The following is a 56,988-nucleotide window of genomic DNA, read 5'->3' as shown; positions in this document are numbered from 1 at the left end:
CGTGAACAGGCGTCTGGTCGCCGACAAAGGCTGCCACGGCAGCAGCCTGGCTGATCGAACTGGGGCACGTCGTGGTCTGCGAGAGCAGTTTGCCGATTGCTGCGATCAGCCAGGCCGGACCGGCGCCAAAGCCCAATCGCCAACCGGTCATGGCATAACCCTTCGAAGCCCCGTTCACGATCAGCGTCCGCTCTTTTAGATCGGGAGCCACCTTTGGAAAGGAGACATGTCCGCCTTCGGTGTAGACGAAGTGTTCGTAGATCTCATCGGCCATGACCAGCACATGGGGGTGATCACGAAGCACCTGGGCCAGGGCTTGCAACTCTTCCAGGGTGTAGACAGCCCCGCTTGGGTTATTCGGGGAGTTGAGAATCAGCCACTTCGTGCGCGGGGTAATGGCCGCGTCCAGCTCCGCCGGTGTCAACTTGAATCCGTTGGCTTCATTGCCGACGATAACAACGGGAGTCCCGCCGTTCAGCTTGGCGATGTCCGGATACGAGACCCAGTAAGGGGTATGAACAATCACTTCGTCTTCGGGGTTGAGGGTGGCCGCCAGCGCCTCGAAGATGATCTGTTTGCCTCCGGCCGCCGCCACCACCTGATCGAGGGTGTATTCAAGGCCGTTGTCACGCTGCAGCTTGGTCACGATCGCGTTGCGTAGCGCAGGCGTGCCGAGCGTATTGGTGTAGTGGGTTTCACCCGCCGATATCGCCGCTTTGGCAGCCTCCATGATATGCGCTGGCGTATCGAGATCAGGCTCACCAACGGTGAAGTTCACGATGTCTCGACCTTGCGCTCGTAGCGTTGCGACCAAGGCATTGGCCGCTATGCTGGGCGAAGGGGCAATGCTCAAGACCCGCTGGGAAAGCAGTGCTGTACTCATTGTTTTCTCACATCAGGCCGGCTTTGACGAGGGCGTTGGTGATCCACGATTGTTCGATCGCTTGGGTTGCGATCTCTGCCTTCACACGCTCTTCGTGTGCTTCGTGTTCACGGGCTTTGGCCAGCACCTCCTCGGCGGCCTCTTGGGAAAAAGCCACCAAGCCATCTTCGTCACCGACAATGATGTCCCCGGGGTTGATGATCATCCCGCCAATGGACACCGGTACGTTGATCTCGCCCGGCCCCGTCTTGTAAGGGCCACAATGCACGACGGCCTTCGCGTAGCAGGGAGTATGCTCAAAACACGCCACATCACGAATGGCGCCGTCGATGACAAAGCCGACGCAACCCCGTTGCAGGGCATACAACTTGATCAACTCACCGATCACGGCGTTGTTGGTATCACCCTGCCCATCAACCACCAGCACGTGGCCGGGCTTCAACATCATCAGCGCTTTGTAGATGTAGAGGTTGTCGCCTGGACGGGTCTTGACCGTCAGTGCGGTACCGACGAGCTTGCCTGTACGGTTGTAGCGCGTCAGGCCGCGGGCACCGATATGGCGTCCCATGTTGTCGCTGATATGAGGGGTCACCACAGAAGCGAATGCTTTGATCAAGTAATCAGAAGCGGCTGCGGGCGATGGTTCGATACGAATGCCTGGAAGTAACATGAGATTTCCCCGGTGTTAGAAGTGTGCTTTCACGACAACCGGATAGTAGGGAGCCTAAAAAAATACTTTTAGCGATATTTTTATATGGATTATCATCTCTTTTAGTAATCATATTAATACGATGATCAAGCCGTGTCACAACCCGCGCTTCCAGGATTATGAGACAGGCATGGAGAGAAGCGCTGGGACAATACGTCGATAAAAGAGAACAAAAAGATGCAATTTTATTCGCTTTAAGTCTATTCACATAAACCCTATCCTGGCCCGCACACCGCCGATACCACCATCAGGAGTGTGCCCTATGCCCACCCCCTTGCGCCGCTGCCTTTCCCTCCAGGACTTCGAGCCTCTGGCGCGACGCTTATTGCCCGCCCCCCTCTTCGCCTATGTATCAGGCGCTGTTGAAGACGAACTATCGGCCATGGCAAATCGGGCGTCATTCCTGGACTACAGCTTCCTGCCAAACGTGCTGGTGGATGTAGCCCACGTCGATACGTCAGTGAGACTGCTGGGCGAAACCTACTCCTCCCCGATCGGCATTGCGCCCATGGGCATTGCCGCGCTGACCAGCTACCGTGGCGATATCGTGCTCGCCCGCGCAGCGGCTCAGGCGAAGGTACCGTGCATCATGAGTGGTTCTTCTTTGATCCGCTTGGAAGAGGTGATGGGCGAAGCGCCTGGGACCTGGTTTCAGGCCTATCTCCCTGGAGAGGGAAAACAGATCAATGCGCTGATTGATCGGGTCGCCGCAGCCCCTGTTGAAACCTTGGTGCTGACAGTCGATACGCCGGTAGCCGCCAACCGGGAAAACAACATCAGAGCCGGTTTTTCGACGCCGCTGCGTCCGAGCCTGAGACTGGCTGCTCAAGGGCTTCTGCACCCCAGGTGGTTGCTCGGAACATTTTTGCGGACCTTGATCGTTCACGGGATGCCGCATTTCGAGAACAATTACGCGAGTCGCGGCGCGCCTATCCTCTCAAAAAATGTACTTCGGGATTTTTCGGACCGAGGCCATCTCACCTGGGAGCATGTCATCGACATTCGCCGCCGCTGGAAAGGAAAGTTGATCATCAAGGGCATCTTGAACCCGCGGGATGCGGTGAAGGCCAAACACATCGGCGCCGACGCGGTGATTGTATCGAATCACGGCGGACGGCAACTGGACGGTAGCGTGGCCCCCCTCAAGATCCTGCCGCGCATCGTGGAGGCGGTACCGGATATGACGGTCATGCTCGACAGCGGTGTGCGCCGGGGCACCGATGCCATGAAAGCCATGGCGCTAGGGGCCAAGGCAGTTTTTATCGGGCGGCCGTTCAACTACGCCGCGACCGTGGCCGGCGAAGAGGGCGTCCGGCACGCACTCAGGCTCATCGGCGATGAACTCAAGCGCGATCTTGGTCTACTCGGTGTCGCCAGGCCCGAGGACCTGAGTATCGAGAACTTGCTGGCACGTTGAGTGCTGTGGTTTGAGCGCCGCGATTTTTCCATGCTATCGATTGCTCGGTAGTCGCGTGGAGCACAGCGCTTTACAGCTCAACTTCTGGAAAAAAAGTGATGTTATTCGAGTCTTAAATATCGCTAAAAAAATCATTCAAGGCACCCTAGTATCCCGGTTCCAACTATAAAAAATACCGGGCCCGGCCATGAGTAAACCTTCAAAAAAAGGCCGCTTCCGCTGGATCGTCGCTGCGTTGTTTTTCCTCGCCTACATGATCGCGGGTGCAGACCGGGCCAATATCGGCGTCGTGGTACCTTTCATCAAGCAGGAATATGGGCTCAGCAATACCGATATCGGTGCCCTGGCCAGTCTGTTCTACCTCACCTATGCCATGGTGCAGATCCCGGCGGGCTACCTGTTCAGTCGCTTCGGCATTCGCAATCTCCTGACAACCTCCCTGGTACTGACCTCGCTATCCACTTTGTTTATTGGAGTGACCAGCAGCGTCCTGCAACTGAAGTTCGCCAGAGCCCTGCTGGGTGCCGCTGAAGGCCCGATCAATATTGGTATTGTCTCGATCATCAATCGTTGGTTCCCGTCACGGGAAAAGGGCTTGGCAACCGGCATCTTCATGTCGTCGATAAAATTTGCCCCCGCGTTTGTCCCACCGCTGTGTGCGCTGATTGTGAGCCTTTATGGCTGGCGAGAAGTGTTCTACCTCTTTGCCTTCCCGGGCCTGATTATCGCGGCGCTCTGGTGGCTCTATGTAAAGGATGATCCGTCCCAGAGCGCGCACTGCTCCGAGGAAGAAAAGCGCTATATCCAGGAGACGGATATGCTTCAACCCCAGTCCACGGCCACGTTGTCGCCTCGACACCTCTGGCTTGACCGTTTTATCCGTACGCGGGAAATGGATTTGCTGCAGGATAACGCCAGCATCCTCAGATCCTGGAACGTCTGGGCCTGTGCACTGGGTTACTTCCTAATGGTCGGTATTACCTACACCATCATGACCTGGGTCCCCACCTATCTGGTCTCGGTCAAACACTATTCTGTCATGAAGATGGGCGCGGTGGCTGCGTTCCCATGGGTCGGTGCGATTATCGGCAATCTTCTCGGCGGCTGGCTTTCGGACAAGGTCTTCGATCGGCGCCGCAAGCCGGCGATGCTGATCACCGCCCTCGCCACTGTTGTGATGATGATCGTACTGCTGAACTCGCCGGACGATCCGACACTACTGGCCGCCCTGTTTCTGTTGACCGGGATTCTCCTGAACATCGGCTATTCGACTTTCCTGGTCTATCCCATGGGGTTGGCCGTCAAGGACAAGGTTCCGTTCGCCGCCTCGATCGTCAATACCGGCGGCTCGCTGGGCGGCGCCTTTGCCCCGTTTATGGTCGGCGTGCTGCTCGATGCCTACAACTGGAACATGGTGTTCGGCTTCCTGGGCGCCTGCTCCCTCCTGACCTTCGTCATCCTGCTGACCATGGTCGAACCTCGACCGAAGCCCTCGGCCTTCGTGGATACCGCCAACGTAGTGACTACCCGTCAACCGGCCCTGCCGCGCCCTTGAATAACGGTTTCTTTGGATAGAGGACAGCGTATGTCTGGTTCACCAAGCAAAATCGTCAGTCGCCTGGACCTGTGGATCAACCCGGTCTTCGATGAACTGATCGAAGCGACACCGACGTTACAGCTTCAACGCCTGTTTCGCGCAGACGAAGATGGCGTGTGGGATGGCTTGAGCCGCTCGGCCGCGTATCACGTCACGGCGGCCAAGGATGAGCTGCCGCTCCAATGGTTCGCCAATGAAGCCCTGATAGAACGTTGCCCGAACCTGCTGTGTGTGTCCTCCGGAGGCGCGGGGTACGACACCGTCGACGTGGCGGCTTGCACGCGCGCCGGCATTGCCGTTGTGAATCAGGCCGGGGCCAATGCAAACTCGGTAGCAGAGCACACCTTCGGGCTGCTCCTGGCCCTGGCCAAGCGGATTATTCCGTCCAACAGGCGATTGCGCCAGGAGCGGAGTTTCGCGCGCGAAGAGCTGATGGGTGACGAGGTTTATGGCACGACCCTGGGCATCATCGGTCTCGGCGTCATCGGCGAGCGCACGGCAAACCTGGCCCGTGGTTTCGGGATGCACGTACTGGCTTATGACCCGTACCTGGACGAAGACACCCTTCGCGAGCGCGGTGCGCAACCGGCGGCGCTTGAGAGACTGCTGGGCGAATCGGATTACGTCTCCGTGCACTGCCCGCTCAACGCCTCCACTCACCATCTAATGGGCCCACAGCAGTTCGCGGCGATGAAAAAAGGAGCGGTCTTTCTCACCACCGCACGCGGCGGAATCCACGATGAGGCGGCACTTTACGAAGCTTTGAAAAACGGGCGATTGTCGGGGGCCGGACTCGATGTCTGGTCAGTAGAACCGCCACCGCTCAGCTCACCATTGCTGGCGCTGGAGAACGTCATCGCCACCTACCACACCGCTGGTGTCAGCGTCGGGGGACGCCGCAATGTCGCGCGCTCATCCGCCCGGCAGATCCAGGCCCTGCTTCATGGCGAACGGCCCCCTCATTTGCTCAATGCCCCGGTCTGGGAGCATTTCCTGGAGCGGCTGCGAAAAGCCTCGTAAACCTTACGACCGCGGTCATTTACAGGTACAGGTCAGAGGAATATCTGTAGCCGCCCATGGACAAGGCCGTCAAACCGGAACCATGGCGAACCAGATCGATCATTGCGCCAAACGAGTCAGCTTCAACACTGGTCTTGAGCTTGACCCCGGCTTCATGAGCGCAATTATCCACGATCACACAAAGGCCGTGTCGGGCGCTTGGCAATATCAGTTGCTGCTCGGCCAAGTGGCCTCGATGATGCTTGGGCGGCCCAACCATTTCGACAGGTCTACGTCCCTCATCAAAGCACCGCCTCGCGAGGTCTTTCCTGACCGCGCAAAATGCCTCGCGCACGAAGGATGACGGGGACATCGATCATTTCATCGTCGATCATGATGACCTCTCCCCTCACTGGCGCCTACGGCCGCAAGTACCCGGTTTACCCAATGGCATAAGGCTGGTTCCCGGGTCGATGATCACTGCATCGGCCTCGCTGCCCAGAGCCTTGGCGAAACGCTCGGGTCTGGATCTTGGAACGAACAAGTAGCTGTGGGGCAAAGAAACTGAAAAGTCGATAACGGCCATACTGACTCCTTTGCAGATAAAAAGCGCCCCGGAGTGTCAGTCGTGGTCAACCACTCGCAGGACGCGAAACGGACCACTATTAGCTGGCTTTTTGCGAAACGTGCAAAGGGTCAGCCTGAGTTTTTTTCTGCTTTTCGGCGGTCGTCTTGGACATCAGAATCACCACCCCACCAGCGATGGCACATGCCCCCAGCGCCAATAACGAAGTCCGGAAGTCCGTGGAGATGGCACGGATGTAGCCCACCAGCAGAGGGCCGAGGGATTGCCCGACGAAGGTCCCCAGTCCGCTGACCACGGCCACAGCTGGAATGGCTTTGCGCAATGGCAAGATCTCGGTCAGGCGAGCGAACACCAGCGGCGTCAACATCTTCAGCGGGAAGCCCATGGCTATGAACAGCACAATCTGTAACCCATACAGATTGGCAGGCACATAAGCCGCGGCGATCATTATCAAGCCGGTGATGATGGTAGGGATCGCCGCATGCAATCGACGCTCCTGGTTATGCCGATCGGAACGACGGGTGATGTACCAGACGCCAAGCATGGTCAGGAGAAATGGTGCACCCGACAGCAAACCGACGGTCACCTCGCTCAGAGAGTTGTAAGACTTGAGAATGGTTGGCAGCCACAGCGTGGTGCCATACAACAAGATGCTGCTCAGACCGAAACCCAGAGTCATCAACCATACCGCGGGTTCGTTGAAGATTTTCCACCATGGATCCGATTGCGTTTCGCCATGGCTCTTTTGTTCGACCGCCAGTTCGTGGGCAATCGTTTCGCGGTCAGCGTCAGACAGCCACTTGGCCGCTTGCAGGCTCTTGGGCACCATCACAAACCAGAATAGACAGAACAACCAGGCAGGTAATCCCTCAATGATCAACATCCAGCGCCAATCATAATGGGCCAGGATCGCCCCGGAAATAGGCCCGGCGAGGAAACCGCCCAAGGGTACGGCAAAGTTCCAGATACCAAAGGCGCGACCTCGCTCGGACTTGACGAACCACTGCGCCAGCAACATGGACACCGCCGCATAGATAGGCCCCTCTGCCAGGCCGAGAATGAAACGCATTGCCATCACTTCTTCAAAAGTCCGGGCAAAGCCGGTAACCAGGGCAGCACCGCCGAACAGCAATAGGCACAAACCAATCAGCTTGCGTGAGCCGAAACGCAGCGCCAGGACGGCAGCCAGCAACTGGGTGATTACATAACCCCAGGCGAACGCGCCGCCGATCCACCCAGCCTGCACCGGGGTGAGCGCCAGTTCCTTGGTCATGTAGGGCAAGGCCATCGCAATATTGGCCCGGTCAAAAAAAGAGATGGTGTACATGATCAGCACCGCCGGCATGATCATCTGCCAGCGCTTGGCACCGACACCTGCGTGGTACGGGTTTGAAGTAGTCATTTGAGCACTAGCCTATTGTTGTAATTGTGATAGGTAAGACGCCGTATGAATCGGTCAAAGGGTGGGATCTTTCTCCGGACCGGCAATGACACCGGCGTCATGCAAGCGGCCAATCTCGGCACCACTGAGTCCCAACAACTGATGCAAAACTTCATCAGTGTGAGTACCCAACAAGGGTGCCGCCTGGGTTGGCAAATGCGCCAACCCCTCGAAACGCGCCGCCGAGCGAGCAGTCAGATGCTCACCAATCCCCGGCGTATCAATGCGCTCGTAGAGCGGATTGCCGAGCCCCACACGTGGATCTGTGGCCAACAGTTCCCGGACGCTGTTGTACCGGCCCCAGCACACTTTGGCGCGAGTCAACTCAGACTCGACCTGTTTGAACGTTCGACTGGCGAACCAAGGTCGCAAGAGGGCGGCGATAATCTCCCGACCTTCGAAGCGTTGGGCTTCATCCGCAAAATCCAGCTTCAAACTGTGTTGTGCTCCTGCGATGGCCAGTCCGATATCGCAGCACTCGACCAGCGCCTTCCATTGCCCGGAAGAAATGGCCACGATCATCACCCGCCGGCCATCGGCCGTCGCGAAGTCCAGGCCGAAAGCGCCATACAGGTAATTGCCCAGAGCCGGACGCTCCTGTTCAAGCAGTTCAGCCTCGGCCATCACGCCCAAATGGGAGAGCGTAGAAAATGCCACGTCCGAGAGCGCGAGCTTGATGTCCGAGCCCTCTCCACTCAGTTGCCGACGGCTCAAGGCCGCGACCATGGCGAATGCGGCCTGGTGGGCACATGCGATGTCCCACGCTGGCAGCACATGGTTGACGGGGCGGTCTGCGCTGGCGTCGCCCGTCATGTTGGGGTAACCCGTAGAACTGTTGACGGTGTAGTCCACCGCGGTACTGCCATCGGCGTTGCCCTGAATCACACATGCAATCAGGTCGGCACGCCGGGTAGCGAGCACCTCGTAGTTCAGCCAGGGGGTCGCGATGTTGGTCAGCAGGTTGCCGGCTGCCACTGCCATGTCGGCGATCAGTTCCCTGCCCTGGGGATGGCGGATGTCTACCGCAACCGAACGTTTGCCCTTGTTCAGCGCTGTCCAGTAGAGGCTCCGACCCTTGGGCGAAATGCGTGGCATGCGCGCGTAGTCAATACCGCCGCCGATCATGTCAATCCGGATAACATCGGCTCCGAACTCCGCCAGGGTCATGCCGGCCAAGGGTGCGGCAATGAATGCCGAGCTTTCGACAACACTCACATGGTTTAAAAGCGGGTAAGTCATGTTGGTAACCTCAAAGCAAATTCACGGGCTCAGGCAAAACGAGGCGGTTCTTTCCTGATGAACGCACTCATCCCTTCCAGGGCGTCGGCGCTGCAAAACACCTGATCGCTGGCCAGCAGCGATTGACTGATCAGCTCAGCGTCGGACTTGTCGTAGCAGTCGTTGATCAGTGCCTTGGAGCTCCTCACACTGGCGCGCGGCATAGCCGCCAGCCGAGCCGCCAGGTCATGGCCGGTTTGCCTCAAGACCACAGGCTCCGCCAGGTAGTCGACCAACCCCCACGCCAGTGCTGTTTCGGCACCGACCGAATCTCCCAGAAACACCAGTTGCTTGGTGCGGGCCACGCCGATTCGTCGGGCGATGCGGAAGGTTCCGCCGCTGCTGGGAAACACTCCTAGCTTGACTTCGGGCAGTCCCAATCGGGTGGTGCTGGCCGCGACGATGAAGTCGCAACAAGCTGCGATTTCCAGCCCCCCGCCAAAGGTGTAACCGTTGAGTAGCGCAATGGTCGGTTTGGCAAAGGTGCGCAGGAACTCGAACACCTTGTTCTGGAATATCAGCTTCTTCTCCAACACTTCACCGGGCTGGAGCATGTCCTGTATCTCGTTGATGTCAGAGCCGGCGCAGAAGGCGCGCTCGCCGGCGCCGGTCAACACCAATACACGTACCTTCGGGTCAGCTTCCAGTGCGCGTAGCGCGGCATACAACTGATGCGTGAGCGGGCCGCAAACGACATTCATGGGCGGGTTGCACAGTGAAAGGGTTGCAACACCCTCATGCAGTTCAATCTGGATATAGGCTTGCGGGTCCATGTCTATTTCCTCGATTACGCCGTGATACCGAATTCGCTCAACTGGGTTTCGGTAAACCCTAACTGCTCGACCAGAATCTCTCGGTTGTGCTCGCCTAATGATGGGCCAGCACGTTCGATCCGCCCCGGCGTGCGCGACAGCTTGCCAACCACGTTCTGCATACCGATTTGTCCCAGTTCCCCATCCTCGACTTGCACGATGTTCTTGCGCGCCTGGATCTGTTCGTCTTCGAAGATCATCGAGACGTCGTTGACCGGTGCGATGGTGGCGCCAACCTCTTCGGAACGACGCAGCAGGTCCTCCAGCGAGTACTTGCCGATCTCGATCTGCAACTCGATATCCAACGCTTTGTCGTTATCGAGCCGGGCCCGGTTATTGATGAAGCGCGAGTCGGTGAGCAGATCAGGCCGCTCGACCAGAGTGGCGATCCGTTCGAACGCAACCTGGGAACTGCCGGCGATGGCAATCCAGCGTTCATCGGCTGTGCAATAGGTATTGCGCGGTGCGGTAAAGGGCAAGCGACTGCCGTTGCGCTCCTGGACCTGACCGAGTTGGTCGTAGTTCACAACGTGCGGCCCTATCAATGTCAGCAGGGTTTCGTAGATCGCAAGATCGACGACTTGGCCGAGGCCAGTACGGTTTTTTTCCTGCAACGCGACCAAGGTCAGGAAGGCAGCCATGACGCCGGTGCTGGCGTCACCGAGGGCAAAACCTGGCAACAGGGGAGGCTGGTCCGGGTTACCGCTGATGTAGGCGTAACCCGCATAAGCCTCTGCCAGCGTACCGAAGCCCGGCCGATGCCGATAAGGTCCGGTCTGGCCGTAACCGGTGATGCGAACCATGATTAAGCCGGGGTTGATTGCCTTCAACACGTCATAGCCCAGGCCCCACTTCTCGAGGGTGCCAGTGCGATAGTTCTCGATGATGACGTCGACATCCTTGACCAGCCGCTTGACCACCTCGACACCCAGGGGCGTCTTCAGGTCGAGGGTGATGGACTTTTTGCCACGGTTGATGACCTTGTAATACAGGCCGACCCCATTCTTGCTTTCGCCCCAACGGCGAATTTCATCTCCGATATCCGGGCGCTCGACCTTGATGACTTCGGCACCGTGATCGGCGAGAAACATTGAACTCATGGGCGCGGCCAGAAAGTTCGAGATGTCCAGCACCTTGACGCCTTCAAGGGCGCGCGAGCCGAGCGGTGGAGTGTTGTTATTGTTCATTGCCTTCTCCGACTTTGTACGTACATTACAATAATAGAACATTAACAATGAACACAGCCGTTAGCAATCCCCCGTTCGGCAGGTAAAAACCGGGCAACAGAAGCTCGTCGGTCGGCCCAGGAAAGGGCCGACCGCTCAGAAAGTCAGGGAAATCAGATCAAAACGCGCTATCGGTGGCGCGAAAACGTGCGGATTGGCTATAGCGGCTGCTGGGGTAATAGCTGACGGAAACCTGAACTAGTGCCTGGTTGATGTCGTAGAAGGAACGCGTGATCTTCAGCGCCGCCTCACCCGGCGTCGTCTTCAGCAGCTCGGCGATGTCGTCGTCGAGTATCGTTGCGGTAACATCCTGCTGGATCTCATGAACCTTGATGTTGAACAGCTGCTCTATGCGCTGGAAGATGGGTGTGTTTGAAACCGGCGGAGTGACCTGGGCCTGGGCGTACATCGGGTGGACATAGATCAGCACGTAGCTCATGGGCAATTCAGCGCCCGGGCTGTAGCGAAGAAAACCGGCCTCCGACATCAACTGCCCGGAGCGGCAGCCCAAGGTTTTCGCGAGCTCGACCGATGTCTTCAACTCACGCAGAGAGATCGAGTGCATCTGAGTCGTGTCCACAAAATGCAGCAGATCACTTGTGGAATTGACGGCGCGAAACGTCTCGCTCTCGCTCACCGAGGAACGCACGATGGTTCCAATACCCGGGTGCGAGGAAATCAGACCACGTTCGCGCAGAACTCGCAGCGCCTGACGGACTGTCTGCCGGCTGACGCCGTACAGCTCCGTCATTTCCTGCTCAGTGGGCAATGTGCTGGAAGGTTTGTATTTTCCGGAGGCGATGTCCCTGATCAGCAGCTCGGATACAGCTGCATAAAGCGGCTGACGGCCCCCACCTCGGGTTGGTCGATCCGGATCCTGGTTTGCGAACATGAGTGGGCGCCTTAAGCTTTTGGTCCTTGAGTGCCAAATATTAACATAGCGTCAGAGTGACGGTTTGTAACACTCGCTCGAGTCAAAAGTCTCTAGAAGTCAGTGCCGGTCGAAACCGGGGAATTGGGTTTGATCCTTTATTTCAGCGCGAAATCACCAGGCCTCTAATCGGGTGACGTCAACGCTCTTTGATCTGCCCCCAAGATATTGGACGGGTTTGACTGTACTGCGGTCTTTGGCGTCCATATCTATGTTGCTGCCACTATACAAACATCTGCAAGAGCCCTAGCTGCGTCGCGGGTCTTGGAATCGTGAACCGAATCGGCTTCCAATCAGCGGCAGCCGGGCGTTCCAAACAGTGATGCAACCAATCCTGCATGGCGGGCCAGTTGGACACGTCAATGCCCGCCAGTGGAAGCAAAGTCATCACAGCACAGACGTTCAGATCGGCAACCGTGAAGCGGGACCCTAGCAGCCAGCGCTGGCCGCGCAGTCGCGATTCGAGAACAGCAAAGGGGCGCTCCAGTTTCCTCAGCGCCATCTGCGCCTCATCAGGATTACGCTGATCGGGTGCAAACAGAAAGCAATTGGCGGCAGCGAATAGCAGCGTCTTCTCGACCTCATTCGCCACCCACAGACTCCATTGTGTAGCCTGCGCCTCCTCCGCCATACCGTCAGGCCCAAGCGTTCCACCTCCGTAGCATCGAGCCAGGTACAAATTGATGGCAAGTGACTCGAAGAGAACGAGATCACCATCTATGAGCGCCGGCACTCGCGCATTGGGGTTGATTCGCAGAAATTCCGGTTGATGAGTGCTGCCGTCCTGGAAGCCAGTGGGCACATGTTTGAAGGGTAACTGCAACTCCTTCAACATCCATGCAACACGATGCGCGCGCGAGTTGAGATCGCCATAGAGTGTGATGGCCATACATAGTCTCCTGATTGGTTTCGCTAAATGGGGTGATAAAACGAGAGCCTTTTTTACAGTCAGGCCACCTGGCCATTAACCGTTTCGATAGCGGGGATGCAGTGACGGGATCAAGACCACTGAGCGATTGACAGAGCCTATCCCCTGGCCTGCAACCCGGCGATTTAGAAATACACCAGTGCTTCAACCACACCGGTCAGTTGCGATTGATTGCGGCCGTTACCGAACGCCTTGTCGTTCGAGTCCGATTGCCAGTCGTAGCGAATCTCCGGGCGCAGAGACAGGTTGCGGGTAACGTCATAGCGCACGCCGGTGGTCACTGAGTTGATAGCCCCTCGCGCGGCGGATAGTGGATAAAGAATGAAGCCCTGCTTGTCGTCGAAGTGCTCAATACGCCCGGAAAAACTCAGGTTTTTGCGATATTGGTAGGTCAGGTTGGCATTGACGCCCCACCACTCAGCCCCCGAAAACCCCGGGCCGGTGATGATGTCCACCGTGTCCGGACGACCATCACCGTCCTGACGGCCATACACCGCTTCGGCGCCCATCGACCACTGCGCGTTGAATGCGTGCCAGCCGTTGATCGAATGCTGTTGCTTGAGCTGCCCACGAGGAGAAACCACCAGCGCGGTGGGAGCCTGAACATCGGCGAAGGACTTGTTCTGTTCATTGCCGACAATGAATTCGTAGTCGACCCAGGTCTGCATGTCCGACGTCCGCCAGCGCAGAGCACCGGTGACCGACGGCGTATCGTTGTTGTCACGCAAGTTGTTCCAGCCACTCACCAGCCCCAGTTCGGCCCCTAGCAAACCGGCCTCCCCGGAGTACAGCCGGGTACCAGCCATGACGCCCGACAAGGTATTGGGCTCGGAAATAAAGGCATAGGTCCTGGTGGAGAAGTTGTTGCGCCCATCGCGCAGGTTCGGCCCGATTTCATAACCCATCGCCGGCCCGAAAATGCCCGCCCACAAGGTGATGCCCGATCCATACGGTAAGTAGGCTGTGGCAAATAGGTTCTGCACCGCTAGGTAGTTTTGCCGGTGGCGTATCGACGACTCGATATCTGACGCACCTGGTTCGTTGATCTTCCAGTGCGCGTCCCAGCCGAAGGTTCGCGGAAACTGCGCATTACGCCCATAGATCACCCCGACACTGAAGCCGAACGAGACGTCCTGGGGAACCGGCCCGGGTAGGGGTGTCACACGTGGAAGAATGTTGGAATTCAGTTGTTTGTCGACGAACAGGTTCACTGACTGAAACTCGAATCCTTCATCATCCTGTCCGGGAATCGGCGCATTGCTGTTACCGTATTTACGCTCTTCATGGGTCGAGCGATTGTTACGTCCGTAGCCCACATCCAGCAATACAGAGGCGTCGATACCGTATTGCTGCAACGCATTGCCAAACAGAAATCGGGACAAATCACCTTCGCCACGCCCGTCTAAAGGCTCGGCATAAACAAAGGGCGAGAACATCGAAATCACCAGCGGAGCAGCCAGAAGCACGCGGCCGTTTTTCATCATGAGCACCTGATCGATTTTATTATTGTTGAGTGCAGCGTTCATCGCGGGCCACGATAGGCAACTGAATCAGGTGGGCAAAAATGAATTTTAGTGGTACGAGGCATTGACACCATCGATGCCTGCTCGACACGCGTGTCGGGCACGGTCACTGTTATGCTCATGTCCGTTGTAACGACAAGACCGCTCAACTGTTCAAGAGGCTATCCATGGATACACGGTCGTTGGACATGAACCTGCTTACGGTTTTTGGCGCCATGCTTGAGTACCGTAGCGTCAGCCGCGCCGCCGACCGCGTCGGCCTCAGCCAGCCGGCCATGAGCGCTGCACTGGCCAGATTGCGTGTGCAATTCAACGATCCGCTGTTTGTGCGTAGCGGCACCGAAATGAAACCCACTCCCCGCGCAATCGCGTTGGCCCCGGCCATCGAAAGCGTGCTGCAGACCGTGCGCCTGGAGCTGCTTCAGCCTGCCCAGTTCGAGCCGGCCCTAAGCACGCGGGCGTTCAGCATCCTGACCCCCGATATCGGTGAAGTGCGCTTTGTCCCGCCGCTGCTACGTGCCCTGACGCTCGAGGCACCCGGCACCACTTTAAGAGTCATGTCGCGCGCTCGAGCCGCCACCGCAGAGCTGTTGGAATCAGGTGAGGCAGAGCTGGCCGTCGGCTACTTCCCAGACTTGGACCGAGCGCATTACTTTCAACAAAAGCTGTTCGACAACGCCCATGTCTGCGTGATGCGAGCCCGACATCCGCTGGCCAATGGCACGCGCCTGTCACTGCCGGCCTACCTTGACGCCGATCACGCTGTGGTTCGACCGGACGGACGTGAGCATTTCTTCGAACGATTCATGCGGGAGCAGGGTCTGCGGCGCCATGTGCGGCTTGAGCTATCGCACTTCATGAGCCTGTTGCCCGTACTGGAAAGCACCAACCTTCTGGCCACGGTGCCGACCGACATTGCCCAACTGTTCGCCCGCTACGCCGACGTGCTTCTGCTGGAGCTGCCAGTGAGCCCCCCCGGCGTGACCATTCGGCAATACTGGCACGAACGCGTACACAAGGACGCCGCCAACGTCTGGTTGCGCGGTCTGATTCACGCTCAGTTCTGCGTGCTGACCCGCCCTACCCGCTGACCGCGCACCTCACACTATCCACGCCATGGATAGTGTGAATCCACCCGACGCTATGGCGACCCACCTTGCTGCTCCCTAGGCTGGACCTGTCTCTTCAAACCAGGACAGCCTGCCATGACATTCTTGACTCTCGCTCACGCCAATCATCTGATCGACACCGCCCTCGCCCAAGCCCGGGGGCAGAATCTGCGCCCGATGGCTGTGGCCGTACTGGATACCGCAGGCCACCTTATCGCCTTCCAACGTGAGGACGGCGCCAGCATGTTTCGCCAGGACATTGCTATAGGCAAAGCCTGGGCCAGCGTTGCAATGGGCGCATCAAGCCGTACATTGCTCGAACGAGCCCAACATCACCCGGCATTTTTCAATGCATTGAGCAGCACCTCGAATGGGCGCTTCATTCCACAGACCGGAGCCGTGCTGATTATCGACGCCGCCGGTGCGGCACTCGGCGCCATCGGCGCATCAGGCGATACCGGCGACGCCGATGAAGCGATCTGCATCGCAGCCGTACAGATCGCTCGGCTGCAATACACATGAGAGCGGGTGCGAACGCATCAAATGCCCTGGGTATCGACATCCACGCGCACTACGTTCCCTCCTCTTTCCCGACCTGCTCCACCCACATCCCTCCCTCTGGGTGGCCTTCTGCCGAGCATGTCCTGAGTTCCGGCGGCGTGTGCCAATGTCATGTCCTGGTGGATGGAAAGCACTACCGAACCGTGTCTGAAAAGTGCTGGAACCCCCTACTACGGGTTGCCGATCTATCGGCCATGGGGCTGGCACGACAGGCGATTTCGCCAATGCCGGAGTTGCTCTCCTACCCCATGGAGCTGAAGCCGGCGCGCCGCCTGTTGCGCCATGTCAACGAACAAATGGCTGATTGCATCGCCCAATCCAATGGTGCCTTGATCGGTCTGGGTGCCGTGCCGCTGCAGGATATCGAGGCCGCCATCGACGAGCTGCACTACAACGTCCACACCTTGGGTTTCGCCGGCGTTGAAATCGGCAGCAACGTCTGTGGCCGGCCACTGGGAGACCTGCAACTCCTACCCTTCTTCCAGGCCTGCGAAGCACTGGGTGCCGCGGTTTTTGTGCATGCCTACAAGCCCGCTGCCCTGGATCGCTTGAGTGGCCCGCCGCCGTTGCAGCAAGTCCTGGCCTACCCCAGCGACGTCGGTTTGGCAGCTGCCTCGGTGCTGACCAGTGGCCTGCTGCTGCGCTGCCCAAATCTACGCCTGGCCTTTAGTCACGGTGGCGGCACGCTGGCGAGCCTGCTGCCGCGCCTGGAAAAAGGTTGGTCGGTATTCCCTGCATTGCACGAACACATACCGATCTCGCCCCGCGAACAGGCGCAGCGGTTGTTCTTCGACAGTTTGGTGTTCGACCCAGCCACCTTGCGTCACCTGGTCGCCACTGTGGGCGCTGGGCAGGTGCTGCTGGGTACTGACTACCCGTTCAACTTCCGTGAACCCGAGCCCGTGGTTCAACTGTTTGCCGCCGGTTTCGACGGCACGACCTGTGCTGCGCTGCTGCACCGCAACGCCGAGCGTTTTCTCGGCCTGACCCCCTCCCCCTGATATCGAGGAAATGGACATGACATCTCCCTGGATCGAAAGCTTACGCAGTGTCGCACTCAACGTGCCCGACCTGGCGCGCGCCGAGCACTTCTATACCGACGTGTGGCACCTGAGTGTCGCCTCACGCGACGGCGACACAGTCTACTTGCGCGGCAGCGGCAGCGACCATCATCTGTTGGCCCTGCACCGCAGTGATCGGCTTGCTATTCGTGCAGTGACCCTGCGTGCTCGCCACCCAGAGGCGTTGCAAGCCATCGCCGACGCTGTTCCCACAGCAGGTGGCCAGGTGTTGCAACCCATCGGATCGAGCGACAGTCCGGCGGGCGGTGCCAGCCTGGTCGTTCGCGACCCCCACGGGCGATTGTTCGAAGTCGTGCATGGCGACAGCCTGCACGATGAAGTCACACCTCATCCGGACCGCCCGATTCGATTGGCCCACGCAGTGCTCAATTGCCATGACGTTCCCTCTGCCCAACAGTTTCTTGAAAGGGCCCTCGGTTTCAGCCTCACTGATCGCACGCGAATGATGGCGTTCATGAACTGCAATCGCGACCACCATTCCCTGGCACTGGGCGACACTGACAACGACGCACTGAACCATATCGCCTTCTTGATGGAAGACGTCGACGCCGTGATGCGCGGCGGCGGACGCCTGCGCGACGCCGGCTTCGAGATCGCCTGGGGGCCAGGCCGTCACGGCCCGGGCAACAACGCCTTCAACTACTTCGTAGGTCCCTTTGGCGAAGTCATTGAGTACACCGCCGAAGTCGAACAGATCGACAGCCACTACGTGGTCGGAGGCCCGGCAGATTGGACCTGGCCCCCCGGCCGTATGGATCAGTGGGGCCTGTCCGCGCCACCCGGCGAGGCACTGAAAGCGGCTCAACGCAACGTATTTTTCATACCCTCCTGAACAGGAAAACCCGCCATGAAATTCACTACATTCTTCCAACAAGGCGTACCTCGTCTCGGGCTCATCGACGGCGACAACGTGATCGACCTGAACGCAGCCCAACCTCATATTCCGGCCGACCTTCGCGCTGCGCTGACGGCGGGTGTCGATCTGATCAGCGCAAGCCACGCTGCACTGGCCAGTGATGCCAAGCGCCTACCTCTGTCTGAGCAGACCCTGGCACCGCTGATCCCGGAGCCTGGCAAAACCATCTGCCTGGGCTTGAACTACTACGATCACGCCGCGGAAAGTGGCCGCGACAAACCCGATTACCCCTGGTTTTTCTTCCGCGGTAAAAGCTCGTTGATCGCCCACGAAGCAGCGGGCCTGGCACCCAAGGTGTCGGAAAAATTCGATTTTGAAGGCGAGTTGGCTGTGATCATAGGCCGTACCGTGCCACGCCATGTCACCGCGCAGCAGGCACTGGCCTATGTCGCGGGCTATAGCGTGTTCAACGACATGTCCGTGCGTGATTTCCAGAAACGCACGCCGCAATGGACGATTGGCAAGAACTTCGACGCCACGGGGGCGTTCGGCCCCGTGCTGGTAACGGCCGACGAACTGCCAGCGGGCGCTGAAAACTTACACCTACGTACCCGCCTTAACGGCAAAGTGATGCAGGATGCCAACACCCGCGACATGATTTTCAGCGTCAGTGAAACACTGGTGCTGCTGTCCGCCTGCATGACCCTGGAACCCGGCGACACGATTGTCATGGGGACACCTGCTGGAGTCGGCCAGGCACGTTCGCCACAACTCTGGATGAAAGCCGGCGATGTAGTCGAAGTGGAAATCGAGGGCATTGGCACGTTGCGCAACCCAATCGTTGCTGAGGGCGCGTGACAATGAAAGAAATCAGTTGTGACGTTGCTATTGTCGGACTCGGCCCCACTGGGGTAGTCGCCGCCATCCTATTGGGCATGGCCGGATTACGCGTGCATGTGATCGAACGACGGCATGAGGTGTACGAAATTCCAAGGGCTATAGCCCTGGACCACGAAATCATGCGGATCTTTCAACAACTGGGAACAGCCCAGGCAATTCTTCCCTACTGCGAGCCTTTCACCCCTTCAGAGTTCTATGGGGTAAATGGCGAGCTTATTCGCCGCATGACCATGATTGCGCCACCCTATCCGATGGGCTACACACCCTCGATGGTCTTCACTCAGCCACCGGTCGAGCAAGTGCTGCGCGAACGCCTGGCTCAGTTGAAAACCGTCACTACGGCCTTCGGTTATGACGTACAGGATTTAACCGCCGATGCGCAGGGCGCATCCCTCGCGACACTTTCGGACCAAGGCGAAGAACAGGTCATCGAGGCAAGGTGGGTAATTGCCTGCGATGGTGGAGGCAGCACCGTCCGGGGACTCTTGGGTATTGATCTTCAGGACTTGGACTTTGACGAACCCTGGCTGGTGGTGGACGTAAATGTCAACGAGCGCGGCCTGGCCAAGTTGCCCGATGTCAGTGTCCAGTATTGCGAACCCGAGCGACCTTGCACACTCGTCATAGGCCCTGGCAATCACCGGCGCTGGGAGATTTCGCTCAAGCCCGGCGAGGACCCCGCCCAAGTCGCCACCGAGGCTGGTACCTGGGCGCTGCTGTCACGTTGGTTGTCGCCGGAAGACGGCACCCTGTGGCGGCAAGCGAGTTATCGCTTCCACGCCTTGGTGGCAGAAGACTGGCGTCAGGGCTGTGTATTTCTTGCGGGGGATGCCGCGCATATGCAACCTCCGTTTCTCGGCCAAGGCATGTGCCAGGGTATCCGGGACGCCAGCAATCTGGCCTGGAAGTTGATCGCCGTACACAACGGTGACGTCCAGGGTGAGGCCGCAGAAATGCTGCTCGATAGCTATGGCATTGAGCGTAAAGCACACGTCAGCGAGTTGACCGGCCGCTTGAAGCAGATCGGCGCAACCATCTGCGAGCGTGACACAGCCAAAGCAATGGCCCGAGACCTGCAACTGTTGGCCGAATGCGACGGCGTGGTCAAGGACACTCCGCGTCAGGACATCCTGCCGCCGCTGCGCAGCGGCCTGCTGTCGACCCACACCAGCGAGGCAAGGGGTTGCCTGTTCGTGCAGCCACGCTTGCATGGCCAAAACCTGCAGGACACCTCACTGATGGATGAGCTTTATGGTTATGGCTGGCGATTGGTCATGGACGCGCGGCTCCAGAACCCTGTCGAACTCGCCGGCCTGACCCTGGTGAAACCCGACGCTGATCAATGTACCGATGCCGAAGGTGTATTGACCCAATGGATGGAACACTACCAGTGCCACGCGGTGCTAGTACGCCCCGACCACTATGTGTTTGGTACCGCTGAAACTGACAGCGAACTGCACGATTTACTTTCGCAATGGCGCACTGCACTGCGTCGGTGATCGGTGCTGGAAAAACAAACTCCCGCTCATGGCGGGAGTTTTTTGTCTAGGTATCAGAATTGGCAATGTTCCTCGCTGTTCGCAACCCTGGTTTACCAGCCCAAAGCCTGCGCACTCACCCACGTACCATGAAAGCCTTCATGTAACCGGCACGGGATCTTGACCACCGCCACTGGCCCCTGCTCGATACAGCGAGCATCGAGAATGACCAGATCAGTACGATTTTGTGCACGGCGACCAACCATGGTCAGCAACCAGCCATCGCCCTCTTCAGCGTCCTGACTACGGGGCACGAAATACGGTTCTTCGGGTGCGGAATCCGGGCCAGCGTACCAAAAACTCAGGGCATCGGTGTGTTCGTCGTAATGGCCGATGCAGGTAAACGGAGGCCCCTTTGGACCCCACTCCAACATCGGCCCCAGAGAGGGGTTATTGGTGCCGAACCAAAAGTGCCGGGTTCTGGACATGGCGAAGCGGCGATCGACAGCCGGCATTTCGCCGATATGGTCGATCAGGCGCCGCACTTCAAAACGATCGCCCGACTGGTCGAGGTCGAAAGACCAACGCTCACCAAACGGCGGCTTTTCGACGGCTTGAGCATCATGGATATCCGGAAACTGGCTCAACCAACCCGATGCCGTGACGAAGTGGTCAAGGTGCAACCGTAGACCTTGCTCCGTCGACTCCTCCCAGGCATTGAAGCTGTGCGTCTGCATCGCCACATGAGGGCAGGTGAACCAGCGAATACCGCTGACACCTTGCTCACGCGGAATCACCGCCACATGGGTCAGTTTCTTTGAATCCCAGTGCCAGTAAGGTTCCCTACGCTTGACACGCTCCCAGTCGCAAACCATCGGGCAGATAACGAACGCAATGAAATTCCGTGACACCAGCACGTCGTGCACCATCGAACAGTAAGGCGCTTTGAAGCGCTCGGTGCGAGTCAACTCACCCTCAGCGGTGATGGTGTAGATCTCGATCTCATCGCTGGCCACGCCTTCGGTGTTGTAACCAAAGGCTATGCATTCACCGGTCAGTGGATCGTATTTTGGATGGGCGGTGAAGGTCTTGCTTTTCAGTGCTCCGTTGAAATCACGCTCACCCAAGGTTTCCAGAGTAAGCGGATCCAGCTCATAAGGGCGACCAGACTCTTTGAGTGCGTACAACTTGCCGTGATGCCACATCACCGACGTATTGGCTGTGTTGTTGTCCTTGCCCGATACCTCGGGTAAATCGGTGAAGGGGTTGCGATAGGCCCCAAACAGCGCACGACGCGCCTTACGCTCCAACTCGAATTTTTCAGTGCGCACATAACGGGTCTTCAGATCGGCGTGACCATTTTCGAAACGGATGCTGTGGACCATACCGTCGCCGTTGAGAAAAATATCGGCGCCCAACAGCGCGGGGTAAGTAGGGTCGGCGCTGTTACGGAAATAGGCACCATTGAGCTCCGCGGGCAGCGTGCCAATGACCTCGAGGTCATGCACATCGGCCTCGATCCGGGCAGGTGCCGAGTAGCCGCGATACAGCAATTGATCAGGAAACTGCAAGCCAGTAGCAACGCTTTTTGAACTCATGGGAAGGTCCTTCAGAAGGGATACTCACGGGGTGTTGTTTGAATGGTCATCCAGCGCAACTCGGTGAACGAATCGATGCCCGCCTTGCCGCCAAAGCGACCCCAGCCGGAACCTTTCACGCCGCCAAAAGGCATCTGCGCCTCGTCATGTACGGTGGGGCCATTGATGTGGCAAATACCTGTGTCAATACGCTTGGCCACTTCGAGAGCACGGGCGACGTCGTTGCCGAACACCGCCGCCGAAAGGCCATAGGGGTTGTCATTGGCGCAAGCGATGGCCGCCTCCACGCCCGCCACCCGGACAATGCCCTTGACCGGACCGAAACTCTCTTCGCTGTAAAGGCGCATGCGCTCAGTCACGTGATCCAGCAACGTGGCCTGCATAATCAACGAGTCGCCAACCCCGCCACAGACCAGGGTTGCGCCCTGGGCCAGGGCATCGGCGATCAGGGCATTGCAACGCGCCAAGGTCGCCCTGTCGACGACTGCGCCCAACACCGTGGGTCCATCGGTGTGAATGCGCGGATCACCTTTGGGCAGTCGACTGGTCTTGTACGCCAGTTTGGCAACGAACTCGTCAGCCACCTGCCGGTCGACCACCAGCCGCTCGGTGGACATGCAGATTTGACCTGAATTCATAAATGCGCCAAAACACGCCGCGTCCACCGCCGCATCGATATTGGCATCATCGAGCACCAGCAACGGTGCCTTGCCCCCCAGTTCCAGAACAGAGGGTTTGAGATAACGCGCGCAGGTCTCGGCAATCAGCTTGCCCACTCGGGTCGAGCCGGTGAAGTTAATGCGGCGCACTGCCGGGTGGGCAATCATCGCCTCGACCACAGCTTCGGCATCCTGGGGGGCATTGGTGATGAAATTGAGTACACCGGCGGGCAAGCCGGCACAGTTCAGTGCCTCGACGATCAACCCGTGAGTAGCCGGGCAAAGCTCCGAGGCCTTCATTACCACGGTATTTCCGCAGGCCAGGGCAATCGCCAGGGAACGCACGCCGAGAATGACAGGCGCATTCCAGGGAGCAATCGCCAGTACTACCCCAGCCGGCACACGCAGCGCCAGTGACAGACTGCCCGCTTGATCAGAAGGAATCACTTCACCACCAATTTGAGTAGTGAGCGAAGCCGCCTCAATTAACATGTTCTCGGCCAGGTGAACATTGAACTCAGCCCAGAGTCTCGAAGCACCGGTTTCCCGGGCCATCAAGTCGGTGAACTCATCGCAGCGTGCCGCCAGTTCGCGGGCACTCGCCAGCAACAGTGTCCGACGTGCGCTTGGCCCCATGGCGGCCCAGGCCGGGAACGCGGCAGCACCAGCGTCCACCGCGTCACGCGCGTCTTGCACACTCGCGGCCGGAGCACGGCTGGCCACCTCGCCACTCAACGGGTCGAGCCGCTCGAAGCATTCATCAGGGTGGGCGCGGACCGACTGTCCGCCGATTATCATGCAGATATCTTTCATAGCATTCGCCATCGTTCGAGAAGGGGGAGCAAGGTGTGCGGATATCACCGGCTAGAGGTGATCGCTGTTTCAGGCAGCTTCGTGAGCCACAGTACGTCGGGGGCTGACACACGCCTGCTCGCGGCGCTGGACCAGACGCATCAACAGCACAGCCACCAGTGCAATCAGGCAGGCTGCCCAGCCCAATCCCTGGTAACCGATGCTGGCCACAACCAATCCGCCCAGAAGAGGACCGATGCATGAACCGATCATGGTCATCGCCGGTGTCGCGGAGGCTGCGGCCCCCGAGGGATCCAGCCGAGTCAGCAGGCCGAAGAGAAAGGTATGGGTGAAGATCACGACGGCGACATACAGGCTTGCTGCCAAGGCATAGGGGCCAAACTGTGGGGTTTGCACCATGACCAGAGCGAGAATGGCTTGTATGACCGGGCCCACCATGCCGACCCAGGTAGCCGACCAGCGCTTCTGCAATAACGCCGCGAGCAGTCCGGGCAACAAGTTGACGAGGCCCAGGCAGATGAGGACGCCATTGACCTCCCCACTGCTGAAACCACGCGAATGCCCCAGGCGCTCGAGAAAACCAAACACCATCGACTGATTCATCGTCAGGCAGATCACCACGCCGATGATCGGCCACGTCGAGCGAGGCAGACGCACCTTGCCCGTAGCCGACTGAGTGGACGCCAATCGAACTTCAATCGAAGGGAAAAACAACGCCGCTACCACTGCCGCCAAAGTCATCAATAGTGCGAAAGCGAGAAACAGGACCGGTGCCCCCAAACGGGCAATGAACATCGGCATCAAACTAAGAAACAACACCGCAGAAAGCCCCAACGCCATGCTCACCATGGCAAACAGGCGATGCGGGTTACCGTTGCGCCCGATCGCCCCATGGGTCACCGACAAGGCGCAGCCAATACCGACTCCTGCCAAGCCATGCAGCGCGATCAGGACGCCCCAGTGCTCTGAGGTACCTTGTTGGTCATAGGCCAGGAAAAATGCACACGCGGCAACGGCAAAGCCTGCGGCAGCCAACAGACGATGGGGCAAACGACTGAAGTGCGGTGCCAGCGCACCGCTGACCAGCACCACTGCCAGCAGAAACAGTGAAACGGTTCCTCCGGCCTGAGGTGCGCTAAATTGGTAGTACTGCATCAGGGCTCCGATCCACAGTGGCAACGCCACCATGTCAACCATTCCGGCAACGTGTGCCAAGGTCAGGACGGCCCGACCACCGACGGTATCTGGAGTGTTCATGGACGTATCTCCGGCCAGCGTGCTCAAGCACTTTTTATTGTTGGACTTCCTCCTGATCCTCACGGGCCAGAAGGCTCACGTGTACGATAAGGTCGGCCTGAGTGCCTGAAAAACAAGTTCGATCAATGCGCGCCATCGATTTCATTCATATAACAACGAGATCCACACCATGCGTTTGAATGGCTTTGACCTGAACCTCCTGCTCGCTCTGGATGTGTTGCTTGAAGAGCGCAACGTGACCCGCGCCAGCGAGCGATTGCACATCGGGCAGTCCGCTGCCAGTGCGGCACTGGCCCGGTTGCGGGAGTATTTTGGCGATGAGCTACTCACCCCGGTCGGTCGCCAGCTGTTACCTACACCTATGGGTCTGAGCTTGATCGGCCCGGTACGCGAAACGTTGTCGAGGGCCAAGGCAGCGATTTCGATAAAACCGGACTTTGACCCCGCCACCGTGCAACGGCGCTTTTCCCTCTACGCCTCCGATTACGTGACGACTGTGCTGCTGCCCGGCTTGGTTGTGAGATTGGCGCAAGAGGCACCCGGCGTCGCGTTGGATATCCGCCACCCTCCGCGTGACGGGGTGGAGCTGTTCGAACGAGATGACGTCGACCTGATGATCATGCCCAACCAATACACCGATGGACTGACACACCCTAAAGTCGCGCTATTTATCGATACACACGCGTGCATAGTCTGGACGCACAACGAGGAAGTCGGCGCCTCACTGACCTTTGATCAATACCTGCAGATGGGCCACGCTTCGGTCAAGATTGGCGACAGCCGAAGCGTGGCTTTCGAGGAATGGTTCTTACCCCGTTATGGGGTACAGCGACGCGTCGAATCCAGCGTGGACAATTTTACCACCCTGCCCTCGCTCGTTATCGGCACCAAGCGCATCGCCACCCTACACCGGCGTCTGGCCACATACTTTGCGCAGCTGCTGCCCCTGCGCTTGGTCGAGGTACCGTTTGATATGCCGCCCTTGGTAGAAACGCTGGCGTGGCCCAAACACTTAGATGATGACCCCGCGCACCGTTGGTTGCGCCAAATGCTGCTGGAATGCGCTTCGCAACTAAACCCCATTACTATGTAAATAAGGATTAAACAACGAAAGAGAACAACAGCGACAACAATCTGGGATACCACACCTAGAAACCCAAAACCACCCAGCTTTCGTGGACTGAGTGGTCTTGGGGCCGTCTTGCGACAACTCTTTCAGGGCTGTGCCTCTAGCTCACGGGCACTGCCCTTGTGCAACTCGGCCGCTAGCTTCTCCTCGTCCAGCGCCCCTTCCCACTTGGCAATGAACAGCGTGGCCACACCGTTGCCGATCACATTGATCAGCGCCCCGCCCTCGGAAATGAATCGATAGACCCCTAGTACGAGCACCAGTCCGGCCGCCGGGATCACATCCAGGCTACCGAGGGTGGCCGCCAGGGTGATGAACGCACCGCCAGTGACACTGGCCGCGCCTTTGGAGGTCAACAGCAGAATGAACAACAAGGTGACCTGGTGCCACAGGTCCAGGTGGATATCCAGCGCCTGGGCAATGAAAATCGCCAGCACCGTCATGTTGATGCAACTGCCATCGAGGTTGAAGCAGTACCCCGACGGCACCACCAGCCCCACCACCGACTTCTCGCAGCCCAGGCGCTCCAGTTTGCCCATCAAGCGCGGCAAGGCCGACTCCGAAGACGAGGTGCCCAGCACGAGAAACAGTTCATCGCGGATGTACTTGAGAAACTGCCACAAGCTGAAACCCGCCAGCCGCGCGACCAGGTTGAGAATCACGAACACAAAAAACAGCGCTGTCACGTAGTAGCAAATCAGCAAGTTGCCATAGGCGCCCAGGGAGCCCACACCGTACTTGCCAATGGTAAAGGCCATGCCGCCAAATGCTCCCAGCGGCGAGACATACATCACGATCCTGACCATACGGAAAAACGCCTGGGCCACCAGGTCGATCAGGTTCAGCAGCGGCTTGCCGGCAGCGCCAAGCATCTGCAAGGCAAAGGCAAACAGGATTGAAATGAACAGTACCTGGAGGATATCGCCCTCGGCAAACGCCCCCAGTACAGTGCTAGGCACAATATGGGTGAGAAAGCCCACCACGCTCTGTTCATGAGCCAACTTACTGTAGCTATCGACCGCATGGACATCCAGGCTCGCCGGGTTGATATGCATACCCGCACCGGGATGCATCAAATTCACGCCGATCAGTCCGACCACCAATGCCAGGGTGGTCAGCACCTCAAAATACAGTAACGACTTAAAGCCGACCCGGCCAATGCGTTTGAGACTCTGCATACTGGCAATGCCGCTGACCACGGTGCAGAAGATAATCGGCGCAATCAGCATCTTGATCAGCTTGATGAACGTGTCGCCCAGCGGCTTCATTTCCTCGCCTAGGCTGGGGTAGAAATGACCGAAGGCGATGCCCAGCAGGATTGCCAGCAACACCTGCACATACAGATGGCGGAACACACCGCGTAGCCTTGAATCGCGCGATTGTTTTATTGTTATTGTTTTCATGGTTGACCTTCTTGTTAGGTAGTGAAGCCGTTACGACACGAGGTTGATCAGCTTCCCCGAGTAGTAGCCCTGCAGGTTGCCAAGGATGCCGTCGGCGAGCCGTTTCAGGCTGCTCTGGCTGGCCCAGGCCACATGAGGCGTGACGATCAGGTTGGCATGGTGGCTATGGAGCAAGGGCTGGTCAGCCGCCGGCGGTTCCTGGCCCAACACATCGAGGGCGGCGCCGCCAAGACGGCCGCTGTCGAGGGCGGCGAGCACCGCCGCTTCATCCACCAACGGCCCGCGGGCGGTATTGATCAGCACGGCGCCGGGTTTCATCCGCGCCAGCTCCGCGGCACCGATCAGGTGGCGGGTGTGCTCGGTCAGTGGGCAGTGCAGCGAGATCACGTCGCTTTGCGCCAGCACCGTTTCAAACGCCTGATATCCCTTGCGCACCGGGACCACACCACGGTGTTCGGCATAGAGCAACTGCATACCCAGGGCACTGGCCAGACGTGCCGTGGCCTGGCCGATGCCACCTTTGCCGACGATACCCAGCACACTGCCCTGCACATCCCGGATCGGCGCGCGGTGGACGCAGAAGTGCCGCGAATCAGGCCAATCGCGCACGGCGGCGGCCTGGTAGGCGAACAGCTGCCGGCGCAAGGCGAAGATCGACGCGATCACCGACTCGGCGACGCTTTGCGCCGAGTAGGCCGGGACATTGCACACCACCACGGCGAAATCACGGCAGGCCGCCAGGTCGATGCAGTCGTAACCGGTGGCGGCGACGCAGATGAATTTCAGGTTCGGCAGTTGCTCCAATTCGGCCCGACCGATGCGTACCTTGTTGGTGATCACGGCATCGGCAGCACGGGCGGCTTCCACCACCTGATCGGGCGCCGTGTCGGAACGGTCCTGCCAGTCCGTCACCCAAGCTGGACGTGCAATGCCCACGGGCAGGCTGGCACTGTCGAGAAACACCACCCTCATACTGCACGCTCCGGCTGCACGAGCTCGGAAATCTCGATCAGGTTCAGATCCGGATCACGCACATACACCGAGCGGATCGGCCCGGTGGCCCCGGTACGTAATACCGGCCCTTCGATAATCGGCCAGTCGACACGGGCCAGGTGGGCAATCACCTGGTCCAGGGGGATCGAGGCGATAAAACACAGGTCCAGCGCCCCCGGCACCGGCAGGTGCGCCTTGGGCTCGAACTCGTGGCCGCGCACGTGCAGGTTGATTTTCTGCTGGCCGAAAGCGAACGCCTTGCGCCCACCAGCGAAGGTCTGCACCTGCATGCCCATGACCCGCACATAGAAGTCCTCGGCGGCCACCGGGTCGATGGTGGTCAGCACCAGATGGTCAAGATGGTCGATCATGGTTGCAGCTCCTGGGTTCGGGTCGACGGCACCTGTTTTTCCAGGCTGGCGACATGGGCGGGTATCGGATGCAGGTCCAGGCGTTTACCGGCCTTGAGGATCTGGCTGGGAATCTCGTGGCCGACCAGCCCCGGCAACCGTGCGGCAGCCGTCAGCACGCGGTCCAGGTCGACCCCGGTGTCGAAGCCCATCAACTGCAGCATGTGTAACAGGTCTTCGGTGCAGACATTGCCGCTGGCCCCCGGTGCGTAAGGGCAACCGCCCAGACCGCCGAGAGAGGCATCGAAACGATCAATACCGGCATCAATGGCCGCCAGCGCGTTGGCCAGGGCCATGCCACGGGTATTGTGGAAATGCAGGGTCAGTTGCAGCGCCGGAAAACGCTCGCGTACCGCCCTGGACAGCGCCTCGACCTGGCTCGGGTAGGCCATGCCGGTGGTGTCGCACAGGGTCACGCCACGGGCGCCCAGTTCGGCAAAGCGCTCGACCCAGTGCAGCACCTCCCCCACCGGCACATCGCCCTGCATCGGACAGCCGAACACTGTCGACAACGACACATTGGTCGCCACCGGCCCCTGGCCTATGACCCGAAACACTTCGCTGAGCTGGGCAAACGACTGCTCGCGACTCATGCGCAGGTTGGAGCGGTTGTGCGGTTCACTGACCGACATCACCAGGTTGGCTTCATCGATATTGCACGCCAGGGCCCGCTCGGCGCCGCGCACGTTGGGCACCAGCACGGTGTATTCCACCGCCGGATTGCGGCGGATGCCGTGCATCACCGCCTCGGCATCCCGCAGCGCGGTAATGGCCTTGGGCGAGGTGAACGAGGTGACCTCGATCTTGGCGAAGCCACACTGGCTGAGGGCATCGATCAAGGCGATCTTGTCGGCGGTTTCGATAAACCGTGCTTCGTTCTGGAAGCCGTCACGGGTGGCGACTTCCTGCAGGAAAAGACGTTTCATAAAATTTCCTCGGGTTCAGATGATGCCGCGTTGGCGCCAGTCGGCCTGCTGCGCGGGGTCGATACCCAGCTCGCTGAGAATCTCGGCGGTGTGCTGGCCCAGGGTCGGTGCCGAGCGCATCACGCGCCCGGGCGTGGTGCCCAGCTTGGGCACGATGCCAGGCAAGGTTACGGGTGTGCCGTCGTCCAGCTGGCTGTCGAGCAGCATGTCGCGCGCCCGGTAATGCGGGTCCTGGGCGATGTCGGCGGCGTTGTAGATCTTGCCGGCGGGGATACGTGCCTCGGTCAGGATCGACAGGACTTCGTCGAGGCCGAGCCGCGCGGTCCATTGCGAGATCGCGGCATCGATGCGCTCGACCTGCAACACGCGGCCGTCGTTTTGCGCGAGATCGGGATCAGCCCCCAGATCACGGCGACCGATCACCTCCATCAGGCGTTGATAGATGCTGTCGCCATTGCCGGCGATCAGGGCAAAACCGCCGTCGCGGCAACGATAGGCATTGGTCGGGGCGATCCCCGGCAAACTGCTGCCGGCGGGCTCACGCACGGTGTTGAACACCGAGTATTCGGGCAACAGGCTTTCCATCATGTTGAACACCGACTCGTACAGCGCCACGTCGATCTGCTGCCCTTCCCCGCTGTTCTGCTCGCGATGACGCAGGGCGAGGAGAATCCCGATCACCCCGTGCAGGGCCGACAACGAGTCGCCGATGGAAACGCCAACCCTGACCGGCGTGCGCCCGGGCTCACCGGAGAGATGCCGCAGGCCACCCATGGCTTCGCCGATCACGCCGAATCCGGGACGATCACGATAGGGTCCGGTCTGACCGTAGCCGGAGACCCGCAGCATGATGAGTTTCGGGTTCAGCGCATGCAGCGTGTCCCAGCCCAGGCCCCAGCTTTCCAGGGTGCCCGGGCGGAAATTCTCGATCAACACATCGGCATCAGCCACCAACTGGCGCACCACCTGTTGCGCCTCGGCCTGACGCAAATCCAGGGTCAGCGAGCGTTTGTTGCGCGACTGCGCGGCCCACCAGACGGAGGTGCCATCGTGTAGCAAGCGCCATTTACGCAATGGATCGCCGCTGACCGGCGGCTCGATCTTGATCACATCGGCGCCAAACTCACCGAGCATTTTCGCCGCGAAGGGCCCGGCAATCAGTTGACCGAGCTCCACGACTTTGACACCTTGCAGAGGTAATCCCATGACGTTTACCGTTCTTGTCGAGTACTTGTGATAGGGATAATCGACACAAATCGGGCAGATGAAAATTTCATATTTCGCCACTACCCTTTCCAAACTGGAAAACCTCGGACCCTTTTGATGATCAATCCCCTGCATTTCGACCTGCTGTCATTGCGCCTGCTGATCTTCGCCGCCGAGACGGGAAACCTGACCCGTGCCGCCGACAAGGCCAACATGACGGTTTCGGCGGCCAGCAAGCGCCTGGCCGAGCTGGAGCGCACGACCCAGTGTCCATTGTTCGTGCGCCTGCCGAGGGGACTCGAACTGACGGCCGCGGGCCAAGGGATAGCGGAGCACGCCCGCACGATTCTTGAAGGGGTGAACCGCATGGCGTCAGACGCCAGTGATTACGCGGTCGGCGTGCGCGGGCATGTGCGCTTGTGCGCCAACACCTCCGCCGTGGTCCAATTCCTGCCCGATGACCTCGCGCATTTCCTGCAGGCCAACCCGCACGTACGCATCGGGCTGGAAGAAGCCCTCAGTGAACCGATCATCCAGGCCGTGGAAAACGGGCGTGCCGATATCGGCATATTTGCCGATAACGTACCGGCTGAGGGTCTGTACAAACTGCCCTATCGTAATGACCGACTCGTGCTGCTGGTGCCGGTCGGCCATGAGCTGGCCAAAGAGCGCAGCCTGTCCTTCACGGATACGCTCGGTTTCGATTATGTGGCGCTCAACCAAGGCAGCTCGTTGCTGCGCCGAATCACCGATGCCGCCGTGAATGCAGGCAAGGTCCTCAAGGTGCGTATTCAGGTCAGCAGCTTCGACGGTATCTGTCGCATGATCGAAGCCGGTTTGGGAATCGGGATCTTACCGTTGCCATCCGTACGTGCCGAATTGCTCGGCACCCGCTTGATTGCTGTCGATCTGAGCGATGACTGGGCCCAGCGCACCTTGTTCGTCGGGGTCAAGGATCCGGCGCAACTGGCCCCGGAAGCGGCCAAGCTGTTCGATTATCTGAGTAGCATACGTGACTGACACTGGCGTAAGCCTCCTGTGTCATCACCTATGATATGCCTGATCATATATGCCCCGTACCTGCCCCAGCCTTGACCATCGCAGGAACGTCCTGGGCAGGAATAGGGGATTCGATCTGGGGTCCAGGGATTTTGGCGAAAGCGTCAAGCACACTGCTGTCGGTGTTAAAACCGTTCACCTTGGGGGGTGGATTGGCGATATTACCCAGGCATGACCGTCCGAGAACCGCGTGACATTTAGCCTGGGAGGACACATCCAAGTCGCCTTGCATGCCAAAAATATGGCCGGGATGATCGGTCCGGGTAATGGGTAGGACGACATTTTCAAAGTCATTGCCCTCGACCAGCACTCGGGCTGGATCGACCGCATCCAGAGCATGCCAAGAACCATCTTCAAAATAGTTGTTCACCATATGGACGACCACATCGTCGCCACCGATTTTTGGCGCGCGCCCCGAGAAATGGTGAAACCAGTTATAGGACATCGTGATGCTTTGAGCCTTCGCCGCCATCAGCAGGTTCCAATAATGCTTGCCACTGCAGTTGTGAGAGTACAGATTTTCGCCATCGAAATCGTTCCAGGAAATGCTGACATGCAGGGTGGGCTTGAACCCGCCGACGATCATCTGACGCCCGATGTTCTTGAAATGGTTATGGTCAATCCAGACATGATCTACATCATCCAGCGTTAACGCATCACCCGCGAAGATGACCCCCTGATTGATATCGCTGAAGGTCAGATTGCGGATGATGACATTCCTGACGCCCTTGAGGGCCAGCCCCTTGCCTTTCAGCGTTGCGGAAGCACCAATGCCAATCACAGTCTTGTTGGAGCCAACCTTCAGCGGATTGTTAGGGGCATTGTCGAAGGCCACCTGAATGATGGGTTTGCCGTCGCAATGTTTGTCGTCGGAATTCAGTAAAGCCAGCATTTCTGATTTATATGGCGAGGAAGCTGGACAGGCATCGCCATAAAGACATCCCGGTTTGGCGTCTCGTCCCTCGGTCCCTGTGTAATCGAATGTACCGTCCACCTCGACAATACGGGGCGTGGCGTCAGAACAGAAACCGCCGGGACCGTAAGTCTGGCACAACGCATGCTGCAACTCATTACGGTTATGGACCCGCACCACAGCCCCACCTGCTCCACCGATGGTCCCCGCTCCAAATCCCTGCGGGGTGTTCTCTGCATAAGCGGGCAAATAACTGAACAATATAAAAAAAGGCAGAATATACCTGGTCAGCGGCATGGATCTTGTTCCTTGCATTGAAAGAGGTGCATACGCCAATCTTGGCTAATCAACTGATTAAAATCATGACATTAATCTGTCAAAATGAAGTCAATATGGAAAAAATGTGTGCATTCACGGGGCCTTATGCCAGCTTACTTTTAAATACATGCCCACCAGAATTAGCCCACGCATTACCAACGGGTCACGCAGGAAACGGCGCCAAAGCGCCGTATAAAAAAGTCCCAGACGGACCGGCCGCTCGTGGCCGAGGTCAAGCAGGATTAAGCTTGCTTGAAGTACAGATGCGCACCACAAGCCTCTTGCGGATCGACACGCAGAGAACCATCTACTTCGGCCCTGAAGCGGATATTGTTCGCATAGAACACCTGGGCAGTGGTAGCGATGTCCTTGACCATTAGAGTGGCGGACGCAAGGTAGGCGTCACCACGGGCCGGATGATCATCTCCACGCTGCAAGGCCTCGGCCGGGGTGATCAGCTCAATATCTGCCCCCTCGCCAAAGTTGAGCCAGATGCGACCGGCTTCACGGCGAACGCTTTCAGGTCCCAGCAGCTTGTTGTAGGCCGACTCAGCGCCATCGAAGTCGCTGACGACACCCACCAGGCGTCCGAATGAAATCACACCATTTGGATGGTCCAGCCAACCTGGTTGGCGCAGGGTGTCTGCGGTGAGGTGCTCGCACAGGTTTGCGTGAGTCAGGCCTGGATAAAGGCTATGGTCAAGCATCACAGTCCGAAAATGCAGGTCGAGCACCTTGTCCTCCAGGACGAGCTTACGGTTGAGGTGCTTTGGGGGCTCGATGCCAATTCCGGACTCAATGCCCATTTTATAACTTTCATCAGCCGACTTGGCATTGAACGCAACGCTATAGAGACCCTGGCCCTTTTCAAGAAACTTATCCACGCCAGCAAGGAATTTGTTGGGATCGCCTATACCCCGGATCTCGAGGTAGTCACCAGCGAACATGATGCAAAGGTTCTCTGTGCCCCACTCCTGGTGCTTGCCGCTGGGGGGTACGACGAAGCCGAGTTTCTGGTATTGAGCGCGAGTGGCCTTGAGGTCGTATACTGCGACTACCGGGTGATCTACACGTCCGACTTTTGCAGTCATCGTCTTGCCTTTCTGATTTATCAAGTGAATGAGGCGATTGGACTCCACATCGCCGACGTTGAAAACTCATGACCGTTTAATCAATTTTTTTCGAGATGCCCAACGCATTATTGAGTACGCTGTAATCCAGAGCGCCGTCCATCCTGGCCAGCGTCAGAGTTGCCACGGCGTTACCCACAATATTCGTCACGGTGCGCATGGCATCCATGAAGCGATCAATGCCCAGCAAAAGGACAATGCCGGCCAGTGGTATTTCGGGAAACATTTGCAACGTGGCGGCCAGGGTGACAAAACCCGCTCCCGCAACACCCGCGATGCCCTTGGAGGTGACCATGAAGATCAAGATCATGGAGAGCTCTTGAGTCAGCGTCAGCGGTATGTTGCACGCTTGGGCAATGAACATGATCGCCATGACAAAGTACATTGATGATCCGTCGAGGTTGAATGAAAAGCCGGCGGGAATTACAAAACCAACGACGTGCTTCTTGACCCCCGCGTCCACCAATTTTTTCATGATGTTCGGGAGCACTGCCTCGGATGAGGCTGTCCCGAATGCCAGTAGTATTTCAACCCGCAGATATTTGACGAGAGGCCAGAGACTGATCCGGGAGTACAGGCATACCGTCCCCAGTACCAGAATGATGAAAGCCACACAGCACAGGTAGAACAGCAAGAGAAACTTGGCCAGCGGTACCATCGAGCCAAGCCCATAATTGCCGATGGTGTACCCGATGGCCCCGAATACTGCCAACGGCGCGAACTTCATCACCATGCCCACCATCCCGAAGACAGCCTCCGAGATCTTTTCCATCAGGTCTACGACGTCAGCAGAGCGCGGACCCATGCGGAGCAAGGCAACCCCGAACATCACCGCCATGAGCAATACCGGGAGCAAGTTCCCGCTGGTGAAAGCTGAAACAAATGTGTCGGGAATGATCGACAATAACCAACCCACGGTTGTCCGATGCTCTGCTGTTGAAATGAACGATACGATGGCGCCCGTATTCAGCGTGTGATAGTCAATATTCATCCCGGCGCCAGGAGTAAACAGCTTGGACACTATCAACCCCATGAGCATTGCCAAGGTCGTCAGGACTTCGAAGTAGATCAATGCGCGCAGGCCCAACCTGCCAACATTAGATCCTTTACCGATATTGGCAATGCCATTAACGATGGTGAGAAAGATCACCAGTCCCACGAGGGACTTGATCATCTTCATGAACGCCGCCGACAGCGGACTCAGTTCAGTAGCGAAACCGGGATCAAAGACTCCGAGCAGCGCACCGGCAATCAGTGCCGCGAACATCTGGAACGCCATATTCGAGTAGAACGGCGCTCTCCCGGGCTGGGCGGCCGCTTGTTGGTTCGGCAAGCGAACCGCGTCATGCGTCACTCTCATTGTTAGCTCCTATGTACCACGTCAGGAAAGTCAGGGCAGTCGGGAATTGATGTTGTCCGTTTTTTGTTGTTATCAGCGCCGTCCATTCGTAACTGGCGACCTAGGTGTTCTTCATGCTTCAACCCTGCCGGGACAGTTCGATCGACCGGTCGTGAGCTGCCTGAGCCGCTGCGTTGACAAGTCGTCGTAGCTGATCCTGCGCTTCAAATTGGGCGATCGCTGCAGCGGTGGTGCCATTGGCAGAGGTGACCGCCTCGCGGAGCGCCACGAAGCTCACGTCGGACTTGCACTGCAACTCGGCAGCACCACGGGCAGTGTGAGCGGCCAGGATCCGGGCCAACTCAGCTGGAAGGCCCAGTTCAATGCCTGCGTTACAGAGGGCTTCGCTGAACAGATGGTAGTAAGCAGGGCCGCTGCCACTGATAGCAGTCACCGCATCCAGTAGCCCTTCGCGCTCTAGCCATACAGCAACGCCAACGGCGTCGAACAAGCTCTTGACTTGTCTACGCTTCGCCGCATCGCTCAAGGTAACGCTGTACAAGCCGGTGCACCCCTGATTAACCATGACAGGCGTATTGGGCATCGCGCGCACAACCGGCACATCCTTGCCCGCTGCATCACACAGTTGCGCGCAGCTAACGCCCGCCATGACTGAAATCAATACGGCACGGGACAATGCCCTGGTGGGCAAGGAAGCAATAGCCTGGCGCGCCATGGCCGGTTTTACGGCAAGGACGATGACATCAAATGCCTCATCAACAAGGTCAGCGGCGCTACCGACAACCTCTGCCGACATACCTCGTGGAAGGCCGGGGTCAACCGCCACCAGACGCTCGACTAGGCCACTGGCGTACCAGGACTCTCCCAGGGCACTTCCCATCTTTCCGTAACCCAAGAACAACGCATTCATTATTTCTCCCCCAAACTTATTTCTTCTCAGCCCATGGACATCAGGCTGGCATGGTGTTTCCTATCGAATGAACTGCTGAGCGCAGTGCAATCTGACAAACTCAAAATTTTATTAGAATTCGTGATTTGGTATACTTTTATTGATATGCAAAAAATGACGCCCCAACCGGCGTTCGACTGAGATGTGTGAAGTCATGCCTGACACGAAAAAAGCCATTACCGCCGCGCAAAAAGCCTACGACGAGATCAAGAGAAGGATCACTGCTGGCGTCCTGGCGGAAGGCGCTCCTATCCGCCAGGACGAAATCGCCAATGTGATCGGGGTATCCAAAATTCCAGTCCGTGAGGCCCTCAGCCGACTTGAATCCGAAGGATTGGTGATACTCACACCGAACGCAGGCGCTACTGTCGCGACCTTGACCGTCGGGGATTACATCGAGATGTTGGACATGCGCCTGGCCCTTGAGTGTCGGGCACTGGAGCTTGCGGTCCCGAACATGGCCTCCTCTGACCTTGCCAAGGCTCGTCAGTTGTTGGCCGCATATGATCAGGCGATGACCCAGGAGGATTGGAGCGACCTGAACATGAGATTTCACGCGTGCCTCTACGCCCCGGCCAATCGCCCACGCCTCGTTGCCATGATCCGTTCCGTCCAGGACCACATGGGTCGCATGTTGCGCCTTCGCGTTTCCGGCGTTGCCGGCCATGCGCGCTCTCATCAGGAACATATCCACATCCTCGATGCTTGCGAGCAAGGCGATAGCTCTGCAGCCGTCGCCTTGTTGCGCAAGCACATAGAACAGACTCAAAGAGAGGTTCAGGGCTACTTTCGACACGCGATGCGTGAGACGGTAGCCTGAGCCCGCCAATCGCTAACCCACTCGATCTTGCAACCGCTTGTAGAGCGTTGCCGCCTTGACGCCAAGACCTCGAAACATATGGAAATTGACCGTGCCTATGGACGACACGGGCACCGACAATTCGGTAGCAGCCATCCCAAGAATCCGGTTCGCCAACTGGATACCCAGAGACGTGGAGACCGCGATACCCCGCCCGTTGCAACCGACGGAGATATGAAGATTAGGTTCGGGCTCATGAACGTGCGGTAGGTGATCGGTCGTCACCGCGAAGAAACCGCTCCAGTGGAAATCCCACTCCAGGCGCCCAATGTGACCGAAAAGCTCCTGCCCCGCCTTGTGCAGGTAAGGAACGATGGCCGAATGATCCAGGCCGGCTGTAGCCCCCGAACCGCCCATGACCAATCGACCATCCGGGGACAGCCGGAAGGAGGTCAGCAATTGCCGAGTGTCTGAGGCGACATGCCCTTGAGGCAGAATGACTTTACGCATCGAGTCAGCCAGTGGACGCGTGGCGACCTGAGCGGTGCGTACCGGAACGAAAGAGGTTCGGAGCCTGGGAACCAGCTTTTCAGCGTAGGCCCCAGTTGCGACCAGTACGTGTCGCGCCTGTACGCGGAACTGCCCGCACGACGCAACCCAGCTGTTGCCCTTCTTGGTCAAGGCCTCGACCTTTGACGGTGCGAAAATTCGGACCCCAAGATCAACCGCGACTTTCGCCAGGCCGCGTGCGTAACTCAATGGCTGGACGGATCCTCCGCGGGGGTCGAACCAGCCCAAACTGTATTTGGTGGTGCCAAGCAATTGATGAAGCCCGAAGCCTTCGAGCAGACGAGTGTCCACGCCTCGACCCCGCCACGCGTCATAACGCGACCTGACCGCAGCGAACCCCACCCCAGTGTAGGCAGGCTGAATCCATCCATGGTGGTTGGCAGCACAGTTAATTTTGTACTGTTTTATCAGGTTCCACACCTGAGCAGGTGCTTCGCTGCCGAACTGCACCAGCTTGCGTCCTTGCTCACCAGGATAAATCCGCTCGATAACGTCGGGATCCTGCTTCAGCCCCGCAATGACCTGCCCATTGTTCCGACCGGAAGCCCCCCAGCCCGGCTCGGCTGCATCGAACACGATGCAAGTAAGGCCCGCCTCTGCCAGACGAATCGCCGCGCAAAGGCCGGTAAATCCGGCACCCACAATGATTACATCGGCTGTTTCGCTGCGATCCAGCGACTTCAATGTTGGCCCGGCTATCGCGGTAGCAGACCATAGCGACGACGGCATCTCGAGGGGCTCACCCAATAAAGCAGCATGGTGACGACTACTCATGACTCAAACCTCAGCATTTTCAGGATCGGGAGGTCCTGTGCTAGCGGAAACCTTCCTGCGACCTAACCGACTTACGTTACTCAGCCACGTCGGCCGGAGGCTGACCGAAAAACTTGCCTGCGCGCGCCCAATCGTAAGAAGGAATTTCCACGAACATGACGTCAATACTTTCAACGGGACAATTCAGTACCTCAGCGGTCAGGCGGGTAACCCGCTCGACGTATTCTCGCTTCTGCTCATGGGGGCGACCCGGGCTTAGTTCAACGCGAACGGTGGGCATTGCGATCTCCTCGTTCAGCACAAGACTGAAGTATTTGAATTGTGTTTTTCGTATACCGCTTTATCGGCACGCGCTTTTCTGTTCAGCATCTTTAAGGGCATACCTGACCACTCAAAAATCGCCGGGGTAACCCTGCGGTTGCATCGATCATAGCAAACGTATCCTAAATTTAGCAATCGTATACTATTTACATGGACTAAATATCACAACCCAAAGGCTACCCGGGTTGCACCTCGTCAAATGCGCGCGATATCGTCCTTTTTGGCAACCAGGGTGCCGAATGAAATCCAGGAATCTGCGCTGGAACAACATTCCGTGCTTATCCGCAACCTACTCAGCACACGCAATGGCACGGGGTCGAGGTGAGTGAGCCGCGCCTGGCGCATGCGCGGATCACTTTTTTCATGGGCATCATCGAAAGCGCCGGGAGCCATGTAAAAAAGGCCTGACCTGCGTGAGCGGTGACGATGCCAGCTTCCAACGCCGAAACAGCAAACATCAGTGTCCGATGAGCAGTTCAGCATCAAGCCATCGACTCAGCAGTTGTGTCGTCAACTGCGGATGCTCCAGAGGCGGCAGATGCCCGCACTCAGGTAGCAGTATCAGACGTGAGTGCTGTATACCTCGATGAATCTCTTCGGACTCTGCCGGCGGCGTGATCTCGTCGTTTTCCCCCACCACGATCAAGGTAGGTACTGCAATCGTTTCCAGCACGGGTCGGTAGTCCGCGCGGTCGATAATTGCCTGTTGCTGCCGAACGAAACCCTCCTTGCCTATCGCGTGCGCCATTGCCTGGACGGTGTCCGCAACAGCGGTACCGATGCAACGGGGATGCATGAGTTTGGGCAGCAGTTGCGGCGTGACCCCCTTGAACCGACCAAGTTCGGCAAGACTCAGCAGGCCACGTCGCGCCTTGGCTCGGGCCTCATCATCCGGTCGCACCATGGTGTCTATCAGGGCCAGCTTCATCACCCGCTCAGGCGCTCGGCGCATGATTTCCATGGCCACATAACCGCCCATGGACAAGGCCGCCAGCGCAAAACACGGAGGGGCCTCATCCAGTACTCGCTCCGCCATCTGCGCAATACTGGCATCAAGAGAGACATCGGGAATACAGATGGGCCTGGCGTGTTCCAGTGCAACCTTTTGATGCGCCCATAGGCGCTCATCGCATAGCAATCCGGGGATGAGTACGAGTGGCGTATTGTTGAAGGCCAACGGGGGGGCTCCCTCAAAAGGTGTTGGTCAAAGTTGGTCAGTTATTACAGGGGTCAGGCGCACAGGGCAGACACATCAGCCGATGACTCAAAGCATGTATCCCGCCCAGATTTTTCGATCGACCAGATCAGCGGCAATTTCGATAAAGGCATCGCCAACAAATTTAGCCGCGGGACTGACGCGTCTGTCCGCCGGGAAAACTTGAACCAGTTTGCGCATGGGCACGGGATCCACTAACGGTGCAGCGCACAGCTCGCCGGCTTCTACCTGCGAGTAGATCGACGCCAGTGGCAAGGCCGTCAAACCGAAACCATGGCGCACAAGATCGATCATCGCGCCGAACGAGTCAGCCTCAACACTGGTCTTGAGCTTGATCCCGACTTCCCGTGCACAGTTATCCATGATCACGCGAAGGCCGTGCCGAGCACTGGGCAATATCAACTGCTGCTCGGCCAAAGACTCGAAGGACACCGGCGTATCGATGCGCAAGTTGGCACTGGCGGGGCCAACCAGCAGCAGGTTCTCCATCATCACCGGCACGATTCGAAGCGTATGCAGCGGTTGAGGGTCGTAGGAAATGGCCAGTTCCAACTCACCGCGCTGAACCCAATCGAGCAAGTAGCCGCTGAAGGCCGAGGAAAACCTGACGGCAAGATTGGGATGCGCCTCACGGATCTTGCGCACCAGTGGCACAGTGACAATCTGGGCAACCGTCGGCGTTGTGCCGATGACAACCGTTCCGCGAAAAGACGACCTGCCACCGACGACCGAACTCCGAATCGACTCCATTTCCTCCATGATGCGAGTCGCGTGAGCCAGCACTTCGCGGCCGACATCGGTAATTTCCATCCCGCGTCCGTGTCGTTCGAACAGGTAGGCGCCGAGCTCTTTCTCCAACATTCTGATTTGCCGGCTGAGTGCCGGTTGCGCGATATGAAGACGGTCCGAGGCTTTGCTGAGACTGCCCAGCTCGGCCACATGAATCAAGGTTTTGAGTTGAACAACATCCATTACCGGGCCAGTCAGCATCGAGCTCGGCGCGATATGCGCCGAAAGTGATAATCAGTGTAACCGTATTTACGAACCTTGGAGTGCCCTGCACACCACGTGCTGCGGGGCCTGGAGGCCTTCGATCGGGCTGTATCCCGCTACCTGCCAGGGCTGCATGTGCAGCTATAGAATTTAGGTATATCAGTTAGGCCTGCTTGACGGCTTATTGCCCTCCTCACTCTGCGGTAGCGTGCAATCAACGTCAGCGCCAAAGAGCGCTCGACTCACTACAAAAATAAGATTCGAGGGCTCGCGCCATGATTTCCACCGTTTGTTCTGACCTGGCTTATTCGAATTTTCTGGGCCACGAACCGTTTGCCTCTCTCGTGCATCCTCCCTCCCCCTTCTCTTCAGAAAGCCGGACAGAGAGCGGACTCACGCCTCTTCGTTAAGCCGATCAATCCATCGAGTCAGTCACGTCGGGCACGCATCAGCGTGCGCCTCGTAACGCCTCGCCTTGAAGAAAGGGTGAACATCATGTCGACATCAATCACAGGCTCAAAAAAACACGCTGCCCAGACCGGTCCCATGGATACCCCAAGCCGCATAAAGGCAATCATCGGTGCCTGCTCAGGCAATCTGGTGGAGTGGTACGACTTTTTCATTTACGCCTATACCGCCATCTACTTTGCCGCTTCGTTTTTCCCCAAAGGGGACACCACCAGCCAACTACTGGCAACCGCCGGTGTTTTTGCTGTTGGTTTTTTTATGCGCCCACTCGGCGGCTGGATTTTCGGCTGGCTCGCTGACACTCGCGGCCGCAAGACCTCGATGATCATCTCGGTGTTCATGATGTGCGCCGGCTCACTGTTGATTGCCATCATGCCAACCTACGACACCATAGGGGTCGCAGCGCCGATTCTGCTCGTGGTCGCCAGGTTGATTCAGGGTTTGTCGGTCGGCGCGGAGTACGGCACCGGCGCCACCTACATCAGCGAAATCGCGACACCCGGCCGTCGCTGCTTCTATGGCTCCTTCCAGTACCTCACCATCATCGCAGGTCAACTGTTGGCCTTGATGACCGTGGTCATTCTCCAGCAGACCCTCAGTGCCGAGCAATTGCATACATGGGGCTGGCGGATTCCGTTCTTCATCGGTGCCCTGAGTTCAATCGTCGTGGTGTATCTGCGACGCTCGATGCATGAAACCGCCAGCAAAAAAGACATGGCCCGCAAAGATGCCGGCTCCTTGCGCGGCATGTTCAAACACAAACGGGCCGTCGCGCTGGTGGTGGCGTTCACCATCGGCGGTTCGCTGTACTTCTACACCTTCACCACCTACATGCAGAAGTTCCTGGTGATCTCCGCCGGGTTCAGCCCAGAAACGGTCAGTTTCATCATGACGGCCGCCCTGGTCTGTTTCATGCTCTGCCAGCCGCTGTTCGGCTTGTTGGCCGACCGCATCGGGATCAAGGCTCATATGCTGATGTTTTCCGGGCTGGCCATGCTATTCGTGATTCCGTTGCTCTATTCGCTGCAGTCGGTGAATAGCCCATTTACGGCATTCCTACTGGTCTTTGCTGGTCTGGCCATTGCATCGTTCTACACACCCATTGCCGGAATCGTCAAAGCTGAACTCTTCCCTCCGGCGGTACGAGCATTGGGTGTGGGCTTTCCCTATGCCGTCGGTAACGCAGCGTTCGGCGGCACCGCCGAATACGTTGCCTTGTCGCTTCGATCACAGGGTATAGAGGAGTACTTCTTCATCTACGTCGCGGCGATCGTGACCATTACGTTCATCGCCTCGATGTTGATGCCGAATCTGTCGCGCTATGGGTACATCAGCGGCTCAGGTGAAATTGAAGAGCGTGCAGGGCTCAAAGGTTGTTTAAGGCTGCACGCGACAAGAGCCTGAAAACTTGAAAGGGAGCCGTCAGGAAAATCGGACTTACCTGGCAAGGCTATCCGCCTGGAAATCAGCGATCTGCTGCCACATCGCGATCGGGTTGGAATACATGGGAAAGTGTCCACACTGGGCGATGGGTGCCAACCGCACGCCTTCGGCCTGAATCTGCGAAAGATAGGACAGTGAAGCGTTCTGCTCACCGTACATGAACAGGCGCGGGCATTTCAGTCCGAGGAACTTGCCCATCAGGTCGGCGTTATCGGAAAGATCGACCATCGACTGGAAAATCCCGCGCACAGCACCGGCCCGAACCTTGTGCCGCAAGCTTGCCGAGTAAAGTGCGCTGGCATAAGCCGGCGCATGCCGGGCGCGCTCGATGAACGCGGCGAAAAACACCTCGGGATCATCCGCCGGATAATCGACGATCTGTCGGCTGAGAAAGCAGTCTTCCGGGGCAATATTGCCCTCGATATCGACGAAGCTGAGTACCCGCCCTGGGCACAGATGGGCCAATATCAGCGCGGTGAGCCCGCCCATGGAGTGACCGACCAGATGGAAGCGTTCGATGCCGAAATGCTCCAGCACCTGCAATGCCGTCTGCAACAGAAAGGGAATGGAGATCCTCGACAGGTCGCTGCACTGGCTCTCGCCACACCCCGGCGCGTCATACGCGACAAAGGGATGACCAGCGAATGCGGTCTGCTGCACGATGTCGGCGTAATCCTCTTTGGTCGAACCAAAACCATGCAGGAACACAATCGGCTCCAAGGCACCCTCACGATGAATGGCTGCGACGTTCAGTTGAACCCCTTCAACCGTCAATGGAAGTTGCGCGTGAGTGAACGTTTCTGATGAAAGCACGTTAGTGAATCCTTGAGCGAAAAGGCTGCGCCGAACCCGGGTTACCGGCAATAAGGAACACAATCTCAAGGGAATCGAGCCAGCTGTAAATTCCTAATTCGGAAAGGCTTTCATACGCCAAACCTATCGACTGATGTTCGCCCCCGCCTTTGGTCAACTCACGCCTTGGCCCGGAGCCTGGCAACGACCTCCTCCACCAGCGGATTGAGTCGGTCCGCATTCCAGGCCATCGCAGTGATCACAACATTGAGCTTCTGGCTGAGCGCTCGAAACACCACATTGTCGGGGGCCAGTTTCTTCAGCGAAGCCGGTACCAGCGCGATGCCTTGCCCACAACTGACAAAGGCAATCTGCGAAGCAACAGAACGCACTTCATGCAGTACGCGCGGGGAAAAACCGCTGGCCCGGCAAGTAGCAATCAAGCTGTCGAAATACACCGGACTGACCTTTCGAGAGAACATCACCAAGGGTTCAGTAGCCAGGCTCGATAGACTGATTCGCTTACGCGAGGCCAAAGGGTGATCACTGGGTAGCGCCACCACCAGACGATCCTCCGTCAAAGGCAGCGACTTGACCGACGCCCCCAGATCACCATCCAGACGGGCAAAGGCCAGGTCGATATCCCCGGCCTCCAGCGCCGGAACGGCTTCAACGCTGTCGATTTCCCGCACGGACACGGTGAGGTGCGGGTACTCGCTCTTCAGTTGCTCAATCAAACCTGGCAACACGTCAAACATGGCCGTCGAGATCGCCCCAATGGTCAACACGCCCGACTGCCCCGCCACTGCCTCCTCCACGGCCAGTTCCAGACGCTCCAACTGTTCGGCGAACTTGCGTACCGCCGGCAGGATCGCGGCGCCGACCGGGGTCAGCTTCGCCCCGCGCCGCGAACGTTCGAAGAGCGTGACCTTTAGCGCCTGTTCCAGGACCTGGATCTGCTCGCTCAGCGGTGGCTGAGACATGCCCAGACGCTTGGCGGCACGACCAAAATTCTGCTCTTCGGCAACCGCCAGGAACAGCCAGAGATGACGAATCAGACGGAAATTAATCATGGGTAATCCATAGGTTTAGCGTATGTAAAGCTTCTGTGATTAGTAATATACCTATTAAATTATCTCATCGAAACTGGGCACCTCCGTCATCACAGAGACTCCCCCATGCCCCACAAGAGTTTGCTCGAACGCTTGGCGGCGCTGGACACCAACACCGTGTCCGATGCGCTCGACTTCCTCGGCCTGCCCGGCGCCACGGTGGGGCTACGCCCGCTGTGGAACTGCCCAAAGATCATCGGCCGGGCCAGTACCGTGCTGCTGGGCCCAAAGTCCGACAACGTCCCTACTGTGCACCTGATCACTCCGGTGGTTGAACGGATTGTCAGCAATGATCGTGTGTTGGTGATCTCCGGCGGTACCGAAGGCATTTCCTGCTGGGGCGATATCCTGGCCAATGCCGCGTCCGCCAAGCAGGTGCGCGGCACGGTGATCGACGGCTTCAGTCGCGATATCGACGGCAGCGAGGCGATTGGTTACCCGGTCTATGGCCGTGGCGTAACGATGATCAGCGCGCGCAATCGGGTGGTGCAAATCGACGCGGCAGTGACGATCAACGTGGCTGGCGTCGACGTCAGTGAAGACGACTATGTGATCGCCGATACCTGCGGCACGGTGTTCGTGCCCCAGGCCGAAATTGAAAAGGTACTCGACCTCGGAGAACGTATTGCCCGCCGCCAGGACGGCATGGTCGAAGCGGTGCGCAGCGGTCGCTCGGTGGCCGAAGTGATGCATGACACCCAGTTCGAAGCCATCCATGTGGAGCACGCTCGATGAATATTGAAGATCAAACCCTGGTCGCCTTGTTTGAAGGCCTGGACACCCCGGGCGTCTCCGATGCCATGGACAAGCTCGGGCTGCCCGGTCAATGCCTCGGGATCGCCCCACTGGACAATTACCGCCAGGTGATCGTCGGCCCGGCATTCACCGTGCAGTACGTCTCGGCGAGCGTGCCACCCGGCACCGTGGGCGACTTCATTGAAGACGTGGCGCCCGGCGACGTGGTGGTCATCGACAACGGTGGCCGTACCGACTGCACGGTTTGGGGCGACATCATGACCCAGTACGCCGGTACACGCCGGATTGCCGGCACGGTGATCGACGGGGTTTGCCGAGACGTGAACAAGGCCCTGGGCGATGGCTACCCGATCTTCAGCAAGGGCCGTTTCATGCGCACCGGCAAGGACCGCGTACAGGTGCAGTCAGTCAACCAGCCGGTGTCCATCGGCAGCGCCCGAGTCTGCGCCCGTGACATCGTGGTGGCCGACGCCAATGGCGTGGTCATCGTGCCGCGTGAACGAGCGGCCGAAGTGGCGGCCTGTGCCCGCCAGATCGAAGCCATTGAAGCGGATATTCGCGCCCTGATCGCCCAAGGCAAAACCCTGAAAGAAGCCCGGACAGCCCTGGGTTACCACACGCTGCAGAGGAAAGCATGAACAGCGATATTCAACGTCTGAACCAACGCCTGGCCAGTGCGCAGCCTTCGGCGACTTATCGCATCATGGATCGCGTGGCGGAACGACGGGCGCAAGGGGCGCAAATCATTTCCCTGTGCGCCGGCGAACCTGACTTCGATACCCCAAAGCACGTACGTGAGGCAGCCATTGCCGCCATCGAACACGGTCACACCCGTTACACTCAGGTTGCCGGTGTCCGTTCATTGCGCGAAGCAGTGGCGGCAAAGTTCCGCCGCGAGAACGGCCTGGACGTCAGTTGGCAGGACACGCTGGTCTGCAACGGCGGCAAACAGGTGATCTACAACGCCCTGGCCGCGACCCTGAACGAGGGCGACCAGGTCATCGTGCCAGCGCCCTACTGGGTCAGTTACCCGGAAATGGTTCAACTGTGCGGTGGTGAAGCCAGAATCGTCACCTGTGATGCCGATACCGGTTTCAAGTTGAGCGCCTCGGCACTGCACGCCGCGATCACCCCGCAGACCCGCTGGCTGATCCTCAATTCGCCCTCCAACCCGACCGGCGCGGTCTACAGCCGAGAGGAACTCCAGGCATTGGCGGAGGTACTGTTGGCCCACCCTCACGTATTGATTCTGGCCGATGACATTTATGAACACCTGATCTTCGATGATCAGCCATTCCATACCTTGGCCCAGGTTGAACCACGGTTGGCACCCCGTACCCTGACCATGAATGGTGTGTCCAAGGCCTATGCCATGACCGGCTGGCGCATCGGCTTTGCCACAGGGCCACGTTGGCTGCTGGATGCCATGGAAAAGCTGCAAGGTCAACAAACCTCAGGCGCCAGCTCGATCTCACAACAGGCCGCACTGGCTGCGCTGGAAGGTCCCAAGGACTTCATCCGCGAAAGCCGCGCCGCGTTCCAGGGGCGTCGCGATTTGATGGTGGCGCTGCTGAACGACACACCAGGTCTTGAATGCGTCAGTCCAGCCGGGGCGTTTTACGCGTTCGCCTCCTGCGCCGGGCTGATCGGCCGGACCTCGCCGGGGGGACGAGTGCTGCTCACAGATGAGGATGTGGCCCATGCCCTCCTCGACGAAGCAAATGTCGCCGTGGTGCATGGCAGCGCCTTTGGCCTTGGTCCATACATTCGCATTGCCTACGCCCTGGATGACGTCTCCTTGCGCCAGGCTTGTGAAGCCATCCGCAGGTTTTGTAACGCTTTACACTGACCCCAGTGTGTTTGAACGAACCCGGCCATCGCCGGGTTTCGTTTTTTTGATCAGACAGACTCGATGAATTTCATCAATAATGGATCACTTTTTTTCAATCGAGCCTGAGCAATGATCACGTTCAAACAACTGGAAGCGATCTACTGGATTGTAGAACTGGGTAGCTTTGAATCCGCAGCCATGAAACTGAACATGTCCCAGTCCGCCATCTCCAAGCGTATCCAGGAGCTGGAAGAGGCCTTTGACATGCCCATTTTTGATCGCTCCAAACGCAGCGCACGCCTGACGGAAAAAGGCACCGAGCTGTTCGAGCAGGCCTCGGAGATTCTGCGCCAACGCGATTACCTGCTTGAACGCGTCAGCTCCAAGGAAGTACTGGTCAGGCGCTTTCGCATCGGCGTCACCGAACTGACTGCCATGACGTGGCTGCCCGCACTGGTCGAGGGTATACGCAGCGCTTATCCCAAAGTGGTACTGGAACCCTCGATCGAGCTCAGTACCGAACTGGTGACAAAATTGGAGAGCGATCAACTCGACCTGATCATCGTGCCCGACATTTTTGCCGATGCTCGTTTCGTCAGTACTCCGCTGAGCTCGGTAGAGAACGCCTGGATGTGTGCGCCGTCATTGCACCAGGGTAATGAGATCATGAACATGCAGGCCATTTCCTCATACACCGTACTGACTCAGGGAGGAGGCTCCGGTACAGGCTTGATCTACGAGCGCTGGCTCGCCCAGAACGACGTCCGCGTCAATCGTACAATCAAAAGCAACTACCTGATCGCTCAACTGGGTCTGACCCTGTCCGGCATCGGTATCAGCTACCTGCCCCGCCAATGCCTCTCGCCACTGGTGGCGCAGGGTCGGCTGCAGATCATCGAAACCGAGCCGGCGTTGCCTCCCATCCACTACATCGCCGTACACCGTGCCGATCGCCTGCAGGGCCTGAGCGTCGAAGTGGCGCGACTGGCAGCGCAGTGCTGTGACTTCAGCCGCATGGTGCTGTAGCTCGGCGCCAGGGGTAAAAAGAAAAACGATGCTTTGGCGCGAGCGGAGCCCGCTACAGGGTGATCTTCCCCGTGCGCCTCACCGCGTCATCCCGACGGGTCGTCAGCCCAGTTTTTACCTGTGCATTCTATAAAGCGCGCATTCAATAGGGTGCTTCCATCAATAAAAGTGATTTATTGGAAGGAGTATTTGTCGCTTTTTTTGCAGATTCACAATCATTACTTTGGCCGGACAACACTGATAGAAAAATAAGGTCTACCCATGTCCCTGCCCGAAGTCATGAAACCTGTTGTGCGCAGCAATTACCGCTGGGTGGTTGCGGCCCTGATCTTTCTGATTTACACCATCGCTGCCGCCGACAGGGCCAACCTGGGTGTCGCTCTGCCGTTTATTCGCAAAGAGTTCGACATGAGCAATGCTGAGGCTGGCGGCTTGGTCAGCATGTTTCTACTGGCTTATGCCTTGGCACAAGTCCCTTCTGGCTTTGCCTTCGGCCGTTTTGGTGTCAGCAAGATCCTGCCAGGCGCCATGGTACTGACCTCATTGCTGACCGGCCTGGTGGGGACGGCCAGCTCGCTGCTTGCCCTTAAACTGTATCGCCTGGGCCTTGGCATCGCTGAAGGTCCGCTGCCGATCAGCATGACCACGACCATCAACAATTGGTTTCCCCCGCAAGAAAAGGGCACGGCGTCGGGGATCTTCCTGTCCGCGGTCAAGTTCGGCCCCGTGATCGTACCGCCACTCTGTGCCGTGATTATTTCGGTCTGGGGCTGGCGAGAAATCTTCTACTTTTTCGCCATACCCGGCATCGTCCTCGCGGTGGTCTGGTATTTCATGGTCACCAATCACCCTTCCCGCAGCCGGTTCGTCAACGAAGCCGAGCTCAACTACATCACCGAAGCAACCGACAGCCTCCAGACGGCCCAGCAAACCAGCCCCCAGAAGACCCCGGCATGGCTGGATAGACTTGATCGTTTCATCCGGGCTCGTCATGAAGCGCCCCTGGAAACCAACAAGCAGGTGTTCACCTCCTGGAACATCTGGGGCTGCGCCACCAGCTACTGCTTCCAACTGGGCGTATCGAGCGTCTTGCTGGCCTGGATTCCGACCTATCTGATGACCGTCAAACAATTCTCGATCATGAACATGGGGCTGGTATCGGCAGCGCCATGGGTCGGGGCCGTCCTCGGTAACCTGATCGGCGGTTTCTGCTCGGATCGGATGCTGGGTGGACGGCGCAAGCCCGGCATGTTGCTGTCAGCGCTGGGCACATCGCTGATGATGTACCTGCTGATCAATTCGCCTGCTGAACCGCTGCCTTATGGGTTGTTACTGATGCTGACCGGCGTCGTCCTCAGCCTGGGCTACTCGTCTTACATGGTCTACCCGATGGGCTTGGCCACCAAAAAGACCTTCCCCATCGCCAACGCCATCGTGAATATGATTGGTCAGTTAGGCGCCGCGGCCACGCCTTTTATCACCGGACTGCTGCTGGACAACTATGGCTGGAACTATGTGTTTGCCTGGCTGGCGATTGGCTCATTTATGAGTTTCATCATTTTGCTGACCATTTCCGAACCAAGGGCACGATCGAATACCCCTGCCTGAATCGAGCCCCGAATAAAACCGAGCCGCTCGTCTGAGCGGCTTCTGCATGAACGATTCTGTCATCACTGCGAGGCGTTATACATGTCCCCCCAAGACAAAGAATTGGTTGCGCTGTTTGCAGGCCTGGATACGCCAGGAGTGTCCGATGCCCTGGACAAACTGGGCCTGCCTGGCCAGTGCCTGGGCGTCATGCCCCTGGATAACTATCGCCAGGTAGTCGTTGGCCCGGCATTCACCGTGCGCTACGTCACCGCCAGTAGCCCGCCCGGGACGGTCGGCGACTTCATCGACGACGTGGCCGAAGGCGATGTGGTGGTCATCGACAACGATGGACGCACCGACTGCACCGTCTGGGGTGACATCATGACCCAATATGCCGGGAGTAAACGGATTGCCGCGACCGTGATCGATGGTGTCTGCCGGGATGTCAGCAAGGCTCTGGGCGATGGCTACCCATTGTTCAGCAAAGGCCGGTTCATGCGCACCGGTAAGGATCGGGTCGAAGTCGAGTCGGTCAATCAACCGGTTTCCATCGGTCAGGCCCGCGTCTGCGCCAGGGACATCGTGGTTGCGGATGCCAACGGCGTGGTCATCGTGCCCCGGGATCGCGCCCATGAAGTGGCTGCGTCTGCCCGCGCGATCGAAGCGGTGGAAGCCAACATCCGGGCCTTGCTCAGTGAAGGAAAATCCCTCAGGGAAGCCAGATCGGCACTGGGCTACCACACCCTGCAACGCAAGTCCTGAGCGTCACCTACACCGTTTTCCCTTTTGCCCTCACTGCCTGCCCACGACAGCGCAATGTGAGGGTTTTTTATATCTGCAGGTGCATCCTGCGTCCTTGCCAATAACGCTGGCGTGATCACCTACCTTCCCTCGGATAAACGAAAAGGGTGAGCCACCACGTTTGTGAATGCTCACCCTCTTATCCTGCACCCGTGCCCCGAACGGATCAGACCGTCAGCGGTTTCTCCCCGACCCGATCCGACGCCCCCAGCAGCGCACCGGCGCGTTCGGCCTCATCCTCGCTCACCAACTGCCCTTCCCACTTGGCCACCACCGCCGTTGCAATGGAGTTGCCCACAGCGTTGGTCGCCGACCGCCCCATATCAAGGAAGGTGTCGACCCCCAGAATCAGTAGCAGACCCGCTTCGGGAATATCGAACTGGGTCAGGGTAGCGGCGATAACCACCAGCGAAGCACGCGGCACGCCAGCCATGCCTTTGGAGGTGAGCATCAGCGTCAACAGCATGCTGATCTGGGTACCGATGGACATCTCGATGCCATACGCCTGCGCGATGAACAATACCGCGAATGTGCAGTACATCATCGAGCCATCCAAGTTGAAGGAATAGCCCATGGGCATGACGAAGCTCGAGATCCTGCGCTTGACCCCAAAACGATCCAGCGCATGGAGAAGCTTCGGGTAAGCCGACTCGGAACTGGCCGTGGCGAAAGACAGAAGGAAAGCCTCTCTGATCAGCACCACCAATTTGAATACACGCCGCCCCAGAAACATCCAGCCGGCAAATACCAGCATCGCCCAGAGCACGATCAGCCCGAAATAGAAGTCGCGCATGAAGACCGCGAACTTCACCAGAATATAGAGCCCGTTGACCGCCACGGTCGCGGCCATGGCCGCCATCACCGCCAGCGGTGCAAGTTTCATCACATAACCGGTGACCTTCAACATCGCGTGGGACAGATCCTCAATGACATTCACCAGTCGCTCGGCCTTCTTGCCCAGGGAGGCCAGGGCGACCCCAAAAAATATCGAGAACACCACGATCTGCAAAATTTCGTTGGTGGCCATGGCCTCCGCGAAAGATCTGGGCACCAAGTGCGTGGCGAAATCCTTGAGGGTGAACACCGAGGTTTGCAGATTGGTCACACTGCTCACATCTGGCAATGGCAACCCCAGGTTGTGCCCGGGCTGCAGTAGGTTGGCCATGACCAGCCCCACCGACAGTGAAAGTAATGAAGCCGTGACGAACCAGCCCAGCGCTTTACCGAATACCCGGCCTACGGCGCTTGCATCCCCCATATGCGCGATGCCCACCACCAGAGTAGAGAAGACCAGCGGGCCGATGAGCATTTTGATAAGACGCAGGAAGATATCCGAGACGATCGAGATGTAACCGGCGACCTTGGTGGCCATCGCCTTGTCCGGGACGTTTAGGAAAATCATGTAGCCGATAAAGATCCCCAGCAGCATGGCGATCAGAATGCCTGCCGCAGCCGGTAGCCTGTTTTTCATAGAGCACCTGTTGTTGTATTTCTGGAAATAGCCGGGAACAACACCCCCTTGATCAGGCAACAGCCATCAAAGGACGGTGTGCAACCGACGAACTAAGGAATGAACAAGGCAAGTGCGAAATGCCGGTACCGGCAGACCGAGGGTGGATGCGGGCGAAACAGATCATGGACAGAGGACAGGACGGGGCAAGCCAACTGCAGGAGGCTGTTATACATAGGTGCAACCCTCGGATCTTATTGTTGTAGTGGCGTCGGCCAAGTGCTGTTGCGACGTAGCCGAAAACTACCCTAGTCCTGCCTTCCTAATAAGAGCGGATCACGCTCTAGCTGATATGCCTAAATTGTATCGCCGTACACTAAAGCCTTGAACCTACTCCTCAATCCACAGCGATCAGGTTTTACCCTTCCAATAACGTATGGCTATCACAATTTCCCAATACCCAGCGGATCCACAGCCGAGCTATAGAAAATGGGCATATCTCAAAGACAAAAACGGTAGTCGTCGTTGCCTTCCATCCCTCCCAGAATGTGTGAAAACACAAAAGCAGCACCGCTTGGGAGACTGACATGTCAACAGAAGCTGAACAAACCGTAGGGACGGATTGGCAGGAGGACGTATTCCGCGTGCTCAAGGCCCACGACGTCAAACACGTGGTCTTCGTACCGGATGCCGGTCACTCGGCCGCTATCCGCATGTCGTATGCCGACCCGGACATCAAAGCCGTGGTCCTGACCACCGAAGAAGAAGGGATCGGCTACCTCGCCGGTGCCTGGCTCGGCGGTGAACGGGGTGCGCTGCTGATGCAATCCAGCGGTGTCGGCAACTGCATCAACACCCTGGCGCTTCAGGTCTGCGCCGGCTTCCCACTGCTGATGGTGGTCACCATGCGCGGCGACTGGGCCGAATTCAACGCTTGGCAAAACCCCATGGGCCAGGCCACCGAGGCCTCCCTGAACCTGATGAAGGTCATGACCTGGCGTGCCGATGATCCGAAAGACGTCGCCCCGCTGCTGCACGGCGCGGCGACCATGGCATTCAACGGTGACTCTTCCTGTGCCCTGCTGCTCGGTCAGCGCCTGATTGGAGAAAAGAAATGGGTCAAGTAAGCGCAAACCACACCCTGTGCCGTCGCGAAGTGGTCAAGGCTCTGCTGGCCGACCGCAAAGACGTGCTGGTCGTGACCGGCCTGGGGTCAGCGTCCTATGACGTCATGGCCGCCGGTGACCACGACCTGAATTACTACCTCTGGGCCGCCATGGGCAGCGCGATCACTGTCGGCCTGGGCCTGGCCAACGCCCAGCCGGACAAGTCGGTGGTCGTGGTCACTGGTGATGGTGAACTGCTGATGGGCTTTGGCGCCCTGGCCACCGTTGCGCTACAAAAGCCCGCCAACCTGACCATCGCCGTGCTCGACAACGGCCATTTCGGTGAAACCGGCATGCAGGTTAGCCATGCCGGCTTCGGTATCAAGCTTGATCAAGTCGCGAAGACCTGCGGCTTCAGCTGGACCGACGAAGTCCGCGACATGGAAGGTGTACATAACCTGCGCGAGCGCTTCGCAACGCGCGATGGCGTCAAGCTCGCGACGATCAAGATCAAGGCGGAAAACCCGCCACGGGTGCTGCCACCGCGTGATGGTCACTACGTCAAAAATCGCTTTCGCGCTGCGCTGGGTTTCAACCCGATCTGATTGCTCCATGCCCGAACCCGCTCACGCAGGGCCAATGCCGTGCGTGACGCGTTGAGGAGAATAATAATGACTGACCGCAACTCTGAAGAACTCAATGCCATTCGCGAAGGCGTGCGCGCCTTGTGCGCTGAATTCGATGCCGCCTACTGGCGCAAGATAGATGAAGAGAAGGGTTTTCCCGAGGCTTTCGTCAAAGCCCTGACCGACGCCGGCTGGCTGTCGGCAATGATTCCCGAAGAGTACGGCGGCTCCGGCCTGGGCTTGGCCGAAGCCTCGGTGATCCTTGAAGAAGTGAACCGCTGCGGCGGCAATTCCGGCACGGTGCACGGCCAGATGTACAACATGTTCACCTTGTTGCGCCACGGCAGCGAGGCGCAGAAAAGCTTCTACCTGCCCAAGCTGGCCAGTGGCGAGTTGCGCCTGCAATCGATGGGTGTCACCGAACCCACCACCGGCACCGACACCACCAAGATCAAGACCACCGCGATCAGGCACGGCGACAAGTACGTGATCAATGGGCAGAAGGTCTGGATCTCGCGGGTCCAGCATTCCGACCTGATGATCCTGCTGGCCCGGACCACGCCGCTGGCCGAGGTGCAGAAGAAATCCGAAGGCATGTCGATTTTCCTGGTGGACCTGCGCGAGGCCATCGGCAACGGCCTGACCGTGCAGCCCATCGCCAATATGGTCAACCACGAGACCAACGAGCTGTTCTTCGACAACTTGGAAATCCCCGCCGACAGCCTGATCGGCGAAGAGGGCAAGGGCTTTCGCTACATCCTCGACGGCCTGAATGCCGAACGCACGCTGATCGCCGCCGAGTGCATCGGCGACGGTCGCTGGTTTATCGAAAAAGCCAGCGCCTATGCCCGCGACCGGGTGGTGTTCGGCCGGCCCATCGGGCAGAACCAGGGCGTGCAGTTCCCGATTGCCGAAGCGCATATCGAGATCGAGGCCGCCGACCTGATGCGCTGGCGCGCCTGCGAGGAATACGACAGCGGCCAGAACGCCGGGGCCAGCGCCAATATGGCCAAGTACCTGGCGGCCAAGGCGTCCTGGGAGGCGGCCAATGCCTGTCTGCAGACCCACGGCGGTTTTGGTTTCGCCTGCGAATACGACGTCGAGCGCAAGTTCCGCGAGACCCGCCTGTACCAGGTGGCGCCGATCTCGACCAACCTGATCCTGTCCTACGTGGCCGAGCACCTGCTCGAACTGCCGCGCTCCTTCTAAGTGATCGGCGCAACAACCCGGCGCGTCAGCCCAGGCAGGCGCCGCTGGGGAGCCATGACCAGAGAGATAACACTCATGAGCCAACCCAAAGGTCCGCGTCCGCTCGATGGCATCACCGTCGTCAGCCTTGAGCATGCTATTGCCGCCCCCTTCTGCACCCGACAACTGGCCGATCTCGGTGCGCGCGTGATCAAGGTCGAGCGCCCAGGCACAGGCGATTTCGCCAGGGGCTACGACCAGCGCGTCAACGGCCTGGCCTCGCACTTCGTCTGGACCAATCGCTCGAAAGAGAGCCTGACCCTGGACCTGAAGCAGGACTCTGCCAGCGAGGTGTTGGACCGCTTACTGGCCGGCGCCGACGTCCTGGTGCAGAACCTGGCGCCCGGCGCGGCTGCAAGAATGGGGTTGTCCTTTGAGGCCTTGCATAAGCGTTTTCCGCGTCTGATTGTCTGTGACATTTCAGGTTATGGCGTCGGTGGTCCCTATGAAAAGAAAAAAGCCTATGACCTGTTGATCCAGAGCGAAGGCGGATTCCTCTCGGTCACCGGCGGTCCAGGCGATGAAGAAATGGCCAAGGCCGGATGCTCGATCGCCGACATCGCGGCAGGCATGTACGCCTACACCGGTATTCTTTCTGCCCTGCTGTTGCGTGAACGTACCGGCGAAGGCAGCCACCTCGATGTGTCCATGCTGGAAAGCCTGGTCGAGTGGATGAACTACCCGATGTATTACGCCTATAACGGCGCACCGCCACCACCGCGCGCTGGCGCTGCGCACGCCACCATTTACCCCTATGGTCCGTTCCCGATCGGTGATGGCACCACCGTGATGCTGGGACTGCAAAACGAGCGTGAATGGCAGCTGTTCTGCGAGAAGGTGCTGCTTCAACCCGAACTGGCCAAGGACGAGCGTTTCTCCGCCAACTTCAAGCGTGTCGAAAACCGTAACGCGCTACGCGAACTGATCATTAAATCGTTCTCTACCCTCAGCTTCGATGCAGTGATTGATCGACTGGACCATGCCCAAATCGCCAATGCGCGAGTGAACGACATGCAAGGTGTCTGGAACCATCCACAACTTCAGGCTCGAGGGCGCTGGCGAGAAGTTGAAACCTCTGCCGGTCCCATTCCCAGCCTGATTCCACCCGGCAGCAACAACGCGTTCGAACCCCGGATGGATGCTGTTCCGGGTCTTGGCCAGCACACCGAGCAGGTGCTCAGAGAACTGGGGCTGGGAACGGAGCAAATCAAACAAATGCACGTCGCCGGGGCGATTTAGCACATGCTGATAACAAGCAGTCTGACTGCAACGATCAAAGATTTTCGAGAGAACCCTGCCCAATGAAGATCCTGGTAGCTGTCAAACGCGTTGTCGATTACAACGTCAAGGTTCGCGTCAAGGCGGACAATTCCGGCGTCGACCTCGCCAACGTCAAGATGTCGATGAACCCGTTCTGCGAAATCGCAGTGGAAGAAGCGGTACGCCTGAAGGAAAAAGGCGTCGCGACTGAAATCGTCGTCGTCTCCGTTGGTCCGTCCACCGCTCAGGAGCAACTGCGCACCGCGCTGGCCCTGGGTGCCGACCGTGCCATCCTGGTTGAATCGGCTGAAGAGCTGACCTCCCTGGCCGTGGCCAAACTGTTGAAAGCCGTTGTCGACAAGGAACA

General features: G+C 58.3%; 52 protein-coding genes and 2 pseudogenes (1 of these 54 only partly in view). 24 read left to right on the top strand and 30 right to left on the bottom strand.

Annotated elements, in window-relative coordinates:
* Positions 1–883, bottom strand: partial view of a pyridoxal phosphate-dependent aminotransferase gene (locus AC07T0_RS06250; protein WP_495000351.1) — the 5' portion only. 326 nt of this gene lie to the left of the window's left edge; only the first 883 of its 1,209 coding nucleotides appear in the window; it begins with the start codon at positions 881–883; its stop codon lies off the left edge, out of view.
* A gap of 7 nt (positions 884–890) precedes the next feature.
* Positions 891–1,553, bottom strand: a complete 663-nt coding sequence (locus AC07T0_RS06245) for an RraA family protein (RefSeq protein WP_495000350.1) — start codon at positions 1,551–1,553, stop codon at positions 891–893.
* 301 nt (positions 1,554–1,854) lie between these two features.
* Between AC07T0_RS06245 and AC07T0_RS06240 the strand changes: the two genes are divergently transcribed.
* From AC07T0_RS06240 to AC07T0_RS06230, 3 genes are all read left to right on the top strand, one after another.
* Entirely contained in the window at positions 1,855–3,009 is a 1,155-nt protein-coding gene (locus AC07T0_RS06240) for an alpha-hydroxy acid oxidase (protein ID WP_495000349.1), read from the top strand.
* 187 nt (positions 3,010–3,196) lie between these two features.
* The gene (locus AC07T0_RS06235; RefSeq protein WP_495000348.1) at positions 3,197–4,564 is read left to right on the top strand and encodes an MFS transporter; all 1,368 of its coding nucleotides are present in this window, start codon (positions 3,197–3,199) and stop codon (positions 4,562–4,564) included.
* A 30-nt stretch (positions 4,565–4,594) separates the two neighbouring features.
* Positions 4,595–5,626, top strand: a complete 1,032-nt coding sequence (locus AC07T0_RS06230; protein WP_495000347.1) for a hydroxyacid dehydrogenase — start codon at positions 4,595–4,597, stop codon at positions 5,624–5,626.
* A 55-nt stretch (positions 5,627–5,681) separates the two neighbouring features.
* Here AC07T0_RS06230 and AC07T0_RS06225 read toward each other — a convergent pair.
* The 9 genes and pseudogenes from AC07T0_RS06225 to AC07T0_RS06185 all read right to left on the bottom strand — a co-directional run.
* Positions 5,682–5,885 (bottom strand): annotated as a pseudogene (locus AC07T0_RS06225) (LysR substrate-binding domain-containing protein); the annotation flags it as partial.
* Positions 5,886–6,074: 189 nt separating this feature from the next.
* Positions 6,075–6,191 (bottom strand): annotated as a pseudogene (locus tag AC07T0_RS06220) (CoA ester lyase); the annotation flags it as partial.
* 79 nt (positions 6,192–6,270) lie between these two features.
* Positions 6,271–7,593 (bottom strand): MFS transporter, encoded by a 1,323-nt coding sequence (locus AC07T0_RS06215; protein ID WP_495000346.1) that lies wholly within the window; start codon positions 7,591–7,593, stop codon positions 6,271–6,273.
* A 54-nt stretch (positions 7,594–7,647) separates the two neighbouring features.
* A complete protein-coding gene (locus tag AC07T0_RS06210; RefSeq protein ID WP_495000345.1) occupies positions 7,648–8,871 on the bottom strand; it encodes a CoA transferase in 1,224 nt (407 codons plus the stop codon).
* Positions 8,872–8,900: 29 nt separating this feature from the next.
* Positions 8,901–9,683, bottom strand: coding sequence for an enoyl-CoA hydratase/isomerase family protein (locus AC07T0_RS06205; protein WP_495000344.1), 783 nt, complete (start codon positions 9,681–9,683; stop codon positions 8,901–8,903).
* Between the two features lie 14 nt (positions 9,684–9,697).
* Complete coding sequence (locus tag AC07T0_RS06200) at positions 9,698–10,909, bottom strand: CaiB/BaiF CoA transferase family protein (RefSeq protein ID WP_495000343.1); 1,212 nt, start codon at positions 10,907–10,909, stop codon at positions 9,698–9,700.
* 157 nt (positions 10,910–11,066) lie between these two features.
* Entirely contained in the window at positions 11,067–11,840 is a 774-nt protein-coding gene (locus AC07T0_RS06195) for a GntR family transcriptional regulator (protein ID WP_495000342.1), read from the bottom strand.
* A gap of 262 nt (positions 11,841–12,102) precedes the next feature.
* Positions 12,103–12,768, bottom strand: coding sequence for a glutathione S-transferase family protein (locus AC07T0_RS06190; RefSeq protein ID WP_495000341.1), 666 nt, complete (start codon positions 12,766–12,768; stop codon positions 12,103–12,105).
* 164 nt (positions 12,769–12,932) lie between these two features.
* Positions 12,933–14,333 (bottom strand): outer membrane beta-barrel protein, encoded by a 1,401-nt coding sequence (locus tag AC07T0_RS06185; protein ID WP_495000340.1) that lies wholly within the window; start codon positions 14,331–14,333, stop codon positions 12,933–12,935.
* A 164-nt stretch (positions 14,334–14,497) separates the two neighbouring features.
* Here AC07T0_RS06185 and AC07T0_RS06180 point away from each other — a divergent pair, with 164 nt between their 5' ends.
* From AC07T0_RS06180 to AC07T0_RS06155, 6 genes are all read left to right on the top strand, one after another.
* Entirely contained in the window at positions 14,498–15,421 is a 924-nt protein-coding gene (locus AC07T0_RS06180; protein WP_495000339.1) for a LysR family transcriptional regulator, read from the top strand.
* A gap of 114 nt (positions 15,422–15,535) precedes the next feature.
* Positions 15,536–15,961, top strand: coding sequence for a GlcG/HbpS family heme-binding protein (locus AC07T0_RS06175; RefSeq protein WP_248796459.1), 426 nt, complete (start codon positions 15,536–15,538; stop codon positions 15,959–15,961).
* Positions 15,958–17,001 (top strand): amidohydrolase family protein, encoded by a 1,044-nt coding sequence (locus AC07T0_RS06170; protein ID WP_495000338.1) that lies wholly within the window; start codon positions 15,958–15,960, stop codon positions 16,999–17,001. The genes AC07T0_RS06175 and AC07T0_RS06170 overlap by 4 nt, the downstream gene beginning before the upstream one ends.
* A 16-nt stretch (positions 17,002–17,017) precedes the next feature.
* On the top strand, positions 17,018–17,914 hold the full coding sequence (locus AC07T0_RS06165; RefSeq protein ID WP_495000337.1) for a VOC family protein: 897 nt from the start codon (positions 17,018–17,020) through the stop codon (positions 17,912–17,914).
* A 15-nt stretch (positions 17,915–17,929) separates the two neighbouring features.
* The gene (locus tag AC07T0_RS06160) at positions 17,930–18,796 is read left to right on the top strand and encodes a fumarylacetoacetate hydrolase family protein (protein WP_495000336.1); all 867 of its coding nucleotides are present in this window, start codon (positions 17,930–17,932) and stop codon (positions 18,794–18,796) included.
* A gap of 2 nt (positions 18,797–18,798) precedes the next feature.
* Entirely contained in the window at positions 18,799–20,337 is a 1,539-nt protein-coding gene (locus AC07T0_RS06155; protein WP_495000335.1) for a bifunctional 3-(3-hydroxy-phenyl)propionate/3-hydroxycinnamic acid hydroxylase, read from the top strand.
* Positions 20,338–20,429: 92 nt separating this feature from the next.
* On the opposite strand, the gene AC07T0_RS06150 is transcribed toward AC07T0_RS06155, so the two are convergent.
* The 3 genes from AC07T0_RS06150 to AC07T0_RS06140 all read right to left on the bottom strand — a co-directional run bounded on the left by AC07T0_RS06150 (position 20,430) and on the right by AC07T0_RS06140 (position 24,643).
* On the bottom strand, positions 20,430–21,914 hold the full coding sequence (locus AC07T0_RS06150) for a carotenoid oxygenase family protein (protein ID WP_495000334.1): 1,485 nt from the start codon (positions 21,912–21,914) through the stop codon (positions 20,430–20,432).
* A gap of 11 nt (positions 21,915–21,925) precedes the next feature.
* Positions 21,926–23,386: an aldehyde dehydrogenase gene (locus tag AC07T0_RS06145; protein ID WP_495000333.1), complete on the bottom strand. Its 1,461-nt coding sequence runs from the start codon at positions 23,384–23,386 to the stop codon at positions 21,926–21,928.
* A 69-nt stretch (positions 23,387–23,455) separates the two neighbouring features.
* Positions 23,456–24,643 carry an MFS transporter gene (locus tag AC07T0_RS06140; protein WP_495000332.1) on the bottom strand — a complete coding sequence of 396 codons (1,188 nt, stop codon included), beginning with the start codon at positions 24,641–24,643 and terminating at the stop codon, positions 23,456–23,458.
* A gap of 169 nt (positions 24,644–24,812) precedes the next feature.
* On the opposite strand from AC07T0_RS06140, the gene AC07T0_RS06135 reads away from it, so the two are divergent.
* Complete coding sequence (locus AC07T0_RS06135; protein ID WP_495000331.1) at positions 24,813–25,736, top strand: LysR family transcriptional regulator; 924 nt, start codon at positions 24,813–24,815, stop codon at positions 25,734–25,736.
* A 122-nt stretch (positions 25,737–25,858) separates the two neighbouring features.
* Here the strand turns inward: AC07T0_RS06135 and AC07T0_RS06130 are convergent, their stop codons facing one another.
* From AC07T0_RS06130 to AC07T0_RS06110, 5 genes are read right to left on the bottom strand one after another with little or no spacing between them, the layout of a single operon-like run.
* Positions 25,859–27,175 carry a dicarboxylate/amino acid:cation symporter gene (locus AC07T0_RS06130; protein ID WP_495000330.1) on the bottom strand — a complete coding sequence of 439 codons (1,317 nt, stop codon included), beginning with the start codon at positions 27,173–27,175 and terminating at the stop codon, positions 25,859–25,861.
* 30 nt (positions 27,176–27,205) lie between these two features.
* Positions 27,206–28,147, bottom strand: a complete 942-nt coding sequence (locus AC07T0_RS06125) for a D-2-hydroxyacid dehydrogenase (RefSeq protein WP_495000329.1) — start codon at positions 28,145–28,147, stop codon at positions 27,206–27,208.
* On the bottom strand, positions 28,144–28,539 hold the full coding sequence (locus AC07T0_RS06120) for a VOC family protein (protein WP_103494366.1): 396 nt from the start codon (positions 28,537–28,539) through the stop codon (positions 28,144–28,146). The genes AC07T0_RS06125 and AC07T0_RS06120 overlap by 4 nt, the downstream gene beginning before the upstream one ends.
* The gene (locus AC07T0_RS06115) at positions 28,536–29,504 is read right to left on the bottom strand and encodes a hydroxymethylglutaryl-CoA lyase (RefSeq protein ID WP_495000328.1); all 969 of its coding nucleotides are present in this window, start codon (positions 29,502–29,504) and stop codon (positions 28,536–28,538) included. Before AC07T0_RS06115 ends, AC07T0_RS06120 begins: the two co-directional genes overlap by 4 nt.
* A 15-nt stretch (positions 29,505–29,519) precedes the next feature.
* On the bottom strand, positions 29,520–30,710 hold the full coding sequence (locus AC07T0_RS06110; protein ID WP_495000327.1) for a CaiB/BaiF CoA transferase family protein: 1,191 nt from the start codon (positions 30,708–30,710) through the stop codon (positions 29,520–29,522).
* A gap of 117 nt (positions 30,711–30,827) precedes the next feature.
* On the opposite strand from AC07T0_RS06110, the gene AC07T0_RS06105 reads away from it, so the two are divergent.
* Positions 30,828–31,730, top strand: coding sequence for a LysR family transcriptional regulator (locus tag AC07T0_RS06105; RefSeq protein ID WP_495000326.1), 903 nt, complete (start codon positions 30,828–30,830; stop codon positions 31,728–31,730).
* A gap of 43 nt (positions 31,731–31,773) precedes the next feature.
* On the opposite strand, the gene AC07T0_RS06100 is transcribed toward AC07T0_RS06105, so the two are convergent.
* The 4 genes from AC07T0_RS06100 to proC all read right to left on the bottom strand — a co-directional run bounded on the left by AC07T0_RS06100 (position 31,774) and on the right by proC (position 36,400).
* Positions 31,774–32,979 (bottom strand): pectate lyase family protein, encoded by a 1,206-nt coding sequence (locus AC07T0_RS06100; protein WP_495000325.1) that lies wholly within the window; start codon positions 32,977–32,979, stop codon positions 31,774–31,776.
* A 263-nt stretch (positions 32,980–33,242) separates the two neighbouring features.
* Positions 33,243–34,091, bottom strand: coding sequence for a VOC family protein (locus tag AC07T0_RS06095; protein ID WP_495000324.1), 849 nt, complete (start codon positions 34,089–34,091; stop codon positions 33,243–33,245).
* A gap of 76 nt (positions 34,092–34,167) precedes the next feature.
* Positions 34,168–35,490 (bottom strand): cation:dicarboxylate symporter family transporter, encoded by a 1,323-nt coding sequence (locus AC07T0_RS06090; protein WP_495000323.1) that lies wholly within the window; start codon positions 35,488–35,490, stop codon positions 34,168–34,170.
* Between the two features lie 118 nt (positions 35,491–35,608).
* Positions 35,609–36,400 (bottom strand): pyrroline-5-carboxylate reductase, encoded by a 792-nt coding sequence (proC, locus tag AC07T0_RS06085; protein ID WP_495000322.1) that lies wholly within the window; start codon positions 36,398–36,400, stop codon positions 35,609–35,611.
* A 193-nt stretch (positions 36,401–36,593) separates the two neighbouring features.
* Here proC and AC07T0_RS06080 point away from each other — a divergent pair, with 193 nt between their 5' ends.
* Positions 36,594–37,259 (top strand): GntR family transcriptional regulator, encoded by a 666-nt coding sequence (locus AC07T0_RS06080; protein WP_248796478.1) that lies wholly within the window; start codon positions 36,594–36,596, stop codon positions 37,257–37,259.
* Positions 37,260–37,271: 12 nt separating this feature from the next.
* Here AC07T0_RS06080 and AC07T0_RS06075 read toward each other — a convergent pair whose 3' ends face one another.
* From AC07T0_RS06075 to AC07T0_RS06060, 4 genes are all read right to left on the bottom strand, one after another.
* Positions 37,272–38,582: an NAD(P)/FAD-dependent oxidoreductase gene (locus AC07T0_RS06075; RefSeq protein ID WP_495000321.1), complete on the bottom strand. Its 1,311-nt coding sequence runs from the start codon at positions 38,580–38,582 to the stop codon at positions 37,272–37,274.
* Positions 38,583–38,658: 76 nt separating this feature from the next.
* A complete protein-coding gene (locus AC07T0_RS06070) occupies positions 38,659–38,862 on the bottom strand; it encodes a 4-oxalocrotonate tautomerase (protein WP_495000320.1) in 204 nt (67 codons plus the stop codon).
* Between the two features lie 498 nt (positions 38,863–39,360).
* A complete protein-coding gene (locus AC07T0_RS06065; protein ID WP_495000319.1) occupies positions 39,361–40,080 on the bottom strand; it encodes an alpha/beta fold hydrolase in 720 nt (239 codons plus the stop codon).
* 87 nt (positions 40,081–40,167) lie between these two features.
* Positions 40,168–41,109 (bottom strand): LysR family transcriptional regulator, encoded by a 942-nt coding sequence (locus AC07T0_RS06060; protein ID WP_218222407.1) that lies wholly within the window; start codon positions 41,107–41,109, stop codon positions 40,168–40,170.
* Between the two features lie 498 nt (positions 41,110–41,607).
* On the opposite strand from AC07T0_RS06060, the gene AC07T0_RS06055 reads away from it, so the two are divergent.
* Positions 41,608–42,984, top strand: a complete 1,377-nt coding sequence (locus AC07T0_RS06055; protein ID WP_495000318.1) for an MFS family transporter — start codon at positions 41,608–41,610, stop codon at positions 42,982–42,984.
* Positions 42,985–43,017: 33 nt separating this feature from the next.
* Here AC07T0_RS06055 and AC07T0_RS06050 read toward each other — a convergent pair whose 3' ends face one another.
* Together AC07T0_RS06050 and AC07T0_RS06045 are read right to left on the bottom strand one after the other, a co-directional pair.
* Entirely contained in the window at positions 43,018–43,836 is an 819-nt protein-coding gene (locus AC07T0_RS06050; RefSeq protein WP_495000548.1) for an alpha/beta fold hydrolase, read from the bottom strand.
* Positions 43,837–43,994: 158 nt separating this feature from the next.
* Positions 43,995–44,888: a LysR family transcriptional regulator gene (locus AC07T0_RS06045; protein WP_495000317.1), complete on the bottom strand. Its 894-nt coding sequence runs from the start codon at positions 44,886–44,888 to the stop codon at positions 43,995–43,997.
* 105 nt (positions 44,889–44,993) lie between these two features.
* Here AC07T0_RS06045 and AC07T0_RS06040 point away from each other — a divergent pair, with 105 nt between their 5' ends.
* The 6 genes from AC07T0_RS06040 (at position 44,994) to AC07T0_RS06015 (ending at position 50,892) form a co-directional block, all read left to right on the top strand.
* A complete protein-coding gene (locus AC07T0_RS06040; RefSeq protein ID WP_248796486.1) occupies positions 44,994–45,662 on the top strand; it encodes an RraA family protein in 669 nt (222 codons plus the stop codon).
* Positions 45,659–46,321 carry an RraA family protein gene (locus AC07T0_RS06035; RefSeq protein WP_495000316.1) on the top strand — a complete coding sequence of 221 codons (663 nt, stop codon included), beginning with the start codon at positions 45,659–45,661 and terminating at the stop codon, positions 46,319–46,321. Before AC07T0_RS06040 ends, AC07T0_RS06035 begins: the two co-directional genes overlap by 4 nt.
* Positions 46,318–47,532 (top strand): pyridoxal phosphate-dependent aminotransferase, encoded by a 1,215-nt coding sequence (locus AC07T0_RS06030; RefSeq protein ID WP_495000315.1) that lies wholly within the window; start codon positions 46,318–46,320, stop codon positions 47,530–47,532. Before AC07T0_RS06035 ends, AC07T0_RS06030 begins: the two co-directional genes overlap by 4 nt.
* Positions 47,533–47,643: 111 nt before the next feature.
* Positions 47,644–48,540 (top strand): LysR family transcriptional regulator, encoded by an 897-nt coding sequence (locus tag AC07T0_RS06025; protein ID WP_495000314.1) that lies wholly within the window; start codon positions 47,644–47,646, stop codon positions 48,538–48,540.
* A gap of 261 nt (positions 48,541–48,801) precedes the next feature.
* Positions 48,802–50,148, top strand: a complete 1,347-nt coding sequence (locus AC07T0_RS06020; protein WP_495000313.1) for an MFS transporter — start codon at positions 48,802–48,804, stop codon at positions 50,146–50,148.
* A gap of 81 nt (positions 50,149–50,229) precedes the next feature.
* Entirely contained in the window at positions 50,230–50,892 is a 663-nt protein-coding gene (locus tag AC07T0_RS06015) for an RraA family protein (protein ID WP_495000312.1), read from the top strand.
* A gap of 205 nt (positions 50,893–51,097) precedes the next feature.
* On the opposite strand, the gene AC07T0_RS06010 is transcribed toward AC07T0_RS06015, so the two are convergent.
* Entirely contained in the window at positions 51,098–52,402 is a 1,305-nt protein-coding gene (locus tag AC07T0_RS06010) for a dicarboxylate/amino acid:cation symporter (RefSeq protein WP_495000547.1), read from the bottom strand.
* Positions 52,403–52,968: 566 nt separating this feature from the next.
* Here AC07T0_RS06010 and AC07T0_RS06005 point away from each other — a divergent pair.
* The 5 genes from AC07T0_RS06005 to AC07T0_RS05985 form a co-directional block, all read left to right on the top strand.
* Complete coding sequence (locus AC07T0_RS06005) at positions 52,969–53,508, top strand: thiamine pyrophosphate-binding protein (protein WP_177104764.1); 540 nt, start codon at positions 52,969–52,971, stop codon at positions 53,506–53,508.
* A complete protein-coding gene (locus AC07T0_RS06000) occupies positions 53,496–54,092 on the top strand; it encodes a thiamine pyrophosphate-dependent enzyme (RefSeq protein WP_495000311.1) in 597 nt (198 codons plus the stop codon). The genes AC07T0_RS06005 and AC07T0_RS06000 overlap by 13 nt, the downstream gene beginning before the upstream one ends.
* Before the next feature lie 66 nt (positions 54,093–54,158).
* Positions 54,159–55,322 (top strand): acyl-CoA dehydrogenase family protein, encoded by a 1,164-nt coding sequence (locus tag AC07T0_RS05995; protein WP_248796494.1) that lies wholly within the window; start codon positions 54,159–54,161, stop codon positions 55,320–55,322.
* Positions 55,323–55,397: 75 nt separating this feature from the next.
* Positions 55,398–56,600, top strand: a complete 1,203-nt coding sequence (locus AC07T0_RS05990) for a CaiB/BaiF CoA transferase family protein (RefSeq protein WP_495000310.1) — start codon at positions 55,398–55,400, stop codon at positions 56,598–56,600.
* Between the two features lie 62 nt (positions 56,601–56,662).
* Positions 56,663–56,988: electron transfer flavoprotein subunit beta/FixA family protein (locus tag AC07T0_RS05985; protein WP_495000309.1), on the top strand; the 326-nt coding region annotated here is incomplete at its 3' end.

This window comes from Pseudomonas sp. GW821-FHT04D07 (assembly GCF_059420225.1).
Note: the sequence above shows the minus strand (reverse complement) of the source record. Positions and strands in the feature narration are given on the sequence as shown.

What these genes read in the sequence shown, in the direction of transcription:
- AC07T0_RS06160 (WP_495000336.1), top strand. Translation starts at nt 17,930, where the DNA reads ATGAAATTCACTACATTCTTCCAACAAGGCGTACCTCGTCTCGGGCTC.
- AC07T0_RS06100 (WP_495000325.1), bottom strand. Translation starts at nt 32,979, where the DNA reads ATGCCGCTGACCAGGTATATTCTGCCTTTTTTTATATTGTTCAGTTAT.
- AC07T0_RS06245 (WP_495000350.1), bottom strand. Translation starts at nt 1,553, where the DNA reads ATGTTACTTCCAGGCATTCGTATCGAACCATCGCCCGCAGCCGCTTCT.
- AC07T0_RS06025 (WP_495000314.1), top strand. Translation starts at nt 47,644, where the DNA reads ATGATCACGTTCAAACAACTGGAAGCGATCTACTGGATTGTAGAACTG.
- AC07T0_RS06045 (WP_495000317.1), bottom strand. Translation starts at nt 44,888, where the DNA reads ATGATTAATTTCCGTCTGATTCGTCATCTCTGGCTGTTCCTGGCGGTT.
- AC07T0_RS06010 (WP_495000547.1), bottom strand. Translation starts at nt 52,402, where the DNA reads ATGAAAAACAGGCTACCGGCTGCGGCAGGCATTCTGATCGCCATGCTG.
- AC07T0_RS06230 (WP_495000347.1), top strand. Translation starts at nt 4,595, where the DNA reads ATGTCTGGTTCACCAAGCAAAATCGTCAGTCGCCTGGACCTGTGGATC.
- proC (WP_495000322.1), bottom strand. Translation starts at nt 36,400, where the DNA reads ATGAATGCGTTGTTCTTGGGTTACGGAAAGATGGGAAGTGCCCTGGGA.
- AC07T0_RS06055 (WP_495000318.1), top strand. Translation starts at nt 41,608, where the DNA reads ATGTCGACATCAATCACAGGCTCAAAAAAACACGCTGCCCAGACCGGT.
- AC07T0_RS06215 (WP_495000346.1), bottom strand. Translation starts at nt 7,593, where the DNA reads ATGACTACTTCAAACCCGTACCACGCAGGTGTCGGTGCCAAGCGCTGG.
- AC07T0_RS06175 (WP_248796459.1), top strand. Translation starts at nt 15,536, where the DNA reads ATGACATTCTTGACTCTCGCTCACGCCAATCATCTGATCGACACCGCC.
- AC07T0_RS06030 (WP_495000315.1), top strand. Translation starts at nt 46,318, where the DNA reads ATGAACAGCGATATTCAACGTCTGAACCAACGCCTGGCCAGTGCGCAG.
- AC07T0_RS06075 (WP_495000321.1), bottom strand. Translation starts at nt 38,582, where the DNA reads ATGAGTAGTCGTCACCATGCTGCTTTATTGGGTGAGCCCCTCGAGATG.
- AC07T0_RS06110 (WP_495000327.1), bottom strand. Translation starts at nt 30,710, where the DNA reads ATGGGATTACCTCTGCAAGGTGTCAAAGTCGTGGAGCTCGGTCAACTG.
- AC07T0_RS06240 (WP_495000349.1), top strand. Translation starts at nt 1,855, where the DNA reads ATGCCCACCCCCTTGCGCCGCTGCCTTTCCCTCCAGGACTTCGAGCCT.
- AC07T0_RS06180 (WP_495000339.1), top strand. Translation starts at nt 14,498, where the DNA reads ATGGATACACGGTCGTTGGACATGAACCTGCTTACGGTTTTTGGCGCC.
- AC07T0_RS06170 (WP_495000338.1), top strand. Translation starts at nt 15,958, where the DNA reads ATGAGAGCGGGTGCGAACGCATCAAATGCCCTGGGTATCGACATCCAC.
- AC07T0_RS06205 (WP_495000344.1), bottom strand. Translation starts at nt 9,683, where the DNA reads ATGGACCCGCAAGCCTATATCCAGATTGAACTGCATGAGGGTGTTGCA.
- AC07T0_RS05995 (WP_248796494.1), top strand. Translation starts at nt 54,159, where the DNA reads ATGACTGACCGCAACTCTGAAGAACTCAATGCCATTCGCGAAGGCGTG.
- AC07T0_RS06140 (WP_495000332.1), bottom strand. Translation starts at nt 24,643, where the DNA reads ATGAACACTCCAGATACCGTCGGTGGTCGGGCCGTCCTGACCTTGGCA.
- AC07T0_RS06015 (WP_495000312.1), top strand. Translation starts at nt 50,230, where the DNA reads ATGTCCCCCCAAGACAAAGAATTGGTTGCGCTGTTTGCAGGCCTGGAT.
- AC07T0_RS06040 (WP_248796486.1), top strand. Translation starts at nt 44,994, where the DNA reads ATGCCCCACAAGAGTTTGCTCGAACGCTTGGCGGCGCTGGACACCAAC.
- AC07T0_RS06125 (WP_495000329.1), bottom strand. Translation starts at nt 28,147, where the DNA reads ATGAGGGTGGTGTTTCTCGACAGTGCCAGCCTGCCCGTGGGCATTGCA.
- AC07T0_RS06155 (WP_495000335.1), top strand. Translation starts at nt 18,799, where the DNA reads ATGAAAGAAATCAGTTGTGACGTTGCTATTGTCGGACTCGGCCCCACT.
- AC07T0_RS06115 (WP_495000328.1), bottom strand. Translation starts at nt 29,504, where the DNA reads ATGAAACGTCTTTTCCTGCAGGAAGTCGCCACCCGTGACGGCTTCCAG.
- AC07T0_RS06060 (WP_218222407.1), bottom strand. Translation starts at nt 41,109, where the DNA reads ATGCTGACTGGCCCGGTAATGGATGTTGTTCAACTCAAAACCTTGATT.
- AC07T0_RS06120 (WP_103494366.1), bottom strand. Translation starts at nt 28,539, where the DNA reads ATGATCGACCATCTTGACCATCTGGTGCTGACCACCATCGACCCGGTG.
- AC07T0_RS06195 (WP_495000342.1), bottom strand. Translation starts at nt 11,840, where the DNA reads ATGTTCGCAAACCAGGATCCGGATCGACCAACCCGAGGTGGGGGCCGT.
- AC07T0_RS06235 (WP_495000348.1), top strand. Translation starts at nt 3,197, where the DNA reads ATGAGTAAACCTTCAAAAAAAGGCCGCTTCCGCTGGATCGTCGCTGCG.
- AC07T0_RS06080 (WP_248796478.1), top strand. Translation starts at nt 36,594, where the DNA reads ATGCCTGACACGAAAAAAGCCATTACCGCCGCGCAAAAAGCCTACGAC.
- AC07T0_RS06130 (WP_495000330.1), bottom strand. Translation starts at nt 27,175, where the DNA reads ATGAAAACAATAACAATAAAACAATCGCGCGATTCAAGGCTACGCGGT.
- AC07T0_RS06210 (WP_495000345.1), bottom strand. Translation starts at nt 8,871, where the DNA reads ATGACTTACCCGCTTTTAAACCATGTGAGTGTTGTCGAAAGCTCGGCA.
- AC07T0_RS06035 (WP_495000316.1), top strand. Translation starts at nt 45,659, where the DNA reads ATGAATATTGAAGATCAAACCCTGGTCGCCTTGTTTGAAGGCCTGGAC.
- AC07T0_RS06200 (WP_495000343.1), bottom strand. Translation starts at nt 10,909, where the DNA reads ATGAACAATAACAACACTCCACCGCTCGGCTCGCGCGCCCTTGAAGGC.
- AC07T0_RS06020 (WP_495000313.1), top strand. Translation starts at nt 48,802, where the DNA reads ATGTCCCTGCCCGAAGTCATGAAACCTGTTGTGCGCAGCAATTACCGC.
- AC07T0_RS06105 (WP_495000326.1), top strand. Translation starts at nt 30,828, where the DNA reads ATGATCAATCCCCTGCATTTCGACCTGCTGTCATTGCGCCTGCTGATC.
- AC07T0_RS06150 (WP_495000334.1), bottom strand. Translation starts at nt 21,914, where the DNA reads ATGAGTTCAAAAAGCGTTGCTACTGGCTTGCAGTTTCCTGATCAATTG.
- AC07T0_RS06090 (WP_495000323.1), bottom strand. Translation starts at nt 35,490, where the DNA reads ATGAGAGTGACGCATGACGCGGTTCGCTTGCCGAACCAACAAGCGGCC.
- AC07T0_RS06190 (WP_495000341.1), bottom strand. Translation starts at nt 12,768, where the DNA reads ATGGCCATCACACTCTATGGCGATCTCAACTCGCGCGCGCATCGTGTT.
- AC07T0_RS06185 (WP_495000340.1), bottom strand. Translation starts at nt 14,333, where the DNA reads ATGAACGCTGCACTCAACAATAATAAAATCGATCAGGTGCTCATGATG.
- AC07T0_RS06005 (WP_177104764.1), top strand. Translation starts at nt 52,969, where the DNA reads ATGTCAACAGAAGCTGAACAAACCGTAGGGACGGATTGGCAGGAGGAC.
- AC07T0_RS06000 (WP_495000311.1), top strand. Translation starts at nt 53,496, where the DNA reads ATGGGTCAAGTAAGCGCAAACCACACCCTGTGCCGTCGCGAAGTGGTC.
- AC07T0_RS06070 (WP_495000320.1), bottom strand. Translation starts at nt 38,862, where the DNA reads ATGCCCACCGTTCGCGTTGAACTAAGCCCGGGTCGCCCCCATGAGCAG.
- AC07T0_RS06095 (WP_495000324.1), bottom strand. Translation starts at nt 34,091, where the DNA reads ATGACTGCAAAAGTCGGACGTGTAGATCACCCGGTAGTCGCAGTATAC.
- AC07T0_RS05990 (WP_495000310.1), top strand. Translation starts at nt 55,398, where the DNA reads ATGAGCCAACCCAAAGGTCCGCGTCCGCTCGATGGCATCACCGTCGTC.
- AC07T0_RS06135 (WP_495000331.1), top strand. Translation starts at nt 24,813, where the DNA reads ATGCGTTTGAATGGCTTTGACCTGAACCTCCTGCTCGCTCTGGATGTG.
- AC07T0_RS06145 (WP_495000333.1), bottom strand. Translation starts at nt 23,386, where the DNA reads ATGAAAGATATCTGCATGATAATCGGCGGACAGTCGGTCCGCGCCCAC.
- AC07T0_RS06165 (WP_495000337.1), top strand. Translation starts at nt 17,018, where the DNA reads ATGACATCTCCCTGGATCGAAAGCTTACGCAGTGTCGCACTCAACGTG.